The organism is Pseudomonas viridiflava, assembly GCF_900602065.1.
In the GTDB taxonomy this organism is placed as follows: Bacteria; Pseudomonadota; Gammaproteobacteria; order Pseudomonadales; family Pseudomonadaceae; genus Aquipseudomonas.
Genome location: NZ_UWFN01000350.1, coordinates 286,132 through 343,802, shown reverse-complemented (window position 1 = coordinate 343,802; position 57,671 = coordinate 286,132). Strand labels below are relative to the sequence as shown.

Here is a 57,671-nt window from a genome sequence, read left to right as displayed (position 1 = left end):
CGCTGCAAACGACATTCGCTCGCAACAAGGGTCTCATTGAGCAGCCAATAGAAGGCGGCTTTTCAAACGGATTTGCATAGCGGCTGGCTCAGTCCCTGCTATCTATTTCAGGGAATGAACGCTTCATGTCCTCTCGTGCGTTGACTGCCCTTGCGCTGCTCGCTGCTCTGCAACTGGCAGGCTGCTCTGCCTTCCGTAGCTACGACACCGAACTTAAAGAAACCAACCTGCAATTAGCCAGCGGTAACGTCGACGCCGCGCTGGGCGTACTGGAAAAGAACAACACCAGTGCTGGCAAGGACCTTCTTTATTACTTCGAGAAGGGCGAACTGCTGCGCGCCAAGGGTGATCTTGCCGGTAGCCAGACCGCATGGCGTGCGGCTGATACCGTGGTCTACCAGTGGGAGGAGTCGGTCAAGCTGGACACCGACAAGTACCTGGCTCAGTTCGGCAGCTTCCTGGTCAATGACAAAGTGCGTCGCTACGAAGGTTATGACTACGAAAAGGTCATGCTGACCACGCAGATGGCTTTGAACCTGCTGGCCAGGAATGACTTCGAAGGTGCCCGCGTCGAGATCAAGAAGACTCACGAACGTGAAGCCGTGATTGCAGAGCTGCGTGACAAGGAATACCTCAAGAGCGAAGAAGAGGCTGAAAGCAAAGGCGTCAAAACCGAGTTCAAGGACCTGAAGGGCTATCCGGTAGCCTCCCTTGATGCGCCTGAAGTCGTTGGCCTCAAGAACAGCTATCAGAGTGCGTTTAGCCATTACCTGTCCGGCTTCGTTTATGAAGCCATGGGCGAGAAAGGCCTGGCCGCGCCGGGCTATCGTAAAGCGGCAGAACTGCGTCCGAACACGCCATTGCTGGATGAAGCACTACTCAAATTGGATAGCGAGCAGAGCAAGGACGGCTACAGCGAAGTGCTTATCGTGGTACAGAGCGGCTTTGCGCCGGCACGCGATTCGGTGCGTATTCCGCTGCCACTGCCTATCAGCGGCAATCTGGTGATCACCCCGCTGTCGTTCCCGGTCATCAAGCCGGACACAACCACCGCAGCCTTCACCCAGATCGGCCTGGACGGTCAGCAGATCAATCTGACCAAACTCAACAGCACCACCGATATGTCTCGTCGTGCACTGCGTGATGACATGCCCGGGATCATTCTGCGCACCACAGTTCGTGCGATTACCCGCGGCGTCGCGCAAAAGCAGATCAATGACGTGAACCCGCTTGCCGGTCTGGCCGTGGGTATCGCCTCAGCCATTACCGAAGGCGCCGACACTCGCACCTGGCGCACGCTGCCGGATAACACTCAGGTTGCCCGCCTGCGCCTGCCCCAAGGCATGCATACCGTAATCCTGCCTTCTACCACCGGCGGCACCCATGTGCAGGTCAAGGTTGATCAGCGCTATCAAGTCGTCGCGCTGCGTGCCATTGGCAATCAGGTTTATACCGACGGCCTGATTGCTCAGGTAATGCCATCGACTGCACCGCAAGCCATCGCGACCACCAAACAACCCTGAACGGAGACCCATCATGCGTATCAAGATTCTCGGCGCGCTCGCTCTGGCCCTGCTTGTCGGCTGCTCCACCCCGCCGCCACCGGCGCCCGGCAGCGCGGCCAGCAAAGTGGTGTCGCTGGGTAACATGAAGAACATCGAAGTAGGTGCCATGCGCGTCGCCCGCGAAAACGGTTTTCTCACCGTCAATGTGCAGCTCAATAACACCAGCAGCTACAACAAGCAGATGTATTACCGCTTCGCCTGGCTGGGCAACGACGGCTTTCCCGTAGCCGATGCAGAGGCCTGGAAAAGCACGACGTTGTACGGCACCCAGACCAGCTACCTGCCCGCTATTGCACCGACGCCGAAAGCCACTGACTTTCGCCTCGAAGTGAAGACGCCTTGATCTACCCCCTATTTTGTTCAGTTGAAGAGAACTCCCGAATGCTGTTTATCCGCCTGTGCTCCATCGCCGCTGTCGCCCTGCTGGCCACCGGTTGCGCCAACAACTCCCCCTCGCTGGGTAGCAAGAACATCAGCTACGGCGACACCAAAGCCGTCGAGACCGTAACCAACGAATTCGGCTCCACCGATCTGCAGATGATCGCCGAGTCCATGACGCGCTCACTGGCTCAATCCGGCATTCTGCAAGGCCGTCCGGTGGTTCAGGTTTACGACGTAAAGAACAAGACCAGCGAGTACATCGACACCCGTGAGATCACCACGTCGATCAAGACCCAACTGATGAAATCCGGTACCGCCCGCTTCGCCAGCGACAACACCGAAATGCAGAGCCAGGTCGATCAGCTCAAGCTGCAAAACCAGAGCGGCCTGTACAAGAAATCGACCGTCAGCAAGACCGGTAACATGATCGCCGCCAAGTACCGCCTGGAAGGCTCGATCAGCTCCATCGTCAAGCGCAGTGCCGATTACAAGGACGTCTTCTATAAATTCAGCCTGCAACTGATCGATGTAGAAAGCGGCCTGGCTGAATGGATGGACGAGAAAGAAATCCGCAAAACCACGGAGCGTTGAGCAATGCGTGCATGGATGGGTATCTTCGGCCTGATGTGCGCCTTCGGCGTTCAGGCCGCACCGAAAATCGCAGTGACTGACCTGGCTTTTCAGGAGCGCGTGGAGGTTTATATCCACACCGTTTCGGCCAAGAACAACTTCCAGAGTAACTACTACAGCGCCAGTGGCTCGTCCAGCTACGATGAGTATGAAACGCGCTACAGCTATATCGAGCAGAGCGAGCTGCGCAAATTCAGTGGCGATATCAAAGGCGAGATTCTCAAGTCCGGGATGTTCCAGCTTGTGCAGGGGACGCCTTACACCGCCGGGTCCAAAGAAGACGTTTATGACGTCATAAAGCGCATCAAGAACGGCAGCTTCAAGGGCGCGGACTACGTGTTGTTCGGCACCGTGTCTGATGTCGACTTCCAGCAGGACATCGGCGAGCTGGCCAACACCAACAGCTATTCGGCGATTCTGGGTCTGACGCTGGTGGCGGACTTCAGCCTGATCAACACCCGCACTTTCGAGATCACCTCGGCGTTCACGGCCATGGGTGAAGGGCAGGACACCAAACTGGTCAACAGCCGCGACGTCAAAGTCTCTCTGAATCGCCCCCGTGTTGTGCGGGACGTGTCCCAATCAATCGGTGTGGATGTCGCCCGCCAACTGCGCGAGCAGCTGCGCGGTGAAGTGGAATACACCGGGCAGCCGGTGCAGCAGAACAACCTGCCAAGGGACGAAGCGCCGAAGATTTTGCGCTGAGTAAAAAGGCGCGGCGCCTGTCACCACTCCGCTGCCCGAATTGAAAAGGTATTCCCCGTGTGCGAATTCATTCGCGAAGGCGGCAGTCCCGATAAACTTCCGGACCTGACACACCGCTTTCGCGAATGAATTCGCTCCCACAGGGTTGCACGTTTATTGCACGAAAGCGTGGTGTCAGGGACATCGGCGGGGTTCCTACCGGTTTATCCGACACGTCCAGGGTTTGTTGTTTGCCCTTGCACCGCTATCATCGCGGCATCTTGCGGGGGACTTGTGAATGCTTAACGCTTTATGGCTCGGTTTTTTTCTGATTGCAGCAATCTCCGCATTCGGCCAGTGGCTGATTGGCGGTAACGCTGGCATTTTCGCGGCCATGGTCGAAAGCATCTTTGCCATGGCCAAGCTGTCGGTTGAAGTGATGGTGCTGCTGTTCGGCACGCTGACGCTCTGGCTGGGTTTTCTGCGAATAGCGGAGAAAGCCGGGATCGTCGACTGGCTGGCGAAAGTCCTCGGCCCGCTGTTTCTGCGTCTGATGCCCGAAGTCCCCTCTGGCCACCCCGCTCTTGGCCTGATCACGCTCAACTTCGCCGCCAACGCGCTGGGACTGGATAACGCGGCAACGCCTATCGGCCTCAAGGCCATGCGCTCCCTGCAGGAGCTCAACCCCAGCCAGACCACCGCCAGTAACGCGCAGATTCTGTTTCTGGTACTTAACGCGTCTTCGCTGACCCTGCTGCCCGTCTCTATTTTCATGTATCGCGCCCAGCAAGGCGCCCTGGACCCGACGTTGGTGTTCCTGCCGATCCTGCTGGCAACCAGCGCCTCGACGATCGTCGGCCTGTTGTCAGTTGCGTTCATGCAGCGCCTGCGACTGTGGGATCCGGTCGTGCTGGCTTACCTGATCCCCGGCGCACTGCTTCTCGGCGGTTTCATGGCGTTACTGGCAACCATGTCGGCGGCGGCGTTGGCGGGCCTCTCTTCCATCCTTGGCAACCTGACGCTGTTCGGCCTGATCATTATGTTTCTGGTGATCGGCGCGTTGCGCAAGGTGCAGGTCTATGAGGCGTTTGTCGAAGGCGCGAAAGAAGGTTTCGACGTCGCCAAAGGCTTGTTGCCCTATCTGGTAGCGATGCTCTGCGCGGTCGGCGTGCTGCGTGCTTCGGGCGCTTTGGATCTGGGCCTGGAAGGCATTCGTCATCTGGTTCAATGGCTCGGTCTCGACACGCGCTTTGTCGACGCCCTGCCCACCGCGATGGTCAAGCCATTCTCAGGCAGCGCAGCCCGGGCACTGCTGATCGAAACCATGCAGACCCAAGGCGTGGACAGCTTTGCAGCACTGGCAGCCGCGACGATTCAGGGCAGTACCGAAACCACGTTCTACGTGCTTGCCGTTTACTTCGGCGCTGTCGGCATTCAGCGCGCCCGCCATGCTGTGGGCTGCGCGCTGCTGGCTGAACTTGCCGGTGTGATCGCGGCGATCATGGTCACCTACTGGTTCTTCGGGGCCACTGCGCAATAAGGCTTAAGGCTGCTCGGCCGCAGGCTCGGCAGCCTCTGGTTTCGCGTCAGGCTCTGCCGCCTCGGGCTGAGCCGCTTCAGGTTGAGCGGCCTCAGGTTGCTTGACCTCCGGCTCTGAACGTTGCGGAGCGGCTTGATCTTTATCGCTGCCGCTGTCATCACCACCCGGCTTGAGACGGATGATCCGACCGCCCGGTCGAGTGACGGCGGGCTGATCAGCCTCGGTGACTTCAAAGCGCAGCACACCAATCATCTGCCCGTCTTCAGTCAGCACCCTTACCTGCCATTTGCCGACAGCGTCCTGCGGGAAATTACGCTTGTGAGTCCATGCCCGGTAGCCTTCCTTGCGACCGCCATGGATATCCAGCGCGATGCGATCGACCTCTTTGCCGTTGTGCCGCCACACGTGATAAATGCGCTCATCCAGACCACGCGGCGCATTGATCGAGGTGTAAGCATATAAACCACTGCTGCGTACCTGATTGGCGCTCACTTCAGTGACGCTATCGCCAGGCGTACGGTTTTTGTTATCAAACTCGGTACTCACGGCTACTTCGGTCAGCCACAAGGTTGCCGGTGGTACCCAGGAACGTAGCAGCCAGCCGGCGCCGCCTATAACCAGAATGGTAACGACCACCCCTACCCCGCGACGCCAGCTATTAACCGGGAAACTCGATATCAGGCTGGGGAATGACAGCAGCATGGCGATGCCCAGCGACAGTTTGTAACTCTCGGCTGTGGTCAAGTGCAGGATAATCGGGAGCGCGGTCAGCAATGCCGCGAACAACGTCAGCGTGTGCAAGGCCATGAATAGCCAGCGCCGGGGGGCGAGCCATTTGTAGTACAGCGGATCAATGATGGAAATCAGCCCTGCCGCCCCCAGCATTCCGGTAAAAATCGCCTGGGCGCTGTTCCATGTGGTGGTGATGAAAAAGAACGGCAGGACGAAGAACAGACTCTCCTGGTGGATCATCTGCGTGCCATAACGCAGTAATCCGGCAGGGATCTGACGCTTGAAGACTTTGGTGAACAGCACCATGGCGCTGCTTTCGACCATCAGCCACAGCCAGCTGAGCAGCATCACCACGGCAATCCAGGTCGCCAGCCCTTCCTGGCGGTCCACGAGGATGAAGCTGGCGATACCCGAGATGAAACCACCCGCCGCAATCAGCCCTGGATAACGCTTCATCAGTTCAACGATGCGGACGATCAGGGATTTCCATTGGGGCATTTCGGCGATTCACTTGGTGGCTGGAAAAAGGGTCAGCAGGATAACAGTGCTGCCAGTGAATTCATTGTTCGGTGTTTTGATACTGCTCTCTCAGGAGCTGCGCCGGTGGCACGGCGAACACCAGTCCCTGTGGGAGCGGTGCTTGCCCGCGATACATGAGACGCAGCTAGACGACATACCGCGTTATTGTTTATCGTCGGAATGCCGCCCAGACCAAGCTCGGCTCCCACAAAAGCAGGATTCCAACCTGAATGATCATCGGCGTTTGCGACGATAGCTGTTAACACGCCATCCAGCCAACAGCACCAGAATGCCCGCCACTGCCGCCGTCAACCAGAACAGCCCGTCATAGCTCAGCAGCGGCTGTTCAGTGCGCCAGTAGCTCTTCTGTTTGAGTAACTCACGCAGAGCGCGGTTGGCGTTGTCCAGGCTAACCGCTTTGTAACGCTTGGACGGATCTGCAAACCGGCCTTTCTCGTAATCGTTGAGCGCGCCCCAATAATAGTCCGCCAACGCGCTGTTGCCCTGTACGGCCCACGCCTGTTTGGCGATGGTCGCTTGCTTGATACGGGCGAATGCCGCCGGATCAAGGCCATCGGCCTGCAGACGCTCAAGCATGACGCGGATGTCTTCCTTGGCCTGATCAACGTCATCGCGCTCAAGATCGGCATTCAGGCTCATGAAGCCGCTGCCACCAAACACTTCCCGGTCGACCCACGGCCCGTAGGACAAACCATGCTTGAGTCGAAGGTCGCTGTAGAGCGCCCACTCGAGATAGTCGCTGACCAGCTCCAGCGTTTCATCGTGCTGATCGTCTAGCAACGGTTCATTGAAAATCAAATGCAGCCGCGCGGCGTCGCCCAATGCGCCGCGAATCAACGTGCGGTCTTTCTCGGCATTGTCATTGGCCTCGGCCAAGGGCGGGTGCTCTATGGGGTCGAGCGCGTCCAGTTCACCAAACGTACGCTCCAGATAGCCAGGCAGCAGCCGATCCAGGTCGCCCACCATGATCAGCGTCATGTTGTTGGGCGCATACCAGGAACTGAAAACCTCTTGAACCTGTTCCAGAGTGATGTGATCGACTTGCGGGCGCTCGGCACATTTGAGGCCCATTTCCACGGCCAGCTGGCTGCTGGCGCCATGGCCCAGGTCCTTGCGGTCAAGCCAGCGTTGCAGGTGCGAGTAATGGCCGCCGTCCTCACGCTCGACGATACGTTTCACCGTATCCAGATCTGGCTGATCGAAGTGCGTCTTGGTCAGCACCTCCAGTAACAGGTCCAGCACCTTGCGCTGGTTTTGCGCCGGGGCTTCGATCACGAACGTGGTATCGGTATTGCTGGTGAACGCGTTCCAGTCGCCCCCCAGCGCCTGCATGCGCTCTTCCAGCCCTCCTTCGCCTGTATCGTCAACACCGCTGAACAGCAAGTGCTCCAGCAGATGCGGCAGCTCTTTGTCTTCGCAAGGAAAGTCATCAAAGCCTATGCCGACTACAAGGCGAATCGCCACATGGCCTTTCTCATAGCCAGGCTTGAGCAGCAATTGCAGGCCATTGGGCAACAGGTAGCCCTCAACCTGAAAACGGTCGAGAGCAGATGAAGGCAGTGCGATCAAAAACAGACAAGCGAACAGCAGGCAACGCATAAAACATTGCTTCCTTGCGGATCGGTATGTCTAACAGACTTCGATGTGCCCGGTACGTTCACATCCCGTCTTTTACGCTGACTGCTCAGGCTCGCTTTCGCTGGACAGGGCACCGGTGTCGGCAGTTTCCAGTACCGCATAGGCACTGCTGCAGAACAGCGAGTTGAGACGCTTCATGTCGGCAATCAGCTCAAGGTGCAGCGAGCTGGTTTCAAGACTCTGCACGACTTTGCGCTGCAACCGGCTGACGTGCGCGTGGGCCAGACGTCGCTCCTGTGCCCGGAAGCGGCGTTTCTCACGCAACAACTGCCGGGCGCTTTCCGGATCGCTACTGAGAAACACCGACAGGCCTAGCCGCAAGTTGGATAACAACTGGGACTGCAGGCCCGCCAGCTCTTCCAGCCCGACCTCGGAAAACGAACGACGTTGGGAGGTTTTCTGCTGCTGGATTTTACGCAGCATGCGTTCGATCAAACCGGCAGCCAGCTCCAGGTTGATCGTCAGTTCGATAATTTCCGCCCAGCGCCGGTTGTCTTGCTCGCCGAGGTCTTCCCGGGGCATCTGCGCCAGATACAGTTTGATTGCGCTGTACAGCGCCTCGACATCGTCGTTAAGACGCCGCATTTCCTGAGTCATGGACGTTTGCGTACCGCGCAACACTTCCAGCATCGAGCCGAGCATGCCTTCAATCAGGTCGCCCATGCGCAGGGTTTCCCGCACCGCGTTGGCCAGTGCCAGGCTGGGTGTAGAAAGCGCGGTCAGGTCCAGATGACGCGGTTTGGCCAAGCCGTTGACCTCCGGACGCTCAGGCAAGATGACCGAACACAGACGCGCCATTGGACCGACCGTGGGCAACATGATCAGGCAGCGCGCGGTGTTGTAGATCAGGTGAAAGCCAATGACCATGTCTTGCGGGCTGAAGCCCAGGCTGTCGATCCAGTGCACCAGCGGATCAAGCACCGGAATAACCAGCAGCAAGCCAAACAACTTGTACAGCAAGCTGCCCAGCGCCACCTGGCGACCGGCCACGTTCTGCATACTGGTACTGAGGAATGCCAGCATGCCGCTGCCGATGTTCGCGCCGATTACCAGACCGATAGCAACCGGCAGACTGATGATCTCAGCGCCAGCCAGCGTTGCGGTCAGCAGAACGGCGGCAAGGCTTGAGTAGGAGATCATGGCGAACAACGCGCCAACCAGCGCATCCAGCAGCAAATCACCGGTTAACGAAGCGAACAGCACTTTAACGCCCGCGTTTTGCGTGATTGGCGCAGCAGCGGTGACGATCAATTGCAGCGCCAGCACAATCAGCCCAAGGCCAATAGCAACACGGCCGAGTTGGCCCAGGCGGGTTTGCTTGCGTGACAGGAAGAAAACCACGCCGAGGAAAATCAGCAGTGGCGACAGCCAGGACAAATCGAACGTCAGAACGCGCGACATCAACGCGGTACCGACATCCGCGCCCAGCATGATCGCCAGAGCAGGGGTCAGCGCCATCAGGCCCTGACCGACAAATGAAGTCACCAACATAGCGGTAGCATTGCTGCTTTGCACCACTGCAGTTACCAGGATCCCGGCGATGAACGCCAGCGGACGCCTGGACATGTTCTGGCTGATGACCTGACGCAACTGCGCGCCGTACACGCGCAGAATGCCGGTACGAACAATGTGAGTGCCCCAGATCAGCAAGGCCACGGCCGAAAGCAAATCGAGCAGGGTCAGCATACGGAAAGCCCCCTGAGCTGTGCCCATGCGGGCAATGAATTGAAGGTCCAGCGAATGACGCGCGTAATGGCTTCACTAACCTTTAGTCGGCCTTTGGCTTAAATGCCAGCACTGCATCGCGCCAGCCCATTGAAACAAATCTGTAATAAATCAGCCATCTACATTTACATGCTGCCAAACCCAATCCCCCGGGGGCGCGAATTTATTCGCGAATAGGCCGGTGCATCCGATGAAGATTTATCACTGGCAATTGCCTCTTCGCGAATGAATTCGCTCCCACAGGAATTGGGTTTACAGGCCAACATGAAGTTTCCCGCAAAGACTGCATTTCCCCGCACGATTTGCGGCCTCAGGCCAAAAAAAACGGGGCGCATCACTGCGCCCCGTTTTTTAACAACACACCGGTTTACTGCCCCGGGATGTCTTTACGCAGTTTTACTGGCTCGCTTTGCGCTTTCTTCTTGGCGTGCGCGATGCGCATCTTGATGTTGATCGCTTCAACAGCAAGGGAGAAAGCCATCGCGAAGTAGACGTAGCCTTTAGGCACATGCACGTCGAACGCTTCGGCGATCAATACGGTACCGACGACGATCAGGAACGACAGCGCCAGCATCTTGAGCGATGGGTGCTTCTCGATGAAGTCGCTGATGGTGCCAGCGCACAACATCATCACCAGCACGGCAACCACAATCGCGGCAACCATGACCGGCACGTGGGAAACCATGCCGACAGCAGTGATCACCGAGTCCAGCGAGAACACGATGTCGATGATCGCGATCTGGATGATGGTGTAGATGAACTTGCCACCCTTGCCACCTGGCTCGTCCGCAGACTCTTCTTCGCCTTCCAGACCGTGGTAGATCTCTTGCGAGCTCTTCCACAGGAGGAACAGACCACCGAAGAACAGAATCAGGTCGCGGCCCGAAATGCCCTGGCCCATCACGACGAACAAATCAGCGGTCAGACGCATGACCCACGTGATCGACAGCAGCAACAGGATGCGCGTGACCATGGCCAGCGCCAGGCCGAAAATCCGGGTGCGCGCCTGCATGTGTTTAGGCATGCGGCTGACCAGGATCGAGATCATGATGATGTTATCGATGCCCAGAACGATTTCCAGGGCAGTCAGGGTGAAGAAAGCAATCCATATTTCAGGACTGGTCAGCCATTCCATTTTGTAATCCTTTGAGCGTTTAAACTTTTGCGGCCCAGGCCCGACGGTGAAGACCGGGACATGGGCCGCAAAACAAGTGAGCCGACTTTATAGACTGCTGTAGAGAGGAAAGATCCCCATCAGCAAAGCGGCAACCATTATGCACAGGCAAACCAGAACTGCCCACTTCAAGGTGAAGCGCTGGTGGTCACCGAATTCGATACCGGCCAGGGCGACCAGCAGGTAAGTCGATGGAACCAGCGGGCTGAGCAGGTGAACCGGCTGACCCACGATCGAAGCGCGGGCCATTTCCACCGGCGAAATACCGTAGTGAGCAGCCGCCTCAGTCAGTACCGGCAACACGCCGAAGTAGAACGCGTCGTTGGACATGAAGAAGGTAAACGGCATGCTGACCAATGCAGTAATGACCGCAAGGTACGGGCCCATGGCGTCCGGAATTACTGCCAACAGGCTCTTGGACATGGCATCAACCATGCCGGTACCGGTCAGAATGCCGGTGAAGATACCCGCAGCGAAGATCAAACCAACCACTGACAGAACGCTACCAGCGTGAGCCGCCACACGGTCTTTCTGATCCTGCATGTTCGGGTAGTTGATGATCATTGCGATACTGAAGGCGATCATGAACAGCACTGGCAACGGCAACAGGCTCATGATCAGCGAGATCATCAGCACCAGTGTCAGCGCACCGTTGAACCAGATCATCTTCGGACGACGAGCATCCGGAAACTGCGAAACACTGATTTCGCTGTGATCGGCTTCATCGCCCTGCAGATGCAGTTCGCCCAAACGAGCGCGCTCACGCTTGCCATAGAAGTAAGCAATCAGCAGAAGTGCAACCACCCCGGCGAACATGGCCGGAATCATCGGTACGAAAATATCGGATGCTTCCACATGCAATGCACTGGCCGCACGGGCGGTCGGCCCACCCCATGGGGTCATGTTCATGATGCCGCCCGCCAGAATGATCAGGCCGGCCATGATGCGTGGGCTCATACCGATGCGACTGTACAACGGCAGCATCGCTGCGACGCAGATCATGTAAGTCGTTGCGCCGTCACCGTCCAGAGAAACCACCAGTGCCAGCACCGCAGTACCCACCGATACTTTCATCGGGTCGCCTTTGACCCACCTCAGAATCTGACGCACGGCCGGGTCGAACAGACCCGAGTCGATCATCAAGGCGAAGTACAGAATGGCGAACATCAGCATCACGCCAGTCGGCGCGAGCTTGGTGATACCGGCCAGCATCATCGGGCCGATTTCGGTAGCGAAACCGCCGAAAATGGCAAACAGGATCGGTACCAGAATCAGAGCAATCAGCGCGGAAAGGCGCTTGCTCATGATCAGGTACATGAAAGCAATCACCATGGCAAAGCCAAGGAAGGTCAACATAGTAAATACTCCAGGCGGTACGCGATTGGCTAAGGCGAAGGGCGAATCAGCTCAAGAAGAGCGGCGCATGGAGTAGGGGCGAAAGCGGGGAATGCAGCAGGGCACTAGAGCACATCAGGGTCACCATTTGTTGTTGTTAACTGGGCCTTTGTACGTTGTGAAACGCACATGTGGCTGACCGGTCTATTGCCGGCGGTGGGTGGATGCTAATCGGCCAAGCTTTCATTCAGCTTTCGCCGCTGAAACCTTTGAGCGTTAGTTTTTGATGACGAATGCGAGCCTGAACGGTCAGAAGTTCATCAGCACGTCTAGAACAAAGGAAAAGGGATATGGGCCAGATCACTACCGGCGGATGCCATTGCGGCAATCTGCGTTATCAGTTTGATGCACCGCTGCAGGACATCGCCCATTGCCATTGCTCAATCTGCCGACGCACCTCGGGCGGGATTGTCATGACCTGGATTTCAGTACCTGTGACGTCATTCGAATGGACCGAGGGCAGCCCGGCGACCTACGACTCAGGCCCGACCTGTGTGCGTTATTTCTGCAATAACTGCGGCGCCCAGCTGGCATTATTTTCGCGCAACAGCCCGGAGGACATAGACGTCACGGTGGCCACTTTTGACCAACCGGAGCTTGCCCCTGCCGATCGTCACATCTGGACGGACAACCGCTTGCCGTGGCTGCACCTGGATGAGCAGTTGCCGGGGGAGGCGCAGGAAACGGTTTGACAAGAACCTGTTGGAGCGAGGCTTGCCCGCGAAGAACGGTAACGCGGTTTGCCAGCTATACCGCGTCGTTTGATTCGCGGGCAAGCCTCGCTCCAATAATCAGCTAGAAAACTGCGAAGCCAGTTCCCGCAATAGCACTTCTGCTTCCAGCACCTTGCGCACTGACTCTTCAGCCTTTTCCCGGCTCAGGCTCAAGCGGGCGAAGAGCTCGTCCGGGATATCTTCTTTAGGTCCCGAGCCAATGCCGTTCTGGCGCAACAGACGTACCGAGAGGTAAACCAGATTGGCGTAAGCGCTGTGCTCACCGTCATAAGTCGGGTCGTGCTGGAAGCGCAAGGCTGTGCACAACTCATCAGGCATGTCCCAGTAGCGCATCAACCAGGACCCCATCTGCTCACGACTGATGCCCAGCAAATGTTGCTCCACATAGCTGTGGTGCAAGTGAGGGTTAACTTCCAGCTGCCGGCAGATCAACGAGAAATGCGGCGGGAACACATGGGCCAACAACAGGTAGCCGAAGTTGTGCAGCAACCCGGCCAGATACGTCAGGCCCGCCTCAGGGCGCTGTGCCCGAGGCATTGCGCGAGTCAGCCCCTCAATAACCGCAGCGGTATAAATCGACTGCTGCCAGTAAGGCGTGGTCTGTTGCGGGTGATCCTTGGGCAGACTGAGGGTTTTGCCCAGTGCAAGGCCCAGCGCCAGATTGATCACCAGATCGAACCCCAGAACACGGACGATGGCATCTTCAACCGAGCGGATCTTGCCGGTGGACGCGTAGTAAGGCGATGCGGCCCAGCTCACAACCTGTGCCGCCAGGGCCGGATCAGTCTCGACCACCCCAGTGATGTCATCAATGGTCGCGTCAGGGTCGACACGCAGTTTGATGATCTTCTGCGCGGTTTCCGCCAGCGGCGGGATTTCCAGAGTCGCTTCAAGACGCTGCTGAATGCGGCGCGCCGTGAAGGCGTGCATGGCCTGGGTAATCTCTTCGCGATCATCATCGGGACGATCGAGGTTTGGATGAATCGTGCTCAGCAACTCGCCAAAATGCGCAGCGCTGGCTTTGCTCAACATGGATTTGAAATCTTCGCTGCTGATTTCCAGCAAAATCCCGGGCTCGCCCGAGCCGATCAACACTGACGGTTCCTGCAACAGACGATCGTCATACAGGCAAGGCGAACTGGTCAACGCAGGCAGACCTGGTAATACATGCAGGCTGTGCTTGGCCAGCATCTTCAGCATGCGCGTGTGAGACACGGCGACCAGTTTGCGACCGGTTAGCTCGGTGATGCGGCTAAGGTCCAGCAACTGACTTTGCGGAAACAGGATCAGAAGTGCGCCGACAGCGTCCTCGACCAGTACCGCCTGGACGATACGTGCTGCGGGCAGATGCGGGGACTCATCCACTTCGCGGTAGCCGATTGCTAGTTTGCCAAGCAACTGCCGAATGACGGAGGGGGCATGCGGCGCTTCATCGACGTGGGCAACTTCTGTCATGGCGGGTATCCAAATTCTTACAGTCGCTGAAGTATAACCAGCTTGGCTGTTTCGGGTGTGATGCGATCATCAAAGCGACGACATGCATCACACCTGACCGTATTGCTGTCCGTGACGAAGCCATCGCTCCAGCAGCGGACTGACGTGCTGCGGCCACCGCTCAAGCAAGGCCTGAGCAGCGTCACGTACGGCTGGTAGCAGGTCGGCATCGCGCATCAGATCCGCGACTTTGAACTGCAGCAGTCCGGTTTGCCGGGTACCGAGCATCTCGCCGGGCCCGCGCAACTCCAGATCCTTCTCGGCAATCACAAAGCCATCGTTGGTTTCACGCATGATGCCCAAGCGCTGGCGACCTATTTGCGACAGCGGCGGATGGTAAAGCAGTACGCAGTGGCTGACGGCACTGCCACGGCCCACGCGACCACGGAGCTGGTGCAACTGCGCCAGCCCAAGACGCTCGGGGTTTTCGATAATCATCAAGCTGGCGTTGGGAACGTCGACACCGACTTCAATCACCGTCGTCGCCACCAGCAGCTGCAGCGCGCCCTGCTTGAACTCGGCCATGACCGCTGCCTTCTCGGCAGGCTTCATGCGTCCGTGGATCAAGCCCACACGGAACTCACCCAGCGCACTGGTCAATTCTTCAAAAGACGTTTCCGCCGCCTGACACGTCAGCTCTTCGGACTCCTCGATCAAGGTGCAGACCCAATACGTCTGACGACCTTCCGCGCAGGCAGCCCGCACCCGCTCAATCACTTCGATGCGCCGGGTATCTACCACCAGCACGGTATTGACCGGAGTACGTCCGGGCGGCAGTTCGTCGAGAATCGACGTATCCAGATCCGCATACGCGCTCATCGCCAACGTGCGCGGAATCGGTGTAGCCGTCATGATCAGTTGATGCGGGCACATCAGGCCGCCAACACCTTTTTTGCGTAGCGCCAGACGCTGTTGCACACCAAAGCGGTGCTGTTCGTCGATGATCACCAGTGCAAGATTCTTGAACTGCACTTCGTCCTGAAACAACGCGTGGGTGCCTACAACCATTGGCGTCCCACCCGCGATCTGTTCAAGCGACGCGGCGCGGGCCTTGCCTTTGAGCTTGCCAGCCAGCCAGGCGGTTTCGATGCCGAGCGGCTCCAGCCAGCGCTTGAAATTAATGTAGTGTTGTTCGGCAAGAATTTCGGTCGGCGCCATCAACGCCACCTGGTAACCGGCCTCCAGCGCCTGCAGGGCGGCGAGGGCGGCCACAACGGTTTTACCGGCCCCAACATCGCCCTGAATCAAACGCAGCATCGGCTCGGGCTGACTCAAATCGTAAGCAACTTCCTTGCCCACACGCTGCTGTGCCCCGGTAGGTGCGAAACCGAGGTTGGCAAGAAACTGCTTTGGCAGTTTTTTAGCCACCGGTAACGCCGGAGCCCTTTGCGAGCGCAGGCTTTCGCGCAAGCGTTGCTGGGACAATTGATGGGTCAGAAGCTCTTCAAACGCCAACCGGTGCTGCGCCCAGTGGTGTCCCAACGCGAGTTCTTCAACATCGGCATCAGCCGGCGGGTGATGCAGGTAGCGGATCGCATCATCCAGCGGAGCAAGCTGATAATCCCGCGCAAGTTCTTCCGGCAACCAATCGGGCAGGCTTTTTGGCCCGAGCATCGTCAGGGTTTGCTGACTGAGCTGACGCAAGCGTTGCTGGGTCAGACCTTCGGTTGTGGGATAGATCGGCGTGAGCGTTTGCTCAACAGGCGCAGGCTCGCTGCCGGTCAGCGCACGGTATTCCGGATGGTAAATTTCCAGACCTGACGCACCCGGCCGTGCCTCACCAAAACAGCGGATATGAGTCCCGCGCTTGAGCGCGTCCTTCTGCGCGTTGCTGAAGTGATAAAAACGCAGGCTCAGGCTTCCGGTACCGTCGTTCAGACGCACCAACAGACTGCGACGCTTGCCCATGACCACATCAGCGCCACTGACCGTGCCTTCGATTACGGCATCCTGCCCAGGACGCAATTGCCCTATGGGCACAACGCGGGTACGGTCTTGATAACGCAACGGCAAGTGAAACAACACGTCCTGCAGATTTTCCAGCCCGACCTTGGCGAGCTTCTCGGCCATGGCCTCGCCAACGCCCTTGAGCGCGGTGACCGAGACTTGAGACAACTCGCTCATCAGGCCACTCAGCTCGCTTCGGTTTTCGGACGTGCCACAGAGCACAAACGCACGGAGTCAGCGAGGATTTCAATCGCCTTGGGCCGCGGGAAGCTGGCGCGCCATGCAATCGCTACCGTACGGAACGGCACCGGCGGGGTCAGCGGACGAACTTCAATCACGCCAGGCGCGTAATGATGGCTGTCCACTGCCGACATCGGCAGGATCGAGATCCCCAGACCGGAAGCCACCATGTGGCGAATGGTCTCCAGGGAGCTGGACTCGACGGTGGTGTGCTTGGCCCCTTCGCTGCCCTTGGTCAGGGTCGGGCAAGCTTCCAGCACCTGATCACGGAAGCAATGACCTTCACCCAGCAGCAACAGGCTCTTGTCGTTGAGCGCAGAGGCGTCGATGGTTTCTTTCTGGGTCCACGGGTGATCGGCAGGCATCAGGACGTAGAACGGCTCGTCATAAAGCTGCATGGTCAGCACGTCGGCTTCGTTGAACGGCAACGCAATGATAATTGCGTCCAGCTCGCCATTACGCAGCTTGTCGCGCAGTACATGTGTGAAGTTTTCTTCGATGTACAACGGCATCTGCGGGGCGACCCGGTGCAGTTGCGGAATCAAATGCGGGAACAGGTAAGGGCCAACGGTGTAGATGGCACCGACCTTGAGCGGCGCGGTCAGTTGGTTCTTACCTGCCTGGGCCAGCTCGCGAATGCCCTGGGCCTGCTCCAGAACCTTTTGCGCTTGAGCGACGATGCCTTCACCGACTGGCGTTAGACGCACGGCACTCTTGCTGCGCTCGAAGATAAGCACACCCAGTTCATCTTCCAGCTTTTTCACGCCTACCGACAACGTCGGCTGGCTGACATGGCAGCGCTCAGCGGCATGACCGAAGTGCTGTTCCTGAGCGAGGGTAACGATGTAGCGCAATTCTGTGAGAGTCATAACGTGCGTCCATGAAGTTGCGGCCCCAGCATAGCGGCTGCAATCGATAGACGCACGTTATCAAGTGACTGCGTTGTATCAAAATTGCGACTTAGCGTCTGTCCAGCGAGTAAACGAACGGTGCCAGGATCTCAATGGTGCCGTTGTTCAATGTTTCCGCTGGTGGTTTCGGCAACGGCTGAGCACGACGGATCATCTCCATGGTGGCCCTGTCGAGTGCCGGACTGCCCGAACTACTGGCAATCGAGTACGACAGCACGTTGCCATCCGCATCGACCACAAAACGCATACGGGCAACCCCTTGCGTACCACTACGGCGAGCTTGCTCCGGGTATTTTTTAAACTTGGCCAGATGCTTCAGCAGATCGCTCTGCCAGCTAGGCAATGCCGTACTTGGCGGCGCAGGCTGACTTGGTGGCGTTGGCGCAGCCGATTTCTCGACCTTGGCCGTCGTCGGCGGTGTATCGACCTGTTTTTCGTCGGCTGGCAGATCCTGCGGCGGCTCAGGCTTTTTAACCGGTTTGGGCGGCTGCGGCTTGGGCTTTGGCTTGACCACCGGCTTGGGCACGGCGATTTCCGCCTTCTCGACTTCCGCTACCTTGGGAATGATTTCTTCCTCGGGTGCTGGAGGCTGAGGCGGCTGAACCACTTGCGGCGGTGGCGGCGGTGCTGGTTCTGGCTCAGGTGCCAACTCAACCATCATGGCCGCAGGAGGTAGCTCGATAGCCTGGGATGCAGGCCAACGAAGCGCGACCACGATTGCGATGGCATGCACGGCCAGCACCAACAACAGACTACCGCTATAGCGCGTCAGTTTTTGGCGCGTACTGATCATTTCTTACCAACCGTCTCTAGACCGACCAGACCGACTTTGAGGTAGCCCGCAGAGCGCAGAGCGTTCATGACTTCCATCAGGTCGCCGTAATCCACACCTTTATCGGCCTGGAAGAAGATCGTAGTGTCCTTCTTGCCTTTGGTCCGGACGTCGAGAACCTGACCCAATTGCTCACGAGCAACTTTGTCGTCCCCCAGATACACGCTCTGGTCAGCCTTGACGCTGAGGAACACGGGCTTCTCGGGCCGAGGTTGCGGCTTGGCGGTAGAGGCGGGCAGGTCGACTTTGATGTCTACCGTCGCCAGAGGCGCTGCCACCATGAAGATGATCAGCAGTACCAACATGACGTCGATGAACGGCGTAACGTTGATTTCGTGGTTTTCGGCGAGATCGTCGTCGCCTTCCTTCAGATGCATGCCCAAGGTTTAGCCCACCTTGACCATGTGTGGCGACTGGGTACGGTCAGCAGTCGGCAGGTGATCGAGATCACGGCTGACCAACAGCAGAACCTGTGCCGAGGCGTCGGAAACCTGTGCCTTGTAACCGGCAATGGAGCGGGCGAAGACGTTGTAGATAACCACCGCCGGAATCGCCGCAACCAGCCCCAACGCGGTAGCCAGCAAGGCTTCGGCGATACCCGGCGCAACAACAGCGAGGTTGGTGGTCTGGGTTTTGGCGATGCCGATGAAGCTGTTCATGATGCCCCATACCGTACCGAACAGACCTACGAACGGAGCCGTCGAACCGATAGTCGCGAGGACGCCGGTGCCCATGCTCATGTTGCGACCACAAGCGGCAACCAGACGCTCGAGACGGAAGCTCACACGCTCTTTGATACCTTCACGTTCGCGGCTGTTGACCGACAAACGCATCTCTTCCATTGCGTCATGTACCAGCAGATTAGCCAGCGTGCCTTCTTTGGCAGCGGTTTCACTGGCTTCGGACAGGGTACGAGCCTTTTTCAGGTTGGCGATTTCAGTACGCAGGCGACGCTTGGCGCCCAGCAATTCGAAACCCTTGGCGATCCAGATAGTCCAGGTAATGATCGATGCAATCGCGAGGCCGATCATTACGGCCTTAACGATGATGTCGGCATTCTGGTACATGCCCCAAGGCGACAAGTCATGGGACATGCCCAGGCTGTTATCCTCTGGCTCGACGATCGCCGGGCCTTCAACCGGTGCCGCGCCGTCCTGAGCAACCGGTGCAGTGGTTTCCGCCGACGGCGCAGTGGTCGTAGCCGGAGCGGTGACTGGAGCCGGCGAGGTTGCCGGACTGGCTGGAGCAGCCTGGCCAGCGAATGCAGCAGGAGCAAGCATCAGGCTCAGCAGCAGTGCTGCGATACCACGCCAAGCACGCGGCAGGCTGGGTAGCTGGGTTGGCGAAGCGGAGGAGGTAGTACGTGTCATGCTGGCCGGACCTGAGTAAAGAAAATGTGGGTCGCTCTGCTACGTCGCGCGTTGCGTTCGACGTCTGGAGGAGAACAAACGGGCCGGTATTATTGCAAGTAATTCTTGTTAACAAAAGTAATAGAGTAACTTTTTTCGTCCAAATGCAGCCCTCCGATCAGCTTTCAGGCCCGATCCGGCGGCCGCAACCTGCCTTTTTATGTGGAGATTCGACATGCAAGCCCCCTCTGTTCTGATTGCTGGATGCGGCGATGTGGGAAGCCGGTTAGCCCTCCAGTTGCTCCCCTTGGGATGGATTGTCCACGGCTTGCGGCGCAACGTTTCCCGCCTGCCAGAAGGCGTGAAAGGCGTGGCTGGCGATCTTTTCCAACCAACAATTCCAGCCAGCTGGCCCAACACCACAATCGACTATCTGGTGTATTGCGCAACACCCACGGAGCGCGATGAAACTGGGTATCGGGCGGCCTATGTTGAAGGTTTGCAGCGGGTGCTTCAGTGGACCAGAGAACGGGGGCAACAGCCCAAGCGCATCATTTTCGTGTCGAGCAGCGGTGTTTACGGCCAGCAAAACGGGGAGTGGGTTGACGAAACATCGCCAACAGAAGCCGACACATTCTCGGGCAAGATCATGCTGGAGGCCGAGCAAGTGGCGCTCAATAGCGGCTTCCCGACCAGCATCGTGCGCCTGACCGGCATCTACGGCCCTGGCCGCAATGATCTGTCGAACCGTGTGCGCCAGGGTTACAGCGTGGCAATCGATCCGCCGTTATATGGCAACCGGATACACGCCGACGACGCCGCGGGATTGCTGGCTTTGCTGCTAAAGGCAGACACTCAGGGTGTCGCGCTTGAGGATTGCTACATTGGCGTGGACGATGCGCCCGTACCGCTGGCTGAAGTCGTGCAATGGATACGCGAGTATCTGGGCGTGACGCATTGGGCCGAAGGCGCTGCCGTGCGCCGGGCGGGCAGCAAACGATGCAGTAATGCGAGGGCTAAAGCACTGGGCTGGGTGCCGAAGTATCCGACATATAAGGAAGGGTATGAGGCGTTGCTGAAGGCTGATTGAACGAAAATCTTGTAGGAGCTGCCGAAGGCTGCGAAATCAGTATGCCTGACACACCATTATTCGCAGCCTTCGGCAGCTCCTACAGAAAAACCGTGTTGCTGATCAATTCAACTCAAGCAACCAGCGACGTGGACCTGGGCGAAGCTCTGGCATCTGGTCAGCTTGCGCCGCGTTAACGGCCTGGAAGATCTCCAGTTGCTTGCCTTTACGAGAGAAAATCCAGGGATTGCCCTGTTCGTTTTTCTCCAGCCACATGCTGTCGTATTCACCGCTCATGGCAGCGCAATCGCCAGCCAGGCACAACGCGTAACGGTCATTTTCCGGCAAGCCCTGAATGCTGCCATCCGGTTTGAATTGCACGGTGTTGCCCTGACCGTCGCCACTGACGATGGTCCATTTGCCACCCATGTAGGCGCCATACAGCGCAGCTTCGAAGCTTGAGCCGGTCGGCGCACCTTCGGCGGCAGGGGTTTTCGGCTGTTCGAAACGCTGCTCCGGACCCGACTCGCTGGCCGCCTGGATCAGCTCGTCGCCCTTGACCTGCAGGTCTTCGACGAAGTTGTAGTAGTCGATGCGCAGTTTGCCATTGGCAGCGCTGGTGATTTTACCTTCACCCACTTCAAAACCATTGGAGTACAACGCCTGACTGGTTTTGGTATCGATCTGCCATTCCAGGTTAGGGCCATTGGCAAGCAGCGCCTGGCGCAGATTGTCGCCTTTCACAGCAGCTTCAATGGCCGCTTGATTGATCCAGGTACCATCAGGGTTGCGATCAGCGTGGCTGGCACAGCCGCTCAAAAATACGGCCGTCAGCGAGAGGGCAAGCGCAAAGCGCATAGCAGGTCCTTCCTTAATCAGCTGCGGCGGGGCGTTAACCCCGCGAGGTTTTTAGTCGATGACGAGAATAGCGTCCATTTCGACCTGCGAGCCGCGCGGCAATGCAGCCACACCGATGGCAGCGCGAGCCGGGTACGGCTGCTCGAAATACTTGCCCATGATCTCGTTGACCTTGGCGAAGTTGCCCAGGTCCGTCAGGAAGATGTTCAGCTTGACGATGTCCTTGAACGAACCGCCCGCAGCTTCGGCAACCGACTTCAGATTCTCAAAGACCTGGACGACCTGGGCTTCGATGCCTTCAACCAGTTCCATGGTTTTAGGGTCGAGTGGAATTTGCCCGGACATGTAGACGGTATTGCCAGCTTTGATCGCCTGAGAGTAAGGGCCGATGGCCGCAGGGGCTTTGTCGCTGGTGATTACGGTCTTGGTCATGAAGAACTCCTGTTGAGTGATTGGCTACGCACGCATGCGGGTGATTCGAATGACCCCGGCCAAGGCGCGCAGTTTTCGGATGACTCGGGCCAGATGCACACGGTCATGCACGCTGACCACCAGTTGGACAACGCTGATACGACCATCGCGCTCGTCCATACTGATCTTTTCGATATTGCCGTCAGCCGCGTTGACGCTGCTGGCCAGCAGGGCGATCAGGCCGCGTTGATGCTCAAGCTCAACGCGCAGCTCGACGTTAAATTCGCCGGTAACGTCCTTGGCCCAGGAAAGCTGGATGCATTTTTCCGGGTTATGACGGATTTCACTGATATTGCGGCAGTTGTCCAGATGAACAACCATGCCCTTGCCAGCTGACAGGTGCCCAACAATAGGGTCGCCCGGGATCGGCGTACAGCATTTGGCATAGCTGAGCACCAGACCCTCAGTACCGCGAATCGCCAGCGGGCCTTCTGTGCTTGGCAACTGCTCGCCTTCGCCCAGCAGTCGACGAGCGACCACATACGCCATGCGGTTGCCCAGGCCGATATCTTCGAGGAGGTCTTCAATGACCTCGACCCGGTATTCGGCAAGGACCAGTTGCACTCGCTCGGCGGAGATTTTTTCCAGACTGCTTTCGAAGCCGTTCAACACCTTGTTGAGCAGACGCTCGCCCAGGCTGATCGACTCGGAGCGACGCTGTAGCTTGAGCGCGTGACGAATGTGGGTACGCGCTTTGCCGGTGACGACGAAGTTCAGCCACGCCGGATTCGGACGTGCGCCCGGCGCACTGACGATTTCCACCGTCGAACCGCTCTGCAACGGTTCGGATAGCGGCGCCAGGCGACGATTGATTCGACAGGCAATGCAGCTGTTGCCAACGTCGGTATGCACGGCATAAGCAAAGTCGACCGCCGTGGAGCCTTTCGGCAGCTCCATGATTCGGCCTTTAGGCGTGAAAACGTAGACCTCGTCCGGGAACAGATCGATCTTCACGCTCTCGATAAATTCCAGCGAGTTACCGGCACGCTGCTGCATTTCCAGCACACCCTTGACCCACTGACGGGCGCGGGCGTGAGTACCCTTGGGCACTTCGTCATCCGAAGATTTGTACAGCCAGTGCGCGGCGATCCCGTTGTTGGCCATTTCTTCCATTTCCCGTGTGCGGATCTGGATTTCAATGGGCACGCCATGCATGCCGAACAACGTGGTGTGCAACGACTGATAGCCGTTGGCTTTGGGGATCGCGATGTAATCCTTGAAGCGGCCGGGCAGGGGCTTGTACAAATTATGCACAGCGCCAAGCACGCGGTAGCAGGTGTCGACCTTGTCGACGATGATGCGGAACGCGTAGACATCCATGATTTCATTGAAGGCGCGACGCTTGCCACGCATCTTCTTGTAGATGCCGTACAGGTGTTTCTGCCGTCCGCTGACCTCGCCTTCGATTTCATCAACCGCCAGGCAATGGCTCAGGGACTCTTCAATCTTGTTGACCAGCTCTTTGCGATTACCCCGGGCGCGCTTGACCGCCTGGCCGATCCGCGAGGAGCGCATTGGATACATGGCCTTGAATCCGAGGTCTTCGAATTCAATACGGATGCTGTGCATACCCAACCGGTTGGCGATGGGTGCATAGATTTCCAGCGTTTCCTTGGCAATGCGTCGGCGTTTTTCCCCGGACAACACTTCAAGCGTACGCATGTTGTGCAGGCGATCAGCGAGCTTGACCAGGATCACGCGGATATCGCGCGCCATGGCCATGGCCATCTTCTGGAAGTTTTCAGCCTGGGCTTCGGCTTTGGTCTCGAAATTCATCTGGGTCAGTTTGCTGACCCCGTCGACCAGTTCGGCCACGGTCTCGCCAAACTGCGCGCAAAGCGCCTCTTTGGCGATACCGGTGTCTTCGATGACGTCATGCAGCATGGCAGCCATCAAGCTTTGATGGTCCATGTGCATATCGGCAAGGATGTTCGCCACCGCAAGAGGATGCGTGACGTAAGCTTCACCGCTGCGACGGCGCTGGCCGTCGTGGGCTTGCTCGGCGTAGAAATACGCGCGGCGGACCAGGTTTACCTGTTCCTTGCCGAGGTAGGTCGAAATGCGATCGGCGAGGGCGTCTATGCTCGGCAAGGCGCTACCCCCTGCCAATGGCTTTTACCCTGCGCCGTACTACGTCGACCCGGCATAGGCTTAGACGGCCTCGTTGGACTCGTCCTCGAATGCCGCGAACAATGGTTCATCTTCAACGATTTCAGCTTCTGCGATTACAGCGTAATCCATCAGGCCGGCTGCGATTTCGCGCAGTGCCATAACGGTAGGCTTGTCATTTTCCCACGCCAGCTTTGGTTCTTTGCCGCCGGTAGCCAGTTGACGGGCACGCTTTGTAGAGAGCATGACCAGCTCAAAGCGGTTATCCACGTGTTCTAGGCAGTCTTCAACGGTTACGCGGGCCATGGGTATTCCTCGTAGCAAATGCGGATGCGCGATGCCCGGATGGGCGAGCGGACTCGGTAGTTTACAAGCTGCAAGCCATAAGCTTCAAGCGCCAAGCCACGAGCGGTATTATTTACCTCGCCGCCCATGGCGATCAAAGCCCCTGTTTCAGGCCAGTAATTGCTCAAGCAGACCGCTGAAACGCTGCTGCTGATGGGTCTGCGTCAGGAGATTGGCCCGGAAAATCGCCTTGAGATCTTCCAGCGCCGAGGCGAAATCATCGTTGATCACGATGTAGTCGTATTCGGCGTAATGGCTCATTTCGCTGACCGCTTCACGCATCCGCCCCTCAATGATCTCGTCGCTGTCCGTCCCACGATTGGTCAGGCGCTGGCGCAATGCCTGCTGGGTCGGCGGCAAAATGAAGATCGAGCGCGCATCAGGCATGACCTTGCGTACCTGCTCGGCACCCTGCCAGTCGATTTCCAGAATCAGGTCATGACCTTCGTCCAGGGTCTGCTGCAAGCGGCTCTGGGAAGTGCCGTACATATTGCCGAAAACTTCTGCCTGCTCGAGGAAATCACCGTGCTCGATCATGCGCACAAATTCAGCGCGATCGACGAAGTGATAGTTCACGCCGTCGACTTCGCCCGGACGCATGGCCCGGGTGGTGTGCGAAACGGAAACCCGAATCTGCGGCTGCGCGTTGACCAGGGCATTGACCAGACTGGTCTTGCCTGCACCCGAGGGTGCGGAAACGATATACAGGGTGCCAGTGCTGTGTGTCATGTCGGGATTAGCCTTACTCAATATTCTGTACTTGTTCGCGCATTTGCTCGATCAACACTTTGAGGTTGACCGCAGCCTGGGTGCTGCGCGGATCGAAAGCTTTGGAGCCCAAGGTATTGGCTTCGCGGTTGAGTTCCTGCATCAGGAAGTCCAGTCGACGCCCGGCCTGACCACCCGCTTTGAGCACGCGACGCACTTCAGTGACATGGGTGCTGAGGCGATCCAGCTCTTCGGCCACATCACTCTTCTGGGCCAGCAGCACCATCTCCTGCTCCAGACGCTGCGGATCAAGCTCGGCCTTCATGTCGGCGAAGCGATCCAGCACTTTCTGGCGCTGGGCTGCAAGCATCTGGGGAACCAGGGTTTTCAGGGTCGCCACTTCGCTGGTGATGGAATCCAGACGATCATTCAGCAGTTTGGCCAGGTCTGCACCTTCGCGACCGCGACCGTTTTTCAGTTCGGCCAAGGCTTCGGTAAACAGCGTCAGGGCTTCTTTGTTCAAGGCCTGCGGGTCTGCGGCGTCCCCTACGAGCACGCCTGGCCATGCCAGAACCTCCAACGGATTCAGAGCAGCGGGCTGCTTGATCAGGCTGGCGACGATTTCCGCAGCAGCAACCAACTGACCGGCGCGTTCGCGATCAACCTGCAGCGGCTTGCCGGCGGTTTCTTCAACGAAACGCAGCGTGCATTCCACCTTGCCGCGGGACAACCCCTGGCGCAGTGCTTCACGAATTGCGCTTTCCAGATCACGAAAGGACTCCGGTAGCCGCAAGTGCGGCTCCAGATAGCGATGATTGACTGAGCGTAGCTCCCAACTCAGTGTGCCCTGAGTGCTGGCCCGTTCGACCCGGGCAAAAGCCGTCATGCTGTGGACCATGGGGAAATACCTCTGAAATCCGGTGAACAGAACGTGTCGTGATCAGCGATGACTGCATGTCACGAAAATACGAGAGTCTGTAGAGGCGCAGGATTGTAGCGCAGTGCAGCGAATGCTCCCAATCAACGAATATGACAAGCGATGCATGGCTTTTGCTCAAGGCCGAAAAAGCCCGGACCAGAGCCTTGCCAGACCTGTGGATTGGCATCCTCTGGTTTTAGATGTGCCCAGCGCCGACTTGCGCCTCTATAATGCTCGGCAGTTTTCCGTCTCAGTACAGGTATCCCAGATGAAACGTCCAAGTGGTCGCGCCGCCGATCAGCTCCGCTCGATCCGCATCACCCGCAACTACACCAAACACGCCGAGGGTTCTGTACTGGTCGAGTTTGGTGACACCAAAGTGATCTGCACGGTCAGCGTCGAGAATGGCGTGCCACGCTTCCTCAAAGGCCAGGGCCAGGGCTGGCTGACTGCCGAGTACGGCATGCTGCCGCGCGCCACCGGCGAACGTAACCAGCGCGAAGCCAGCCGTGGCAAACAGGGTGGCCGTACCCTGGAAATTCAACGTTTGATCGGTCGCTCCCTACGCGCGGCACTGGACATGTCCAAACTGGGCGACGTGACGCTGTATGTCGATTGCGACGTGATCCAGGCTGATGGCGGCACCCGCACTGCCTCTATCACAGGCGCCATGGTTGCCTTGGTTGACGCACTGAAAGTGATCAAGAAGCGTGGCGGCCTTAAAGGCGGCGACCCACTCAAGCAAATGATCGCGGCCGTTTCGGTTGGCATGTATCAGGGCGAGCCGGTTCTCGACCTCGACTACCTTGAAGACTCCGCAGCCGAGACCGACCTCAACGTGGTCATGACCAGCTCGGGCGGTTTCATTGAAGTTCAGGGTACTGCCGAAGGTGCACCGTTCCAGCCGGAAGAGCTTAACGCCATGCTGGCATTGGCTCAAAAAGGCATGACTGAACTGTTTGAGCTGCAGACCGCCGCACTGGCAGACTGATCCCGGCAGCAAGCAGGAGACGAAGATGAGTGACAGCCAACCGCCCGTTCCAGCCCCCGGCCCGGAAGTTCGCCAATGGGCGATGTTCTGTCACTTTGCTGCATTTCTCGGAATGATGTTCCCGTTTGGCAACATCCTGGGCCCTCTGATTCTGTGGCAGCTCAAGAAAGATTCCGATCCATTCGTTGACTCACAGGGCAAGGAAGCGCTGAATTTTCAGATCACCGTTTCGTTAGCCATGATCGCATGCGTCTTTCTGATGATATTGCTTGTTGGATTTGTGCTGATAGGCCTCGTGGCCGCCGGCGCACTGGTACTGACGATCATTGCTGGCATCAAAGCCAACGAAGGCGTGGCGTATCGGTATCCGTTTACGTGGCGGCTGGTTAAATAGGCCTGGCGCCCACCTAAACCCGTGGGACCGAATTCATTCGGGAAGGCGATATTTCAGACGATACACATGCAGGGGATGTACCGACGTCTTCGCAAATGAATTCGCTCCCACCGGAATTGCGGCTCCAGCCTCAAACAAAAAAGCCGACACGAAGTCGGCTTTTTTGTGGGCAATGGACTCTAGATCGTTAGCGTCCAGTCGTAGTCCACTACCAGCGGTGCGTGTTGCGAGAAGCGCGGTTGACGCGGAAGACGCGCACTGCGTACGAAGCGACGCAGGCCCGGCGTCAGCAACTGATAGTCAAAGCGCCAGCCGAGATTGAGCATCTCTGCCTGTTCGCTATCCGGCCACCAGCTGTACTGATCACCTTCACGGCTGACTTCACGCAGGGCATCAACGTAACCCATGGTGCCGACAATCTCATCCATCCAGGCACGCTCGGGTGCCAGAAAGCCAGGAGACTGCTGGCTGTCACGCCAGTTCTTGATGTCGAGCTTCTGTTGCGCCACATACAACGAGCCGCAGTAGATGTACTCACGACGCTTGCGCCGTTGCTTGTCCAGGTATTTGCCGAAATCGTCCATAAGCTTGAATTTCTGATTCAAGTCTTCATCGCCGTTCATTCCCGAAGGAAGCAGCAACGTGGCAATACTGAGTTTGTCGAAATCTGCCTGCAGGTAACGCCCGTAGCGGTCGGCTGTTTCAAAGCCAAGCCCACTGATTACTGCCTTCGGTTGCAACCGCGAGTAAAGCGCCACGCCACCTTGGGCCGGAACTTCAGCTTCGCACGCATAAAGGAAATAGCCATCCAGCTGATAAGCTGGGTCGTCCAGTTCGAAGGCGGATGCGCGGGTGTCCTGAAGGCAGATGACGTCGGCATTCTGAGCTTGCAGCCAACTGAGCAAACCGCGCTCGACTGCCGCCTGAATGCCATTTACGTTCACACTGATGATCCGCATAAATGGCCCCAAAAATCACGTGCGTGTATGATACCCGAGCTCTACCTAATTAGCTAAATCCGTGGTATTCGGGGCTTTTTTCATGCAGGCGTATCAGCGCGATTTCATTCGTTTTGCCATCGACCGTGGAGTTTTGCGGTTCGGTGAGTTCACTCTCAAGTCCGGTCGCACCAGCCCGTACTTCTTTAATGCCGGCCTGTTCAACAGTGGTTCGGCCCTTGCGCAGCTGGGTCGTTTCTACGCCGCAGCGGTGGTCGAGAGCGGCATTTCCTTTGATGTTCTGTTCGGTCCAGCCTACAAGGGGATTCCTCTGGCGGCCGCGACAGCCGTGGCGTTGGCCGAACATCATGACCGCGACTTGCCCTGGTGCTTCAACCGCAAGGAAGCCAAGGCACACGGTGAGGGCGGTAGCCTGGTTGGCGCGCCATTGACCGGTAATGTGCTGATCATCGACGACGTGATCACTGCAGGCACGGCGATCCGTGAAGTCATGCAGATCATCAAAGGCCAGGAAGCGACAGCGGCAGGGGTGCTTATTGCACTTAACCGTCAGGAGCGCGGTAACGGCGAGCTTTCGGCCATTCAGGAAGTAGAACGTGACTTCGGGATACCGGTGGTCAGCATCGTATCCTTGAATCAAGTCCTGGAATTCCTTGCCGACGATCCGCAACTCAAGCAGCATCTGCCTGCGGTGGAAGCCTACAGGGCACAGTTCGGGATCTAGGGAGATTCATGTCCGCTGACATTCGGATCGAGATCTCAAGGAGAGTTGAATGACCAGGCCGGGCTTTACTTGCTTGCTGTTGGCCCTTGTTATCAGTCCGTTTGCAGCGACACATGCCGCAGATACCCCGCAGCCCCTGCTTTATCGCTATGTCGACAGCCGTGGCGTGACCGTGCTGGATCGTCAGGGCGTACCGCCTGAATACGTTGCCCGGGGCTATGAAGTACTCAATGCCCAAGGCCGCGTCGTGCAAGTGGTGCCGCCTGCTCCGACGGCCGATGAGATCCATCAGGCACAGGCGAAAAAGACACAGGCGAATGCCGATGCGCAATTGCTCAACCTCTACAGCAACGTCGAGGATGTCGATCGCGCCAAAGCCCGCAAACTTTCCGAGCTGGATGCCTTGATTGCCTTGGCGCAAGGCAATCTCAAAGGGCTGAACACACAGCAGGCATCACTGCAGGGTCAGGCTGCGGATCTGGAGCGTGCCGGTAAACCAGTCCCTCAATCACTCATTGACCAGATGAGCGACCTTCGGGACCAGCAGCACAACCTCGACCTGAACATACAGCGCTATCAACAGGCCCGAGCTCAGGCTGATACGGCATTTACCCAAGATCGCGCGCGTATTCAGCGACTGACAAGACCCTGAGTTGCCAACTCAACTGGATGAGCTGTTCACGGCGCTGGGGGCTGCCGGAAGCGAATCCCCCTCCAGCGCCGGACCGTAGGGATATCCGGAAAGCGTATTGAGGAGATAGGTCCTCACGGCGCCATCCGTCGTCGGGAAGTCCCGCACTGGCACATCAGAAACACCATTGATCATTGTCGCCAACCTGTCCCCCACCGCGATGGGACGCCACTTACTCGAGTTTGCGGCGGACTCAAGGCCATTCATGTAGGCAAACTCCCCTGGACTTCCCAGCGTTTGACCGACGGCTTCGTGGAGTTTGTAGGCCGACTTGAGCAGTAATACCGAGACCCCGGAGGTGCCACCCCATCGAAAGAAAAAGCCGTCGAATGGATTCAGACCGCTCATATAAGAAGCACCCGAGCGGGAGATGAACTTTCTGGTCAGCGTTGCGAAGGCAGGAAGACTACGACTCACTGCAGGCGCACCAGCGTTCATGGCCAACGAAACAAAGCCCTTGGCAAACTTGAAGGCCGGCGACCCCAGGATCAGGCCGACATCAATCACGCAGGCCAGAGTGGGTGATTCGTCATTGACCACTGCATTAACGCAACTGAGCCCCGGGATAAGCGTCGCCATCATGCGTAACACCGGCGGATAGTTTGCGGTGACGAACTCAGAACCCGTTTGCCCCTTACGCAGTTTGAACTCGGTTTCTTTGTCGAAAAACAGATTTTTGGCTGCAATTCGTTCGGCCAGACTTTCAATCCGGGGGCTCGACAATGGGCTGGCTGATGGCTCAAGAACGTCGCTCGGAAGGCCATAGTTGAGATGGCGCGGTATCACGCGGCTCGAAGTGTAAGGCCGAGGAGGTTTTGGCTCAGCATAGGCCTCCCAATCCAGAGGCAAGCTGACAGCGGCTCGACGAAGCTCCCTCCCGACGACTGCCACCGTGCCTCCATCAGGCAAGGGAGGCAGATCAGTTCGTCGCTGCACGATGCCCAGCAAAGGGAATATTTCGTACGCAAAAACGCGAGTTCCGTGCCGACACACGATAATAGAGCCGGCTCGCCCCTGCCTGAGCTCGCGATCGCGTGGCGTTTCTTTAACACGCTCTAGTCCGGTCTCCTGCTCCAGTAGGTAGAGATCAACTCTGCCATGCTCAATGGCCAGCCTGTCGGAGTAAGGAATCTCGGCAATCAGTACTTCCAACAGGCAAGAATAGGCCTCCTGCGCCTCTCGGCTATAGCGATCAAAAGCTTCCTGATACATCGCGTTTACATCAATGCCTTTAAGCAGCTCGACCTGTTCTTTGTACGCTTTGTTCCAGTAAACCTGGTCAGGTGGAACTGCCGGTTCGAACTTATCCATTCCATCTATCAAGTATCCCGCGATAAACACGTCGATCAGAAAGAACTCGCCTGAGGAAGTCGAAGGCGAGGGGTTTCGTAATGAATATTCAACTCGCTTCCACAAAGTCGTGGGTCGCATTCTGAGGTGTAACAAGGATTTGGAGAAATACCACCCTAGCGCCTCATTGAATGCTTTTAAACCGATGTCCATCCGGTCAGGTACTTTGCGCAACAGCGCGTTAATTGCAGACACAACCTTTTGCTGGCGCTCGTCGAAGGCAGCCATTGCCGTCTGGATGTCAGCCGTGCCATAAGTGGATGAGGTATTGGCAGACAAAACATTATTGGCGATAGCCCACTGCAGCACCGGCGCAATACGGGTCTGGACGATGATGTCCCGCTCGCTATCGGTTGCCGAATGCCCCATCTTGAGGGGCAAATCCATTAACTGCTCGTAGCCAAGAGTCTGTGACATACCCGGAACAAGAGCTTCAGCAAGCGCAACACCATGAGCGTAGTTAACCCAGACACCGTTGCCGTAACGCAGCGCCTTGGGCGCTCCCTTTACAAACCATTCAGGAGCCGTCGGTGCCAGGATCAATGCGGCCAGACGTGCCGAACTCCTTGAGCGCCCTCCCTGAACGTTCCGTGTTGTCCACGAAAGAAGAGCCTCAAACTCCTCCCGAATGTCCGATAACGGTCGCCCCCAATTCTGTGGCTTGCCGAACTCATAGCCCGCGATGTGCCCAGGCTTTCGCTGCGCCGGTGGATCCAGCTCCAGAATCAGGGCTTTCCACACCAACTGCCGGATGATCATGGGATCAGCAGGTTCATCATTACCTGATCCGTACCAACCTAGCGCTGCATTTATCCGATTGCCTATTGCCTTACCCTGCTCACCATCCAACAGGTTATCCAGCACTTGCCTGAGCTGCTTATCAGACAGGCTTGCAGCCGTGCCATCAATCAAATGCCTCCAGGACAGTAACTGCAGCAGGCTCGTCAGCTCAAAATCAACGGCGGCCACACCACCGCTTTGCGCCTGGAGAATGGGTAACGCCTCCAGGCGAGTGGCCGCTCTTTGCTCTTGCACATAAGCACGAACCGTTGCCTGGATCAGCTCCAATTGACTCGGGTTGAGCAGTGGCATCAACGCATTCACTCCATATGCCCGCTGGGGCTGAGCCTGTTGCTGTGACGTTGTTGATGGTGAAACAGAGTTAATAGTCGTATTCATCGTAGATGTTCTCGATATGAGGAAAGTCTCCCGACGTTCCCCGATCGCGAACAAATGGTATGCAGGTCATTTCAACGGCTAAGCAGCGGTATTTCGTAATCGTGGGTCGGGGGTTTCTTTGAAAAGCCAAAGCTCACCCGTCGTGAAGGGGCATGGACCCAGGCTTTAAGGCGGCCCGGACGACGGACATAAAAAAGCCCCACCGGGAACCGGCAGGGCTTTGATGAAGCGTAGCGCTTGATCAGTGACGCTTGCGGTTGCTGATCAGGGTACCCACACCGGTGTCGGTGAAGATTTCCAGCAGCACCGCATTCGGTACACGACCGTCAATGATGTGCGAGGTGGTCACGCCGCCTTGCACCGCTTCCAGCGCGCATTTGATCTTGGGCAGCATGCCGCCGTAGATCGTGCCATCGGCAATCAGGCCATTGACTTGCTCGGTGGTCAAACCGGTCAGCACCTGGCCTTGCTTGTCCATCAGGCCGGCAATGTTGGTCAGCAGCATCAGCTTTTCAGCCTTGAGGGCTTCAGCCACCTTGCCTGCCACCAGATCCGCGTTGATGTTGTAGGACTCACCGTCTGCACCCACACCAATTGGCGCGATGACCGGGATGAAATCGCCTTTTACAAGCATGTTCAGCAGGTCGGTATTGATCCCGACTACTTCGCCGACATGGCCGATATCGATGATTTCTGGCTTGGTCATCTCCGGCGTCTGACGTGTAACGGTCAGGCGCTTGGCGCGGATCAGCTCGGCGTCTTTACCAGTCAGGCCGATGGCGCTGCCGCCATGACGGTTGATCAGATTGACGATGTCCTTGTTGACCTGGCCGCCCAGAACCATTTCCACCACATCCATGGTTTGCGAGTCGGTGACCCGCATACCATCGATGAAATGGCTCTCAATCGACAACCGCTTGAGCAGATCACCGATCTGAGGTCCCCCGCCGTGAACCACCACCGGGTTGATGCCAACAGCCTTCATCAACACGATGTCGCGCGCGAAGCCGGTTTTCAGCTCGTCGCTCTCCATGGCGTTACCGCCGTACTTGATCACCAGCGTTTTGCCAACAAAACGGCGAATGTATGGCAGCGCTTCGGACAATACTTTGGCGACGTTAGCGGCGGAATCACGTTCGAGGGTCATTCAAGGCTCCAGTCAAAGGAAAAAACAATCAGAACGGAAGTTGAAGGTCCGGCGCAACCTTTTTCAGTTCGGCGTGGAACACATCCTTGATGCGCTGCAGCTCGGCTTCTGTTTCAGCCTCAAAACGCAGCACCAGTACCGGTGTTGTGTTGGAAGCGCGAACCAGGCCCCAGCCCTTTGGATAGTCCACTCGCACGCCGTCAATGGTGGTCAATTTGGCATCGCCCCACTGAGCATCTTTCTCCAGCGCTTCTATGATGCTGAACTTGGTGGTATCAGTCACTTTGATGTTGATTTCAGGGGTCGAAATGTCGTTCGGGAAGGTCTCGAACAGGTCTTCAGCCGACTGCGACTCCTGGCTGAGGATCTCCAGCAGGCGCGCAGCACTGTAAATACCGTCGTCGAAACCGAACCAACGCTCTTTGAAGAAGATGTGGCCGCTCATTTCGCCCGCGAGCAGCGCGCCGCTTTTCTTCATCTCTTTCTTGATCAACGAATGACCGGTCTTCCACATTACCGGGCGGCCACCATGTTTTTGAATCAGCGGCGTCAGGCGGCGGGTGCATTTGACGTCGAAGATGATGTCGGCGCCTGGATTGCGCTTGAGCACGTCCAGGGCGAACAGCATCAACAAGCGATCCGGGTACACCACATTGCCTTTGTTGGTCACAACGCCAACGCGGTCGCCGTCGCCGTCGAAGGCCAGACCCAGATCCGCACCGGTTTCATTGACCTTGGCGATCAGGTCCTGCAGGTTTTCCAGCTTGCCCGGATCAGGGTGGTGGTTAGGGAAGTTACCGTCGACCTCAGCGAACAGCGAGATGACTTCGCAACCCAGCGCTTCAATGAGCTGGGGAGCAATAACGCCTGCCGCGCCATTACCGCAGTCCACCACGACTTTCAGTTTGCGGGCCATGACGATGTCGTCTTTGATCTGCTTGAAGTAGCGATCAAGGATGTCGACCTTGGTGATGCTGCCTTTTGCTGAGGTCAGGTTGCCGGTCTTGATACGCTCGTGGAGCGCCTGGATCTGTTCGTTGGCCAGAGTATCGCCCGCGATGACGATCTTGAAGCCGTTGTAATCCTTGGGGTTGTGGCTGCCGGTCAGCATCACACCGGTCTTGCCTGCCAGCACGTTGGCGGCGTAGTACAAGGCGGGCGTTGGCACCAGGCCAACATCGCTGACGTGACAACCGCTGTCGTGCAGGCCTTGAATCAATTGCTGCACCAGCTCCGGACCGGAGAGGCGTCCGTCACGACCGACGCTGACGTTGGGCTCGTTCTGCGCCAGGCTTTCGGAACCGATGGCGCGACCAATCCAATAGGCCGTTTCGGCGCTAAGGGTGTCGCCCACGATGCCGCGGATGTCATACGCGCGGAAAATATCGTCAGGAAATTTTGGTGCCACGGATGCTGGACTGCTCATAACTGGGGGGTGCTCCGATCTCAGGAAGTCCTGGTTTTCGTCGAGGATGTCGATATCGAGAATGTCGGTATCTTGAAACAGCGGATCGGTCCAGGCGCCGCCGGTGGCAGAGCGTGAACCCGATGCTGAAGCACTACTGTTCTTTAAATCGGTAATCTTGTAGCCGGGAGCCGGACCTGACTCATCCTTCTTATCAACGTTTTCCGTTGCAGCTTGTTGAAGGGAAGGTGAAAAACAGGCCAGACGTCGAGCCAGTCCATTGAGGACGGGCAGGCCCAAACCGAAGGGTTTGACGGCTTTTCCGCTGGAGAGTTCTTGAAGCAGTTGATCCAGTTGTCGGACATCGGCGCAAATGTGCCGTTGTAGAGCCCTTTCGTTGAGGTAAAGCCCCAGTAAAACACCTGCCAGCGCAACCAATACAGCCAGCGTCAGCAGCACCCATGGAGGCGAAAAATCCAGCGCAGGGCCGGGGGTGAACTCAAGTTTCCAGTTTGCATAACCGGTGTCCAGCCGTTGCGGTTTAGCCCCATCCGCTTCACCGCGCTGCAGCAAGACCTGCTCAGGACCATTACCAAACTGCTGGATCAAACGGATCCGGCCCGTGGATTCGGGCAAGGCAGGTAACGCATTGAGCAAGCGTTGTGGATCGAAAGCCAATAGCAGCGTGCCGCTGACCGCTGCGGCAGGGTCAGAACGCAACGGCGCAGCGCTATAGATCATCCAGCGCTCGTCCACTGCGCGAGCTTCAGGCACTGGATCCTCACCGCCAGCAGCTTTGTTGAGCATATCCAATGTGGAGAAGCTGACAGGCATTGCCCCTTTGGTGTCGATATCCGACATGCCTAAAGGGTTGAGACGCGCGCCCAGCACACCGTCGCGAAACCGCAGCCGGCTTTGTGCTTCTTCAATCAGGGAAGGGTTACCGCTCTGCAGAGCCTGAACCAGTGAAGGGTCACGGGCAGCGGCCTGTGTCTCGGCGTCTATCTGCTTCAGGGCCTGAGCCACCGACGACGCCTGGCTGCTACCCCAAGCGTGTTGCAGATGCTCACGCCCCTGCGGATTGCTGCTCAGTGCAAGATAAACCAGAGCACTGGCAACGATCAGGGCAATGAGCGCGGGGAAAATACCGGGCGTGAGCGCAGTCAGGCTCGCTGCGACAGGTTGGGTATCGGATACTTCATGCTGTTGGCTGCCTTGCACCTGAACGCTCCCAGGTCATTCATCCTGAAACTGGACAGTCACTTACTTGATACCGGGTAGCCATGAGGCTACCGGGTATCGAGTCATCGGCTCAAAGGTCAGTGGCTACCTGAATGGCCGAAACCGCCAGCACCGCGTTGGCTTTCGTCGAACTCTTCAACCAGTTCGAAGTGCGCTTGCACCACCGGCACCAGCACCAGTTGGGCAATGCGCTCACCAATGGAAATATTGAAAGCGGTCTGCCCGCGATTCCAGCAGGAGACCATCAGTTCGCCCTGGTAATCGGAGTCGATCAACCCCACCAGATTACCCAGCACGATGCCGTGTTTGTGGCCCAGCCCGGAGCGCGGCAGGATCAAAGCCGCCAGCCCCGGATCGCCGATATAGATCGACAGCCCGGTCGGGATCAACAAGGTCTGGCCCGGCTCCAGAACAGTGTCCTCTTTGAGCATGGCGCGCAGGTCGAGCCCCGCAGAACCGACGGTGGCGTAAGCGGGCAGCGGAAATTCGTTGCCAATGCGAGGGTCAAGGATCTTGGCTTGTAGAGCGTGCATTCGTAATTAAACCTGGTTCATTCGGTCGGCGATAAAAGTGATCAGCTGGCGGGCAATCTTGCCTTTGCTGGTCTGGGCGAAAAGCGTAGCGTGCAGCGCTCGGTCGATTACGCTGCAAGCGTTCTCTTCACTATTGAAGCCGATGCTGGGGTTGGCAACATCGTTGGCCACAATCAGATCAAGGTTTTTGTCCTTGAGCTTGCGTGCAGCATAGTCGAGCAAGTGTTCGGTTTCAGCGGCAAAACCGACACTGAACGGGCGGTCTGGACGGGTCGCGATAGTGGCAAGAATGTCCGGGTTACGGACCATCTGCAGCAACAGGCCGTCGCCCGTGGACGGGTCTTTCTTGAGTTTGTGCGGGGCAACCACTTCGGGACGGTAATCAGCAACGGCGGCGGAGGCGATGAACAGATCGCAAGGGATCGCGGCCTCACAGGCAGCCAGCATGTCCCGGGCGCTCACAACATCGATGCGCGATACACGATCCGGAGTCGGCAGGTTGACCGGGCCGGTGATGAGGGTAACGCGTGCACCTGCTTCTACCGCAGCCTCAGCGAGAGCAAAGCCCATTTTGCCGGAGCTGTGATTGGTGATGTAACGCACCGGGTCGATGTTTTCCTGGGTCGGGCCCGCCGTAATCAACACATGCTTGCCTGTCAGCGACAGGCGCTGGAAACAATCGGCGGCAGACTGGGCCAGGTCATCGGGTTCAAGCATGCGCCCAAAGCCGACATCACCGCAGGCCTGGCTGCCGGAAGCCGGGCCGAATATGCGGAAATCACGTTCTTCCAGCAGGCGAGTGTTGGCCTGTACAGAGGCGTCGCGCCACATTGCCTGATTCATCGCCGGGGCAATGGCCACAATCGCATCGGTCGCCAGAACAATGGTGGTTAACAGGTCGTTGGCAATGCCTTGAGCCAGACGCGCAATAAGGTCCGCAGTGCCAGGGGCAACAAGTATCAGATCGGCCCATTTGGCCAGCTCGATATGCCCCATCGCCGCTTCAGCGGCCGGGTCGAGCAAATCCAGATGAACCGGATGCCCGGAAAGGGCCTGCATGGTCAGCGGAGTGATGAACTCAGCACCACCTCGGGTCATGACGACACGCACTTCAGCACCCTGGTCACGCAAGCGTCTCACCAGTTCTGCGCTCTTGTAGGCCGCGATACCGCCGCCAACGCCAAGAACGATGCGTTTCCGATACAGCCGCTGCATAGGCCTGCCTTTTAGTCGAGTGATACGCAGCGGCGATGGACGTTTCCCCTGGCCGATCGCCGCGCAAAAAGATGGGCTAAGATAGCACAGCGACCGTACTGGAACAGCGGCGCCAAACACACATGGAGGTGGTATGAGTATTCGCAACTGGCCTGCGGCCGAACGCCCGCGAGAGCGGCTTCTGGAGCTGGGTTCGGCGAGCCTGTCCGATGCAGAACTGCTGGCCATTTTCCTGCGCACCGGCGTGGCCGGAAAAAGCGCTGTAGACCTGGCGCGTCATCTGTTGAATCAATTCGGTGGGCTGCGACCGTTACTGGATGCTGACCTGACCATGTTCAGCTCACATCTGGGGCTTGGGCCGGCTAAATTCGCGCAATTACAGGCCGTCATGGAAATGGCTCGCCGGCACATGGCGGAAAGCCTGAGGCGTGATTCTGCGCTGGAAAGCCCGGAGCAGGTGCGCAGCTACCTCAAGGCGCTGTTACGTCATGAACCCCATGAGGTGTTTGGCTGCCTGTTTCTGGACAACAAGCACCGGGTGCAAGCGTTCGAAATCCTGTTCCACGGTTCGATCAATAGCGCCCACGTGCATCCCCGGCAAGTGGTCAAGCGCGCCCTGGCCCACAACTCAGCCAGCCTGATCCTCTGCCACAACCATCCCTCGGGCGTGACCGATGCCAGCCAGGCCGACATCGACCTGACCAAGCGGCTGCGCGATGCGTTATGGCTGATCGACGTGAAAGTGCTGGATCACCTGATCATCGGTGATGGTGACCCGCTGTCGATGGTGGAGTGCGGGTTGATGTAGACGAGACAAAGCAGCATTCCCCCTGTAGGAGTGAGCTTGCTCGCGATAGCGGTCTTTCAATCAAATATCCCGTGACTGACAGACCGCTATCGCAAGCAAGCTCACTCCTACAGGGATGCATTGCAATTCATTGAATTGGGTGTTGTTTGTTAAGCAACTCAATCATTCAACAAACGTCACAACCCCATCCGCCAGGGATTTAACCCGCGCCAGCGACTCGACGCGATAACCCTGCGCATCCAGTTCGGCGCGGCCGCCCTGGAAGGATTTTTCGATCACGATGCCCAGCCCGGCAACTGTTGCGCCTGCTTGCTTGATAATCGAAATCAGCGCCTGAGACGCTTTTCCGTTAGCCAGAAAGTCATCAATGATCAGTACGTTATCGCTGCTGTTGAGATGACGGGGCGAGATCGCAACCGTGCTTTCGGTCTGTTTGGTGAACGAATAAACCGTAGCCAGCAGCAGGTTTTCGGTCAGGGTCAGCGACTGATGTTTGCGGGCAAAAATCACCGGCACACCCAGTTTCAAACCGGTCATCACCGCAGGCGCAATGCCTGAAGCCTCAATGGTGACGATCTTGGTAATGCCCGAATCAGCGAACAGCGCCGCAAATTCGTCACCAATCTGCTGCATCAACGCCGGGTCGATCTGATGATTGAGAAATGCATCGACCTTCAGTACCTGATCGGATAGTACGATGCCTTCTGCGCGAATCTTCTGATGCAATGCTTCCACGTCGCTTCCTCGGGTGCGCGAATCTGCGCAATGAATAGTAGGAATTATTTTTTCAACATCGCGCGGATGTCCGCCAATGCGGTATTGCCGCGCACTGCCTTCACTTCGGTCGGGGTATCGTCATTGCCTTCCCAGGCCAGATCGTCAGGGGGCAGTTCATCAAGGAAACGGCTCGGCGAGCAGTCGATGATTTCCCCGTACTGCTTACGCTTGGCAGCAAAGGTGAACGCCAGTGTCTGCCGCGCGCGGGTAATGCCCACGTAAGCCAGACGGCGCTCTTCCTCGATGGTATCGGCTTCGATACTGGAGCGGTGAGGGAGAATTTCTTCTTCCATGCCCATGATAAAAACGTACGGAAACTCCAGGCCCTTGGAGGCGTGAAGCGTCATCATCTGCACGCCCTCCGCGCCATCCTCTTCCTCCTGCTGACGCTCAAGCATGTCGCGCAGGACCAGCTTGCCGATGGCCTCCTCGATGGTCATTTCGCCTTCTTCGTCCTTTTCGAGGGTGTTTTTCAACGCCTCGATCAAGAACCAGACGTTGCCCATGCGGTAGTCAGCGGCCTTGTCGCTGGAGCTGTTCTGGCGCAGCCAGTTCTCGTAATCGATGTCCATGACCATGCTGCGCAGCGCCGCGATCGGGTCGTTCTGCGCACACTGCTGGCGCACGCCGTCCATCCAGCGCTTGAAACGCTGCAAACGGTCGGTATAGCGGCTGTCCAGATGCGCGCCAAGGCCGATTTCATCGGTGGCGGCGTACATCGAAATTTTTCGCTCGGTGGCGTAGTTACCGAGCTTTTCCAGTGTCGTCGAGCCGATTTCGCGGCGCGGCACGTTGATCACCCGCAAGAAGGCGTTGTCGTCATCCGGGTTAACCAGCAAGCGGAAGTAGGCCATCAGGTCTTTCACTTCCTGACGCCCGAAGAAGCTGTTACCGCCGGACAAACGATAGGGCACCTGGTGGTGCTGCAATTTCAGCTCGATTAGTTTGGCCTGATAGTTACCCCGGTACAGGATCGCAAAATCGCTGTACGGGCGGTCAGTCCGCAAGTGCAGGCTGAGAATTTCTACGGCTACGCGCTCGGCCTCGGCATCTTCATTGCGGCAACGGATCACGCGGATCTCATCACCATGGCCCATCTCACTCCACAGCTGCTTTTCAAAATCGTGTGGGTTGTTGGAGATGAGCACGTTGGCGCAGCGCAAAATACGGCTGGTCGAGCGGTAGTTCTGCTCAAGCATGACCACTTTCAGCGAGGGGTAGTCTTCCTTGAGCAGCATCAGGTTTTCCGGACGCGCGCCGCGCCAGGCATAAATCGACTGGTCGTCGTCACCTACCACGGTGAACTGGTTGCGCATGCCGATCAGCAGCTTTACCAGCAGGTACTGGCTGGCGTTGGTGTCCTGATATTCGTCCACCAGCAGATAGCGAACCTTGTTCTGCCACTTTTCCAGAATGTCTGCGTGCTCCTGAAACAGTTTTACCGGCAACAGAATCAGGTCGTCGAAGTCCACCGCGTTATACGCTTTGAGCGTGCGCTGGTAGTGGGTGTAAACGATGGCGGCGGTCTGCTCCTTGGGGTTGCGGGCATTTTCCAGCGCCTCTGCTGGCAGGATCAGGTCGTTTTTCCAGGAGCCGATCATGTTCTTGATCTCGTCGACGCCGTCGTCGCCCGAGTATTCCTTTTGCATGATGTCGGTCATCAGCGCTTTGACGTCGGTCTCGTCAAAGATCGAAAACCCCGGCTTGTAGCCCAGCCGCACGTGCTCCTTGCGGATGACGTTGAGGCCCAGGTTGTGAAACGTCGAGACGGTCAGGCCGCGACCTTCACCCGCGCGCAGCAACGTGCCAACCCGCTCTTTCATCTCGCGGGCGGCCTTGTTGGTAAAGGTCATCGCGACGATGTACTGGGCCCGAATGCCGCAGTTCTGGATCAGATGGGCGATCTTGCGCGTGATCACGCTGGTCTTGCCGGAGCCTGCACCGGCGAGCACCAAAAGAGGGCCGCCGACGTAGTTCACGGCTTCTTGTTGCCGAGGATTGAGTCGGGACATATCAGGAAGAGGATCACTAACGAAATGGGCGGGCATTTTAGCAGGCTATGGCGATTGTGCAGCGACCGTCCGCCAATGAGTGACGTCTTATGTCGCGCGCTGCTATCTAATTTTTTTGGTTTTGTTACATTTGCGCATCCGAATGCTGAACGATTGCTATGTTTGGCCCCATTTCCCGGGCCTTCTGTTTGTCTCTTTTCGAGTCTAGGGAGCTAGCTTGCCTACGCCTGTCCAACCCTTGCGGTTGTTAGTGCTGGCCCACGAGCCGGAATGGCTGGTATTGCTGCGCAGTTGCCTGACGCCTGAGCAGAATCAGGAACATCTGTTGTCCTTCTCGCACTGGAACGACATCAGTGCCTCGTTAATCGACGATCAACCGACCGTATTGCTCACCACACCAGAACTGCAGCCACCACCAGGCCGCTGCAATCTGCCGGTGGTCATGCTGCTTGAAGAAGAGCCGCTGATCCCGCCACTTGGCGCCAGTGACTGGCTGATTCGTAGCGAGTTGACGCCTGCAACGTTACGCAGTTGCCTGCGCCATGTGAACGAGCGCGCACTGCTGGAAAACACGCTGCAGCGTCTGGCCGAGCAGGACACACTGACCGGTATCGCCAATCGCCAGGGTTTCCAGACCTTGCTGGCAGCACGCCTGCTGGAAAATGACGGTCGCGGCCTTGCGCTGGGCCATCTCGATCTGGACAACTTCCGCCGCGCCAACGACGCACTCGGCCATCAAGCTGGTGATCGACTGATCTTGCAGGTAGTGGCGCGACTCAAAGGGCAACTGGAAGTCGGCGACCAGATCGCTCGCCTGGGCAGCGACGAATTTGCACTGCTGATCGACACTCGTCGCGCCCCAGGGCGCGCGGAATGGATGGCCGAACGCATCACCGAAGCCCTGTCCGAGCCGTACTGGGTCGACGGCGAAAGCCTGCTCATCGGCTGCAGTCTGGGGATCGCTCACTCTCGCGCCGAGGCGGGGGCGGACCCACTGATGTGGCACGCGCACATCGCCATGCAGCAGGCCAAAGGTATTCAGGGCTGCACTTTTCACGTCTTCAACGACCGGCTGAATCGCAATGCCCGTAGCCTCGCTGATCTGGAGGGCGAGTTGCGACGGGCGTTACGGCGCGACGAGCTGGAACTGCACTACCAGCCAAGGCTTTGCATGACCAGTGGACGCATTGTCGGGCTGGAGGCACTGGTGCGCTGGCGTCACCAAGAGCGAGGCTTGCTACCGCCCAGTGAGTTTGTACCGCTGGCCGAGCAAAGCGGGTTGATCGTGCCGCTGGGTTACTGGGTGATCTCTCGGGCGCTGCGCGACATGCAAGCGTTGCTTGAGCGAGGCCTGCCGCAGTTGCACATGGCGATCAACCTGTCATTCCGGCAGTTTCAGGACAACCAATTGCTTGCGACATTAGGCCGACTGATTACCGAGCGCGGCATTGATGCGCAGTGGCTGGAATTCGAACTGACCGAAACCGCCGTCATGCGCCGCAGCGATCTGGTCAAACAGACCATGGATGCCCTCGGGCGCCTGGGCGTACGGTTTTCGCTGGACGACTTCGGCACCGGGTTTTCCTCGTTCGTACACCTCAACAACCTGCCCATTACCCTGCTGAAGATCGATAAGAGCTTCGTGGGTGAAATGGAGCAACGCGAAGAAAATCGCAAGCTGGTACACGCAATGATCAACCTGGCTCATAACCTGAGTCTGGAGGTGGTCGCCGAAGGTGTCGAAACGTCTGAGCAACTGGCGTTACTGCGCAGCTATGGTTGCGATCAGGTTCAGGGCTACCTGATCAGCAAACCACTGCCGTTGCCGGAGTTGATCAAGTACCTGACCTTCGATCAACAAGCGCCGGAGGCGTTGAACCGGGTTTGATTTCAGGGCTACCTGCGCCAGATTGGACTGCAAGTGCACATACCGGTAGGAGCGAATTCATTTGCGAAGGGGCCGGTACATCCGCAGCGTGTGTATCGCTTGAAATACCGCTTTCCCGAATGAATTCGGTCCCACAGGGTTGATGCAGCACCCGTGATTTGGGCCAGGCGCTCTCACGGGGTGTCTGGAAAGCCTTTGATCTACCTGCGGACGCGTTTTCTGTGGCAGATGCTACGTCTGCTCACAAGCGCAATCCCGGTGGGAGCGAATTCATTCGCGAAGAGGCCGGTACATCCGCAGCGTGTGTATCGCTTGAAATACCGCTTTCCCGAATGAATTCGGTCCCACAGGGTTGATGCAGCACCCGTGATTTGGGCCAGGCGCTCTCACGGGGTGTCTGGAAAGCCTTTGATCTACCTGCGGACGCGTTTTCTGTGGCAGATGCTATGTCTGCTCACAAGCGCAATCCCGGTGGGAGCGAATTCATTTGCGAAGGGGCCGGTACATCCGCAGCGTGTGTATCGCTTGAAATACCGCTTTCCCGAATGAATTCGGTCCCACAGGTTCTGTGTGAGTTTAGATAGTTAAGTGTTTTCTGTTTGGTCCACTACAGCGGTAGCCAGACAACATCAAACATCCTCACACCATCACCGGCACCGCTGCCGCTTCCCGGCGCAGCAACTTCGAGGTCTTTCTCTCGAAGGCCCAGGTCAGCGCAATCGCTGCGCACAACAACCCGAGCGCCAGCCCCCACCAGACGCCAACTGCACCGTGGTTGGTGTAAAAACCAAATATCCACGCTGCCGGCGCTGCGACCAACCAGTAACTGGCGAGCCCGATAAGGAAGGTGGTCCGCGCATCCTTGAAGCCACGGATAGCGCCCATCGCAATGGTTTGCGCGCCATCAAGAATTTCAAACCAGGCGGCGACAGCCAGCAATTTAACCGTCAGTTCGACAATCTCAGCGAATTTCGGGTCGTTGATGTCCAGGAACAGGCCAATGACCAAGTGCGGTGCCAGCCAGAACAACATCCCGAACATCAGCATCACAACAGAGCCAAAGGCTATGCCTGCGCGCCCGGCAGTTCGGGCCAAAAGCAGATTACCTGCGCCGTAGTGCTGACCAATGCGCATGGTCACTGCGTAGGAAATCCCCACCGGGATCATGAAAGCCATCGACACTGACTGCAGGGCGATCTGATGCGCTGCCATTTGCGTGCTGCCCATGGCTCCCATGCAAAAAGCCGCGAAAGTAAACAGCCCGACTTCAACCGCGTACGTCCCGCCAATCGGCAAACCCAGCTTCCATAGCTCTTTGAGGTGGCTGCGCGAAAGCTGCCAGAACCCCTCGCGGATCGGATAGGCCGCGTAAGCAGGATGGCGACGGATGTGCAGCGCAAGAATCAACGCCATACCGTTGGTAACCACAGCCGTCACCAGACCAATGCCCATCAAGCCCAGATTTGGCAGGCCGAACACTCCATGGATAAAGGCGTAGTTGAGGACGAAATTGGCAATCGCGCCGCCTAGACTGATTGCCATGACCGGGCCTGCCCGTCCCAACGCACTGGTGAAGCCGCGCAAGGCCATAAACGTCAGCAGACCGGGTAATGCCAGCGGCAAGGTGATCAAAAACTGACCAGCCATGTGCACGTTGGATTCAGTCTGGCCGAAATGCAGGAGGATAGGCTCAAGGTTCCACAGGATCAGCATGGCAATCAGCGCCATGCCCCACGCCAGCCAGATGCCGGCCTGAACCAGTTGAGCAGCGCCTTTGCTGTCTCCTGCACCATGCCGGATGGCCACCAGCGTGCCGACCGCGGCCATGACCCCAACGCAGAAGAACGAAATGAAGTTGTAAGTCGCAGCGCCCAGACCGCCGCCCGCCAAGGCCTCCGGGCCAATGTGGCCCATCATCACGGTGTCGGTGAAAACCATCAGCATGTGCGCCATCTGTGAAGCGATCAGCGGCCCGGCGAGGCGCAGGATGATCCAGAGTTCTTTGATGGCAGGTTGTTGCATAGCACGACGCTCGATTTCAGGGGGCAGTTATGAGCCGCCCATTCTCGGTACTTAAGTGCCGGGGCACAAAGGGATAAATAAGATCGTTAGCATGAGTAAAACTCATCTGTTGGTTTTTTAGCTAAGATTGGCGCTCCCCGCAGCAGGAGCGTTCTGAATGCCTCGTAGTCTTCCTCCTCTTTATGCACTGCGCGCATTTGAAGCGGCTGCACGGCACAGCTCCTTTACGCGCGCAGCCGAAGAGTTGTCGATCACTCAAAGTGCTGTGAGCCGGCACATTCGAACCCTGGAAGATCACTTTTCCTGCCGGCTGTTTCAACGTATCGGGCGCAACATCCAGCTCACCGAAGCTGCCCGTACCCTGCTGCCAGGCGTACGCGACGGCTTTTCGTCCCTGGAACGGGCCTGTAACACGCTCTCGGTCGACGAGGGAATCCTGCGCATGAAAGCGCCGCCGACCCTGACCATGCGCTGGCTACTGGCGCGACTCAGCCGCTTCCGCCATTTACAGGCGGGCAACGAGGTGCAGCTGACCAGCGCGTGGATGGAAATCGATGTGGTGGATTTCAGTCATGAGCCTTTCGACTGCGCCGTCCTGCTCAGTCGCGGACATCTGCCCGCCGACTGGGAGGCGATACGTCTGTTTCCGGAACTGCTGATCCCCGTGGGTGCGCCAAATCTGGTGGACGATCAGCCTTGGGACATCGAGCGTTTGGCCAGCGCCGAATTGTTGCACCCCACGCCGGACCGCAGAGACTGGCGCAGCTGGCTGGAGCGCACGGGGTTATCGGAACAGGTTTCGCTTAAAGGCGGGCAGGTGTTCGACACGCTGGAATTAGGTATGATCGCCGCCGCTCGCGGCTATGGGGTTTCCATGGGGGATCTGCTCATGGTCGCCGAAGATGTCGCCCAGAACCGGTTGAGTCTGCCTTGGCGAACCGCTGTTTACAGCGGCGAAGACTATTATCTGGTGTGGCCAAGAACCCGACCCGGCAGCGAACGCTTGCGTCGATTGGGGGATTTTCTGCAGAGCGAAGTCAATGCCATGGAGTTGCCCGAGGTGCAAATCCTCAGAGAATAGTGGCATTGCGACACAGTTTGTAACCGAATCCTACAAATCCGGGGACCATACTCAAGTATTACCCGACAAGGCCGATGTGTAGAATTGACGCCCCCATGTACAAATTCTGTACAACCAAGGCTAACTAACTTAATCAAATTCAGCTGAACGGCTATTAGAGGTCATTGAAGACCCTCCGTTCGGCCAGGAGCCGTCATGTCCAAGCCCCGTGCCCGAATTGCTTCGCAACTCGGTATTGCTTTGGCCGTTATTCTGGCAGTTGTCATCTCAGGCAGTACTGTCTTTGCATTGCGTTCACTGGACTCTGCCAACCTCGTCATTCGTGAAGAGCACATGGCGAGTGAGGCGCGCTTGCTGGCCGACCAGCTCAACACGTTTCACAGCACGCTGCGGGTCAGCACCCAGCGTTTGAGCGGGCTGTTTGAAAAACGTTTCGCCAGCGGCCTTACCGTTCAGGCGGATCAGCCCATCACAGTCGCCGGGGTACAGACTCCGAGCCTGGTTTTGGCAGACCACGCGCTGAACAACAACTTCAGGGAAGTTGACGAGTTCCGCCAACTGACTGAAGGCGTAGCCACAGTATTCGTGCGCAGCGGTGAAGAGTTCATCCGCATCAGCACCTCGCTGACCAAGCAGGACGGCAGCCGCGCAATCGGCACCATGCTCGACCGCAAGAACCCGGCGTACGACCGCTTGATGTCGGGCCAAGGCTACGTCGGTAAAGCCGTGCTGTTCGAGCGTTACTACATGACGCAATACACCCCCGTGAAAGACAGCTCCGGCAAAGTCATCGCGGTGTTGTTCGTCGGCTTCGATTACACCGATGCGCAGAATGCCCAGTTCGAAAACCTGAAGAACTTCCGCATCGGCAAAACAGGCTCTCTGGCCCTGCTTGATGATCAGAACCGTTGGCTGGTGCCACCAGCAGGCGTACAGGCGCTTGATCAAGCCGGTAAATCAGTCGCTGAATTCGCAAAAAAGCCAGGTAAAGGCCAGTACTGGAGCGACACCAGCGAAGACTTCTACAGCGTTGCCCAGCCTTTCAGCGGTGGGCCGTGGACCGTTCTGGCAAACATGCCCAAGGACGAAATCAGCGCTGTAACGTGGAATGTCGGTACGCAACTGGCAATCGGCAGCCTGTTGGCCATGCTGATTGCAGTCGGTTCTGCTATCTGGCTGCTGCGCAGCAAACTGCGTCCGCTGTCTGAGCTGGTACGTCAGGCCGAAGCACTGGGTGCCGGTGATTTGAGCGTGCGCTTGAACATCACCAGCCATGACGAAATTGGTCAATTGGCAACCAGCTTCAACAAGATGGGTGAAGCGCTTTCCACCATGGTTTCGCACATCCGTACGGCCGCTCAGCAGGTGAGCAGCCGTGCCAACGAACTGTCCGGTCTGTCCGGTGGCGCGTATCGCGGCATGGAGCAGCAATCCGGTGAAATCGTCAGCATGGCGGGTGCGGTTGAAGAGTTCAGCGCTACTTCGCTGAACATCGCCGACAACATGGGCAATACTGAGCGCCTGGCTCAGGAAAACGCTCAGCAGACCCGTATCGGTCGCGCCTCCATGCAGGAAGCATCATCTTCCCTAGAGCAGATCGCGGCCTCGATCAACAGCACTGCCGCGGTCATCAACACGTTGGGGCAACGCTCTCAGGAAATCGGCAGCATCGTCGGTGTGATTACCTCGATTGCCGACCAGACCAACTTGCTGGCCCTTAACGCCGCTATCGAAGCAGCACGGGCGGGCGAACAAGGCCGTGGCTTCGCAGTGGTTGCTGACGAAGTGCGTAGCCTGGCAACACGTACCCGGGACGCGACCAACGAAATCTCCGGGATGATCACCAGCATCCAGCAAGAGACCGGCAACGCCATCTCCACCATGCAGCAGGGCAATGCCCAGATGCAGGAAGGCCTGGCGCGCAACGCCAAAGTGGCTGCTGCGCTGGCGCAGATCGACGAGCAAAGCCGCTCGGCCGGTCAGCAATTCGCTGCGATCACCACCGCGACCCAAGAGCAAAGCAGCACCGCCACCTTGTTGAGCAGCAACCTGCAAAGCATCGCCATGGCCAACAGCGAACAACGTGAAGTCGTTTCGCACCTGGCCATTACCGCAGAAGAACTGAACACCCTGGCCGCCGATTTGCGCACCGAGGTTGACCGGTTTCGTTGATTGCCAAGTGACATAGAAAAACGCCCTTCGGGGCGTTTTTTTTTGGCGGTTCAGTATTGCTGACACCACGCTTTCGCGCCGCAGACATTGGATCTGTAGGAGCTGCCGAAGGCTGCGATAGGGGTGTATCAGGACAAATGCCTCGCAGCCTTCGGCAGCTCCTACAGGAAAAGCATTTCAACGCGAGGGATTGCATGTTGGCCCCTACAGACCAACCGCACCCCCAACAAACTCCGCATACCCGCTCACCACCACGTACACCGCGAAGTACGCAAAGATCAGCGCCGACGCTATGTAGGTGTACTTCATCAGCTTCTCGCCGATGAGTCGGCCGCCCTGGTAGGCCACCGCACACAGCGAAATAGACCACAGCAAACCCGCCGCAAAAAAGCCTGACAGGAATAGACCTGCGCTCGCCACGTCATGCCCTTGTCGCGCAATGATCGCGCCGCCCACAGCCGCAAACCACAAAATGGCACTCGGTGAAGACATCGCCAGCATGATGCCTTTGGAGAACAACGCCAGATTGGTCTTGCCCCACTGCTCACCGCTTTGCTGCATTGTCCCGTCAGTCTTGAAGGCACTGAGCAGCATTTTCACGCTCAAGAAGCACAGCACCAGCGAGCCGCCGATCCACAACACCCAGCGCACCGCTTCGAATTGCAACAAGACCGCCATGCCCATCATCGCCAGTACGGCATAGATCAGATCGCCAACGCAGGTACCCAGCCCCAACCAGACGCCTTGGGTAAAACCGCGCTGCATGGCGATATTGATCATTGCCATGTTGGCCAGGCCAATTTCCAGACACAGCGACAGGCTGAGCAGGAAGCCGTTGTTGAATTCCATGAGGGTGTATTCCTTACTTAAGTGCGCGCCACTTTAAGCAGGAGACAAATGGCCCGCAAGATACAGTCCGCGACGCCAACTGTATGGCTTAAGCTAGCAACCGTCGCCACCAGGAAGCGGTCTTCCCGGCGCTCTGCCGCGAACGTTCCAGCAATATTTCCGGCATATCGCGTACGCGAATCCATGATTCGTTCTGCCAGTTCAGCAGGCTCAGCGTCATGTTGGGCCAATGCATCAAACCCAGTACCGGGCGTTGCGCTGTCGGCACTTGATCACGGTCGCGCAGGGTCTGCACCACGTGATGCTCAAGCCATTCACGCAGCGGCCCGTTGTGAGCGCCGTGCTGGTAGAGCAACAGAGCGTAGGTCCCGGATTCGCTGATCATCAGCGCTTCCTGAGTCACCCCATAGCGCTCCAGCAAAACGGTTTTGCGCTGGTCGGGCGCCAGTTTGCGGGCGCGGTGCTCATCCAGAAAAATCCCCATCAGATAGCCCAGATCGCGCGCGCAGAACCAGACCTGGCCTTCGAGACAAATGGCGTGCATGTGTTTTTTCTGGCGGATGAAGAGCATGGGGGTCTGGGGTGGGTTAGTGCATGTATTCAAAAGTGCATCTCCTTGGTGGGAGCCACCGCTTCTCGTCGCCAAACGATAGGGTGGCAGCTGCATGCGGGTTGGCGAACCGGTAAGGAGCGACCGGCAGACCCGAAGATCTCCCGCATACAGCAGCCATAACAAGGCGCAGGCAAATATGCCCGCTTCGTATGAACAGCAGTATCACTCCCTTTTCCAGATCGCCAAATCCAGTAGCTGAATATTCAGCCGGGAGAGAGGTTAATCCGTTGAGGCGGACACGACTGTCGGCACAGGACACTGGCGATCTGTGGATAACTCCCCTCCAGCTGTAGGAAACCAACCTGTGGACAACTTAAGGAGCGCCCACAGCACTATGGTTGATCGCAGTCCTGTGGGAGCGGTGCTTGCCCGCGATAAGGGCGACTCCATTTATCTGGCAGACCGCGGTGCCCTTATCGCGGGCAAGCACCGCTCCCACAGGATCTGCGCCATTTACATCCACAGATGGCGCGAGCTGCAGACCTCAACCACTCGCCGGTCGATACTGCAACGCCTCGGCCACATGACTGCGATTGATCGCCTCCACCTGCTCCAGATCGGCCAGCGTCCTCGCCACCTTGAGCAACCGGTGCGCCGAACGCAGTGACAAGGTCAATCGCTCACAGGCCGTTTCAAGCCAGGCCTCGTCCTCACGGGTTAACCCGCAATGCTTGCGTAGCCCGGGCATATCCAGAAAAGCATTGGCGCAGCCTTGACGTTTGTTCTGGCAATCCCGGGCTTGAGCAACTACCGCCGCAGCACTGGCGGTGGTTTCACCGTTCTGCACGCAGGGATTGAGGGCGGTGGTTTCTCGGGCGACAGTCAGGTGCAAGTCAATACGGTCCAGCAAAGGTCCCGAGAGTTTGTTGCGATACCGCTGAATCTGCTCCGTCGAACACCGGCACCTTCCGGTCGGCTCGCCGAGATATCCACAGGGGCAGGGGTTCATCGCTGCGACCAGTTGAAAGCGCGCCGGAAATCGCACCCGATCCCGCGCTCGGGAGATCACAATATGGCCCGACTCCAAAGGCTCGCGAAGCACTTCCAATACGCGCCGATCAAATTCCGGCAACTCATCCAGAAACAGAACGCCGTGATGGGCGAGGGTGATTTCACCGGGCTGCGGCCGACTGCCACCGCCAACCAATGCCGGGCCGGACGCCGAGTGATGAGGCTGACGAAACGGTCGCTGCGGCCAACAGGTGAGCGGGATCTGACTGGCCACCGACTGAATCGCCGCAACCTCCAGCGCTTCATATTCATCCAGCGGCGGCAGCAAACCCGGCAAGCGGCTGGCGAGCAGGGTTTTGCCGGTGCCGGGTGGGCCGCTGAACAACAGGTTATGAGCACCCGCAGCGGCAATGATCAGCGCCCGTTTCGCAGCGGTCTGGCCCTGCACTTCGCTAAGATCCGGGTAAGGCTTGGGCTGATGCAAAAGCCCGCTGGACTGATAAGGCGTGATCGGCGTCTGCCCGTTGAAATGCGCCACCAGCTCCAGCAGATGATTGACCGCAATCACCCGTAAGCCCGACGCCAGACACGCTTCTTCAGCATTGACTGCAGGGATGATCAGCGTGCGTTGTGCAGCGCGTGCCGCCAACGCCGCAGGCAACACCCCCTGAATCGGTCGAATCGCACCCGACAGTGCCAGTTCGCCAAGGCATTCGACATCCTGCAACGCCACCAATGGCACCTGACCGCTGGCAGCCAGCAAACCCAAAGCGATCGCCAGATCAAATCGGCCGCCGTCCTTGGGCAGATCAGCCGGAGCGAGGTTGAGCGTGATACGCCGATCCGGGAATTTCAGCCCGGAATTAAGAATCGCACTGCGCACCCGATCCTTGCTTTCGCGCACCGCACCTTCCGGCAAACCCACCAGCGTCAACGCAGGCAAACCGTTAGCCAAATGCGCTTCGACCGTGACAGCAGGTGCCTCAACGCCCACTTGGGCACGACTATGAACGATGGCCAGAGACATGATTCTTCCTTGAAAAAGCGACCCCCGCATCCTGCGACATCGGGGCGAGCTTTGAAGGAATGAATGGTTGCGGGGTGTTAATGAGAGATCGCGTTGTGTCCGAGACACCGCGCTGTTGCGCTGCAAACATTGGACCTGTAGGAGTGAGCTTGCTCGCGATTCGATTTCCTGGTCGACAAATTTATCGCATGAGCTGACGCTATCGCGAGCAAGCTCACTCCTACAGAAAAACTCCATTCATTCAGTAATTTATTTTGTTTTTATGAGAGCTGCCGAAGGCTGCGATACCGATATGTCAGGAAAAACGCATCGCAGCCTTCGGCAGCTTCTACAAGGTATGCGTTTCAAACTCAGCAGAGATAAGCTGATTGCCCCAACCAATCTGCAAACCAAAAGAGCGCTCAATGCCAACCCCAGCCCAAGCCATCGAACACTACATCCTCGCCAAAGACGGCAATCGCCCACACTTGCTACGCCAATCATTCACCAGCAACGCCACGCTGGAGATGATCGTCCACACAGGGAGCATTTCTTTCCCGCCCAAGGTTGAGGGGCGTGACGGCATTGCGGAGGTGCTGGTTCGACGCTTCGGGCAAACCTATGAAAACGTCTACACGTTCTGCATCGGTAAACCGCCAGCCGACGGCGCTACCGAGCACCACTGCAAGTGGCTGGTGGGGATGTCGGACAAGGCCACAGGGGATCTGCGCTTTGGTTGCGGGCAATATGACTGGCAGTTCGATTCCGGATTGGCCACGCATCTGACTATCACCATTGAGCAGATGCTGGTCTGCCCGGCAGTGGAGCTGGAGCCGGTGATGGATTGGTTGCAACAGGTCAGTTATCCGTGGTGCCCAACCGGGCAGTTGATGTCCGCACCACCACTGGCCAGCATCGAAACCGTCCTGCAATACCTGAGGGCATAAGCCACACGCGGCGGGCGTTTCATCCCTAAGCAGTTGCAAATTGTGCGGCGCTTTAACACAATGCGACTCATTATCATTTACACCGCGCTGGGATGGCGCGCCGCGATGCCCTCTCATCACGCCACATTGCGCACGCTCTACATCGATCATCACGGTTGGCTGAATACCTGGCTGCGCAGCAAGCTGGGCAATGCAGCCGATGCCGCCGATCTGGCGCAGGATACGTTCGTCAGGCTGCTCAATCGTCATGAAATGCTGGAGCTGAAAGCACCGCGGGCGTTTCTGCGCACGGTCGCCAAAGGAATCGTTATCGACCATTGGCGACGCGAGGAACTGGAGCGCGCTTACCTTGAAGCTCTCGCACATGTGCCTTGCAACGAGTCCCCTTCGCCCGAGTCTCGGGAATTGGTTTTCGAGTTGCTGGAGAGCATTGCGAAAATGCTTGATGGCTTGAAACCCAAGGTCCGTCAGGCGTTTCTGCTGGCTCAGTGTGAAGGCCTGCCTTACAAGCAGATTGCCGAACGGATGGGCGTGTCGTTGCGCTCGGTAGAACGCTATGTCGCCGACGCGCTTTATCACTGCTATCTGTTGCGGTATTCAGCGTGAACGGTGCCTCTGCTCATGCGCGATCACAAGAGCCCTCGCCGCAGATCGTAAAACAGGCGATTCAATGGTCAATACGCCTGAATAGCCAAGGACATGACCCACGACTGCGCGAGCAATGTGAGCAGTGGCGCGTTGCGCATGCGGACCACGAATGCGCCTGGCAGCGTATCCAGGCCTTGAACGGCGAACTCAACAGCCGTTTTCAGAGTTTGCTCGCGCCGGGTGCAGCATTGGAGGCACTGGAAAACAGCGCCCAGCGCCTGGGTCGCAGACAAGCGCTGAAACTGCTGTCCGGCCTGGTCGTGGTGGGCTCCACTGCCTGGCTGTCGCGCGAAGTCATGCCTTGGCAGCAATGGAGCGCAGATTTCGCTACCCACGTGGGTCAACGTGGAAGGTATCAGCTACCGGATGGCTCCAGCCTGCAACTGAACACCGACAGTGCAGTGGATCAGGACTTCAACGCCGAACGCCGGCTGATCACTCTTGATAGAGGCGAGATTCTGCTGGGATGTGGTGCCGACGTAAAAAGTCCAACCCGCAGGCCGCTGCTCGTCCAGAGCCGCCACGGGTTGTTCGAGGGTCTGCATGGACGCTTCGTCGTCAGGCAGTATCAGGACCAGACTCGCATCAGCGTACTAGAGGGCCAATCGATCATCCGCTCCCCGGTCGCATCCCCCATTACTGTCGACGCCGGGCAGCATTACCTGGTGTCGTCTCGCGAAGCGGTTCAGTTGCCCGAACTCAACATGGACGCCGGGGCGTGGAGCGAAGGCCTGATCGTGACCCGCAACATGCGTCTCAGAGACTTGCTCACCGAGGTAGGGACCTATCGTCACGGTCATCTCGGTTGCGCTGACGACGTCGCCGACCTGCGCCTTTCTGGTGTTTTCCGGCTGGAAGACACCGACAAACTGCTCGCGGTCATTACCCAGACCCTGCCTGTGCAACTGCGGTATCGCACGCGCTGGTGGGTCACGCTGCAGCGCCAGGCCTGATGCCTCGAATTTTTTTGGCGGGTTTTGCCGGCAGGTCCGGCTTAGAGGACAGCACCACCGTTCTCTTCACTGACCTTCACGGAATCGCCCATGACCCGGCCTCAAGGTAAATCGCAATCGAACACGCAAAACGTCGCCGTTGATGCTTGCGCAACACACCTCACCACGGCTGTTCGCGCAGCACTGATTTGCCTGGCCTTGGGCACCACTGCGCTTCCTTTAGCCGTACAGGCTCAGGACGGCGCGGTACCAGCAGGTGCAACGCGTAGCTATTCCATCGCAGCAGGGCCATTGGGCGAAGCGCTGAATCAGTTTGCCCGGCAAGCGGGTATCACATTGGCTGCCACGCCCGCGCAAACAGCCGGCAAGCTCTCGCCAGGCTTGCAGGGCAGCTACGCCCCGGATCAGGCCTTGAGCATGTTGCTCGGTAATAACAGCCTGCAAGCTGTGACTCAGGATGGCAGCAGTTATGTATTGCGCGAAACCACGGCTGAAGTGCTGGCGTTACCCAGCACAGACATTCGCGGCTTTGCACTGGGCAATGCTCTGGGCAGCATGGAAGGCTACAACGCTACTCATAGTCAGATCGCCACTAAAACCAGTACGTCGGTGCTGGAAACGTCGCAATCGGTATCGGTCGTCACCCGCCAGCAAATGGATGATCAAGGTTCACAAACCGTGTCGCAGGCCATGCGTTATACACCAGGCGTGTTGACCAACCCCTATGGTGCAACCCACCGCTATGACTACGTTGCCATGCGTGGTTTCAACGACGGCTCTGTGGATAACATTTACCTGGACGGCCTCAAGTCCATGGGCGATAGCGGCACCTACAGCACCATGCAAGTTGACCCTTACTTTCTGGAGCGGGTCGACATCCTCAAAGGACCGTCTTCAGTACTTTACGGACGCAGTTCGCCGGGTGGGCTGGTGGCATTGACCAGTAAAAAACCACTCTATGAGCCTTATCACCAGATTCAGGCCACGGCAGGCACCCAAGGCCAGCGCGGCGTGGGGTTCGATTTCAGCGGGCCTGTGGATGAAGACAAGCGAATTGCCTATCGCCTGACCGGGCTTGTGGATAAGTCAGACACGCAGTTCGATCACGTTGAAGAGAAGCGCTATGCGCTGGCACCGACCGTCAGCATCGACTTCAGCGAAGACACATCGCTGACCCTGCAAGCCTATCTGCAACACGACCCTGACGGCGGTTATCACGGTGGCGTGCCAGCCAGCGGCACGTTGCATCAACGCAACGGGCAGCGTATTTCCGAACACTTCTTCGACGGCGAGCCGGGCGTGGATGGCTACAGCCGCGACCAACAGTCATTTGGCTATCAGTTCGAGCACCGATTCAACGATGTCTTTACCGCCAGACAGAACTTCCGTTACCTGGACTCGAAGGTGAAGAACGATCAGATTTACGCCTACGACTGGACGACGCCCACCAGTAACGAACTGACGCGCTACTACTCCGGCGGCGACGAACGCCTGCACGCATTTATCGTCGATAACATGCTGCAGGCGGAGTTCTTCACTGGTTCGGCCAAGCACACGACGCTTTTGGGTGTTGACTACCAGCGGCGTAAAACGCTCGTGGACTGGACCAGCGGCTCAGTCGCATCGCTCAATGGTTTCGACCCGGTCTACGGCAACTCGGCGATCACCTACTTCAGCCCAACCCGTTACGAGCGCCGCCTGGAGCAAACCGGCGTATATGCGCAGGATTTGATCGAGCTGGACCAATGGCGGTTCTCTCTGGGCCTGCGTCAGGACTGGGTAGAGACCTCCGAGGAAAACCGGATAGCAGAAGTCGGGCGTCCAGAAGGCACCGAAGTCAGTGACAAGCGCACCAAACTCACCGGTCGCGCAGGCGTGTTGTATCTGTTCGATAACGGCATTGCGCCGTACCTGAGCTATTCCGAGTCGTTTAATCCGAACTCGTACGCAGACAGCGAGGGTAACCCGCTGGCGCCGACCGATGGCACCCAATGGGAAGCGGGCATCAAGTATCAACCGCCCGGAACGGACAACCTGTTCACTGCCTCGGTATTCCGTATTGATCAAGAGAACCTGGCCTCCAAGCTCCCTCAGGAAAACTTCTACCGCCCCATTGGCGCAGTGCGCTCGCAGGGTCTGGAGCTTGAGGGGCATATGCAGCTAACCGATAACTTCAAAGTATTGGGTAGCTATACCCTGACTGACATTGAATACTCCAAATCAATGATCAGCACGCTGAGCACGCCCACCAACATCATCGAGAACAAAGGCAACTCCCCGACACAAGCGCCCAAGCACATGGCATCGCTCTGGGGGGATTACGCCTTCAACAGCGGCGCGCTGGATGGGTTACGGTTGGGTGCCGGGGTTCGCTACGTCGGTTATAGCTGGGCAGATGCGGAGAACACCATGAAGGTGCCGTCATACACCCTGTTCGACGCTTCGGTCGGCTACGACCTGAGCAAAGTCGGGCTCAAAGGCGTGGACGTGCGCGTGAACGCAAACAACTTGACCAACGAATCCTACGTCGCCTCCTGTGCAAGCCTGAGCTACTGCTATCTGGGCGAAGAGCGTAACGTCAGCGCAACGGTCAGCTACAACTTCTAACCCGTCGTTGAGGCACGATCAGCCTGTTCACTATTCAGAGAACAGGCCTAGCCGCGAGGCAAAGGCAGCGCCGTGGTGTATTTCAACTGCTCCATGGCGAAGCTGGAGGTAATGGTCGAAAGGCCTTCAGTGCTGCTGATCAGCTTTTTATAAAAGCGGTCATAGGCAGCCATGTCGCTGACCACCAGCCGCAGCATGTAGTCCCATTCGCCTGCCATCCGATAAAACTCCATGACCTCCTCGTACTGCATGACGGTCTGGGCAAATTGCTCAAGCCACTGGGTATCGTGGCGCTGGGTCTTGAGCTGAACGAAAACCGACAATCCCAGCCCCAGTTTTTCCGGGTCCAGAAGCGCGACTCTGGATTTGATGTAGCCAGCCTCTTCGAGCTTTTTGACTCGCTTCCAGCACGGCGTCGTTGAAAGGTTGACTGCGTCAGCCAGATCTTTCAGCACAATGGTGGCATCACGCTGCAAAATGCTGAGGATGTGGCGATCAAGACTGTCCATTTTTCAAA

At 57.7% G+C, this 57,671-nt stretch carries 49 protein-coding genes and 1 pseudogene; 20 read left to right on the top strand and 30 right to left on the bottom strand.

Translation table 11 applies throughout. The features are described 5' to 3' along the window. Window positions 1-125 precede the first annotated feature (125 nt). The 5 genes from EE949_RS28600 (at window position 126) to EE949_RS28580 (ending at window position 4,800) form a co-directional block, all read left to right on the top strand. Window positions 126-1,523 carry a COG3014 family protein gene (locus EE949_RS28600; RefSeq protein WP_122667353.1) on the top strand — a complete coding sequence of 466 codons (1,398 nt, stop codon included), beginning with the start codon at window positions 126-128 and terminating at the stop codon, window positions 1,521-1,523. A gap of 13 nt (window positions 1,524-1,536) precedes the next feature. Continuing rightward, window positions 1,537-1,908 (top strand): YcfL family protein, encoded by a 372-nt coding sequence (locus EE949_RS28595; RefSeq protein ID WP_122667352.1) that lies wholly within the window; start codon window positions 1,537-1,539, stop codon window positions 1,906-1,908. A gap of 41 nt (window positions 1,909-1,949) precedes the next feature. Continuing rightward, the gene (lpoB, locus tag EE949_RS28590; protein WP_122667419.1) at window positions 1,950-2,537 is read left to right on the top strand and encodes a penicillin-binding protein activator LpoB; all 588 of its coding nucleotides are present in this window, start codon (window positions 1,950-1,952) and stop codon (window positions 2,535-2,537) included. 3 nt (window positions 2,538-2,540) lie between these two features. Further along, a complete protein-coding gene (locus EE949_RS28585) occupies window positions 2,541-3,281 on the top strand; it encodes a penicillin-binding protein activator LpoB (protein WP_122667351.1) in 741 nt (246 codons plus the stop codon). A 277-nt stretch (window positions 3,282-3,558) separates the two neighbouring features. After that, window positions 3,559-4,800 carry a nucleoside recognition domain-containing protein gene (locus EE949_RS28580; RefSeq protein WP_122667350.1) on the top strand — a complete coding sequence of 414 codons (1,242 nt, stop codon included), beginning with the start codon at window positions 3,559-3,561 and terminating at the stop codon, window positions 4,798-4,800. 3 nt (window positions 4,801-4,803) lie between these two features. Here the strand turns inward: EE949_RS28580 and EE949_RS28575 are convergent, their stop codons facing one another. The 5 genes from EE949_RS28575 to EE949_RS28555 form a co-directional block, all read right to left on the bottom strand. After that, entirely contained in the window at window positions 4,804-6,030 is a 1,227-nt protein-coding gene (locus EE949_RS28575; RefSeq protein ID WP_122667349.1) for a DUF5924 family protein, read from the bottom strand. A 255-nt stretch (window positions 6,031-6,285) separates the two neighbouring features. Continuing rightward, on the bottom strand, window positions 6,286-7,671 hold the full coding sequence (locus EE949_RS28570) for a M16 family metallopeptidase (protein ID WP_122667348.1): 1,386 nt from the start codon (window positions 7,669-7,671) through the stop codon (window positions 6,286-6,288). A gap of 72 nt (window positions 7,672-7,743) precedes the next feature. Continuing rightward, window positions 7,744-9,396 (bottom strand): Na/Pi cotransporter family protein, encoded by a 1,653-nt coding sequence (locus tag EE949_RS28565; protein WP_122667347.1) that lies wholly within the window; start codon window positions 9,394-9,396, stop codon window positions 7,744-7,746. A gap of 406 nt (window positions 9,397-9,802) precedes the next feature. After that, window positions 9,803-10,570 carry a TerC family protein gene (locus EE949_RS28560; RefSeq protein ID WP_122667346.1) on the bottom strand — a complete coding sequence of 256 codons (768 nt, stop codon included), beginning with the start codon at window positions 10,568-10,570 and terminating at the stop codon, window positions 9,803-9,805. An 87-nt stretch (window positions 10,571-10,657) separates the two neighbouring features. Continuing rightward, on the bottom strand, window positions 10,658-11,965 hold the full coding sequence (locus EE949_RS28555; protein ID WP_122667345.1) for a CitMHS family transporter: 1,308 nt from the start codon (window positions 11,963-11,965) through the stop codon (window positions 10,658-10,660). A 329-nt stretch (window positions 11,966-12,294) separates the two neighbouring features. Between EE949_RS28555 and EE949_RS28550 the strand changes: the two genes are divergently transcribed. After that, entirely contained in the window at window positions 12,295-12,696 is a 402-nt protein-coding gene (locus EE949_RS28550) for a GFA family protein (protein ID WP_122667344.1), read from the top strand. A 99-nt stretch (window positions 12,697-12,795) separates the two neighbouring features. Here EE949_RS28550 and EE949_RS28545 read toward each other — a convergent pair whose 3' ends face one another. From EE949_RS28545 to exbB, 6 genes are all read right to left on the bottom strand, one after another. Beyond that, window positions 12,796-14,193 carry an aminoacyl-tRNA deacylase and HDOD domain-containing protein gene (locus tag EE949_RS28545; RefSeq protein ID WP_122667343.1) on the bottom strand — a complete coding sequence of 466 codons (1,398 nt, stop codon included), beginning with the start codon at window positions 14,191-14,193 and terminating at the stop codon, window positions 12,796-12,798. Between the two features lie 87 nt (window positions 14,194-14,280). Next, window positions 14,281-16,356, bottom strand: coding sequence for an ATP-dependent DNA helicase RecG (recG, locus tag EE949_RS28540; RefSeq protein ID WP_122667342.1), 2,076 nt, complete (start codon window positions 16,354-16,356; stop codon window positions 14,281-14,283). Between the two features lie 8 nt (window positions 16,357-16,364). After that, entirely contained in the window at window positions 16,365-17,288 is a 924-nt protein-coding gene (locus EE949_RS28535; protein ID WP_122667341.1) for a hydrogen peroxide-inducible genes activator, read from the bottom strand. 91 nt (window positions 17,289-17,379) lie between these two features. After that, complete coding sequence (locus tag EE949_RS28530; RefSeq protein WP_122667340.1) at window positions 17,380-18,123, bottom strand: energy transducer TonB; 744 nt, start codon at window positions 18,121-18,123, stop codon at window positions 17,380-17,382. Further along, complete coding sequence (gene exbD, locus EE949_RS28525; RefSeq protein ID WP_122667339.1) at window positions 18,120-18,545, bottom strand: TonB system transport protein ExbD; 426 nt, start codon at window positions 18,543-18,545, stop codon at window positions 18,120-18,122. Before exbD ends, EE949_RS28530 begins: the two co-directional genes overlap by 4 nt. Window positions 18,546-18,548: 3 nt before the next feature. Continuing rightward, the gene (exbB, locus tag EE949_RS28520) at window positions 18,549-19,532 is read right to left on the bottom strand and encodes a tonB-system energizer ExbB (RefSeq protein ID WP_122667338.1); all 984 of its coding nucleotides are present in this window, start codon (window positions 19,530-19,532) and stop codon (window positions 18,549-18,551) included. 214 nt (window positions 19,533-19,746) lie between these two features. On the opposite strand from exbB, the gene EE949_RS28515 reads away from it, so the two are divergent. Further along, complete coding sequence (locus EE949_RS28515) at window positions 19,747-20,601, top strand: NAD-dependent epimerase/dehydratase family protein (RefSeq protein ID WP_122667337.1); 855 nt, start codon at window positions 19,747-19,749, stop codon at window positions 20,599-20,601. 102 nt (window positions 20,602-20,703) lie between these two features. Here EE949_RS28515 and EE949_RS28510 read toward each other — a convergent pair whose 3' ends face one another. The 6 genes from EE949_RS28510 to EE949_RS28485 form a co-directional block, all read right to left on the bottom strand. Beyond that, a complete protein-coding gene (locus tag EE949_RS28510) occupies window positions 20,704-21,438 on the bottom strand; it encodes a hypothetical protein (RefSeq protein WP_122667336.1) in 735 nt (244 codons plus the stop codon). A gap of 51 nt (window positions 21,439-21,489) precedes the next feature. Then, complete coding sequence (locus EE949_RS28505) at window positions 21,490-21,870, bottom strand: RidA family protein (protein ID WP_122667335.1); 381 nt, start codon at window positions 21,868-21,870, stop codon at window positions 21,490-21,492. Window positions 21,871-21,894: 24 nt separating this feature from the next. Further along, a complete protein-coding gene (gene spoT / locus EE949_RS28500; protein WP_087271641.1) occupies window positions 21,895-24,000 on the bottom strand; it encodes a bifunctional GTP diphosphokinase/guanosine-3',5'-bis pyrophosphate 3'-pyrophosphohydrolase in 2,106 nt (701 codons plus the stop codon). Between the two features lie 60 nt (window positions 24,001-24,060). Beyond that, window positions 24,061-24,324, bottom strand: coding sequence for a DNA-directed RNA polymerase subunit omega (rpoZ, locus tag EE949_RS28495; RefSeq protein WP_002551500.1), 264 nt, complete (start codon window positions 24,322-24,324; stop codon window positions 24,061-24,063). A 147-nt stretch (window positions 24,325-24,471) separates the two neighbouring features. Next, entirely contained in the window at window positions 24,472-25,092 is a 621-nt protein-coding gene (gene gmk, locus EE949_RS28490; protein WP_027900041.1) for a guanylate kinase, read from the bottom strand. Window positions 25,093-25,105: 13 nt separating this feature from the next. Then, window positions 25,106-25,969 (bottom strand): YicC/YloC family endoribonuclease, encoded by an 864-nt coding sequence (locus tag EE949_RS28485; RefSeq protein WP_122667334.1) that lies wholly within the window; start codon window positions 25,967-25,969, stop codon window positions 25,106-25,108. Between the two features lie 289 nt (window positions 25,970-26,258). On the opposite strand from EE949_RS28485, the gene rph reads away from it, so the two are divergent. Both rph and EE949_RS28475 read left to right on the top strand, forming a co-directional pair. After that, a complete protein-coding gene (gene rph / locus EE949_RS28480; protein ID WP_027900043.1) occupies window positions 26,259-26,981 on the top strand; it encodes a ribonuclease PH in 723 nt (240 codons plus the stop codon). A gap of 25 nt (window positions 26,982-27,006) precedes the next feature. Beyond that, window positions 27,007-27,375, top strand: a complete 369-nt coding sequence (locus EE949_RS28475) for a DUF4870 domain-containing protein (protein WP_122667333.1) — start codon at window positions 27,007-27,009, stop codon at window positions 27,373-27,375. A gap of 179 nt (window positions 27,376-27,554) precedes the next feature. Here EE949_RS28475 and EE949_RS28470 read toward each other — a convergent pair whose 3' ends face one another. Then, window positions 27,555-28,334, bottom strand: a complete 780-nt coding sequence (locus EE949_RS28470) for an exodeoxyribonuclease III (protein WP_087271629.1) — start codon at window positions 28,332-28,334, stop codon at window positions 27,555-27,557. 82 nt (window positions 28,335-28,416) lie between these two features. Here EE949_RS28470 and pyrE point away from each other — a divergent pair, with 82 nt between their 5' ends. Both pyrE and EE949_RS28460 read left to right on the top strand, forming a co-directional pair. Continuing rightward, window positions 28,417-29,058, top strand: coding sequence for an orotate phosphoribosyltransferase (gene pyrE, locus EE949_RS28465; RefSeq protein WP_122667332.1), 642 nt, complete (start codon window positions 28,417-28,419; stop codon window positions 29,056-29,058). Window positions 29,059-29,107: 49 nt separating this feature from the next. Then, window positions 29,108-29,710 (top strand): DUF4124 domain-containing protein, encoded by a 603-nt coding sequence (locus tag EE949_RS28460; RefSeq protein WP_122667331.1) that lies wholly within the window; start codon window positions 29,108-29,110, stop codon window positions 29,708-29,710. A 9-nt stretch (window positions 29,711-29,719) separates the two neighbouring features. On the opposite strand, the gene EE949_RS28455 is transcribed toward EE949_RS28460, so the two are convergent. From EE949_RS28455 to coaBC, 5 genes are all read right to left on the bottom strand, one after another. Continuing rightward, a complete protein-coding gene (locus EE949_RS28455; RefSeq protein ID WP_122667330.1) occupies window positions 29,720-32,191 on the bottom strand; it encodes a hypothetical protein in 2,472 nt (823 codons plus the stop codon). A gap of 328 nt (window positions 32,192-32,519) precedes the next feature. After that, a complete protein-coding gene (argB, locus tag EE949_RS28450) occupies window positions 32,520-33,425 on the bottom strand; it encodes an acetylglutamate kinase (protein ID WP_122667329.1) in 906 nt (301 codons plus the stop codon). Between the two features lie 28 nt (window positions 33,426-33,453). Next, the gene (locus tag EE949_RS30430; RefSeq protein WP_162873969.1) at window positions 33,454-36,051 is read right to left on the bottom strand and encodes a phosphomannomutase/phosphoglucomutase; all 2,598 of its coding nucleotides are present in this window, start codon (window positions 36,049-36,051) and stop codon (window positions 33,454-33,456) included. Window positions 36,052-36,149: 98 nt separating this feature from the next. Beyond that, complete coding sequence (dut, locus tag EE949_RS28440) at window positions 36,150-36,605, bottom strand: dUTP diphosphatase (RefSeq protein WP_122667328.1); 456 nt, start codon at window positions 36,603-36,605, stop codon at window positions 36,150-36,152. Window positions 36,606-36,611: 6 nt separating this feature from the next. Further along, on the bottom strand, window positions 36,612-37,820 hold the full coding sequence (gene coaBC / locus EE949_RS28435) for a bifunctional phosphopantothenoylcysteine decarboxylase/phosphopantothenate--cysteine ligase CoaBC (protein ID WP_122667327.1): 1,209 nt from the start codon (window positions 37,818-37,820) through the stop codon (window positions 36,612-36,614). A gap of 133 nt (window positions 37,821-37,953) precedes the next feature. On the opposite strand from coaBC, the gene radC reads away from it, so the two are divergent. Further along, on the top strand, window positions 37,954-38,628 hold the full coding sequence (gene radC, locus EE949_RS28430; protein WP_122667326.1) for a RadC family protein: 675 nt from the start codon (window positions 37,954-37,956) through the stop codon (window positions 38,626-38,628). Between the two features lie 162 nt (window positions 38,629-38,790). Here radC and EE949_RS28425 read toward each other — a convergent pair whose 3' ends face one another. Continuing rightward, window positions 38,791-39,363, bottom strand: a complete 573-nt coding sequence (locus tag EE949_RS28425) for a xanthine phosphoribosyltransferase (RefSeq protein ID WP_122667325.1) — start codon at window positions 39,361-39,363, stop codon at window positions 38,791-38,793. 44 nt (window positions 39,364-39,407) lie between these two features. Continuing rightward, entirely contained in the window at window positions 39,408-41,417 is a 2,010-nt protein-coding gene (gene rep / locus EE949_RS28420) for a DNA helicase Rep (protein ID WP_122667324.1), read from the bottom strand. Between the two features lie 217 nt (window positions 41,418-41,634). Between rep and EE949_RS28415 the strand changes: the two genes are divergently transcribed. After that, window positions 41,635-43,305, top strand: a complete 1,671-nt coding sequence (locus EE949_RS28415) for a putative bifunctional diguanylate cyclase/phosphodiesterase (RefSeq protein ID WP_122667323.1) — start codon at window positions 41,635-41,637, stop codon at window positions 43,303-43,305. A 639-nt stretch (window positions 43,306-43,944) separates the two neighbouring features. Here the strand turns inward: EE949_RS28415 and EE949_RS28410 are convergent. Further along, window positions 43,945-45,327 (bottom strand): NorM family multidrug efflux MATE transporter, encoded by a 1,383-nt coding sequence (locus EE949_RS28410; protein WP_122667322.1) that lies wholly within the window; start codon window positions 45,325-45,327, stop codon window positions 43,945-43,947. A gap of 157 nt (window positions 45,328-45,484) precedes the next feature. Between EE949_RS28410 and EE949_RS28405 the strand changes: the two genes are divergently transcribed. The 3 genes and pseudogenes from EE949_RS28405 to EE949_RS30420 all read left to right on the top strand — a co-directional run bounded on the left by EE949_RS28405 (window position 45,485) and on the right by EE949_RS30420 (window position 48,580). After that, entirely contained in the window at window positions 45,485-46,408 is a 924-nt protein-coding gene (locus EE949_RS28405; protein ID WP_122667321.1) for a LysR substrate-binding domain-containing protein, read from the top strand. A gap of 195 nt (window positions 46,409-46,603) precedes the next feature. Beyond that, a pseudogene (locus EE949_RS30425) lies at window positions 46,604-47,725 on the top strand (Cache 3/Cache 2 fusion domain-containing protein); the annotation flags it as partial. Continuing rightward, window positions 47,720-48,580 carry a methyl-accepting chemotaxis protein gene (locus tag EE949_RS30420; protein WP_372489488.1) on the top strand — a complete coding sequence of 287 codons (861 nt, stop codon included), beginning with the start codon at window positions 47,720-47,722 and terminating at the stop codon, window positions 48,578-48,580. The pseudogene EE949_RS30425 and the gene EE949_RS30420, both read left to right, overlap by 6 nt. Before the next feature lie 204 nt (window positions 48,581-48,784). On the opposite strand, the gene EE949_RS28395 is transcribed toward EE949_RS30420, so the two are convergent. From EE949_RS28395 to EE949_RS28385, 3 genes are all read right to left on the bottom strand, one after another. Next, window positions 48,785-49,429, bottom strand: coding sequence for a LysE family translocator (locus tag EE949_RS28395; RefSeq protein WP_122667319.1), 645 nt, complete (start codon window positions 49,427-49,429; stop codon window positions 48,785-48,787). An 88-nt stretch (window positions 49,430-49,517) separates the two neighbouring features. Further along, the gene (locus tag EE949_RS28390; RefSeq protein ID WP_240350466.1) at window positions 49,518-49,973 is read right to left on the bottom strand and encodes a BRO family protein; all 456 of its coding nucleotides are present in this window, start codon (window positions 49,971-49,973) and stop codon (window positions 49,518-49,520) included. Between the two features lie 553 nt (window positions 49,974-50,526). Continuing rightward, window positions 50,527-52,020, bottom strand: a complete 1,494-nt coding sequence (locus EE949_RS28385) for a YifB family Mg chelatase-like AAA ATPase (RefSeq protein WP_122667317.1) — start codon at window positions 52,018-52,020, stop codon at window positions 50,527-50,529. A 404-nt stretch (window positions 52,021-52,424) separates the two neighbouring features. Between EE949_RS28385 and EE949_RS28380 the strand changes: the two genes are divergently transcribed. The 4 genes from EE949_RS28380 (at window position 52,425) to EE949_RS28365 (ending at window position 57,154) form a co-directional block, all read left to right on the top strand. Further along, complete coding sequence (locus EE949_RS28380) at window positions 52,425-52,946, top strand: hypothetical protein (protein WP_122667316.1); 522 nt, start codon at window positions 52,425-52,427, stop codon at window positions 52,944-52,946. Window positions 52,947-53,051: 105 nt separating this feature from the next. Beyond that, window positions 53,052-53,552, top strand: a complete 501-nt coding sequence (locus EE949_RS28375; RefSeq protein WP_122667417.1) for a sigma-70 family RNA polymerase sigma factor — start codon at window positions 53,052-53,054, stop codon at window positions 53,550-53,552. Beyond that, window positions 53,549-54,547, top strand: a complete 999-nt coding sequence (locus EE949_RS28370; protein ID WP_240350465.1) for a FecR domain-containing protein — start codon at window positions 53,549-53,551, stop codon at window positions 54,545-54,547. Before EE949_RS28375 ends, EE949_RS28370 begins: the two co-directional genes overlap by 4 nt. A 90-nt stretch (window positions 54,548-54,637) precedes the next feature. After that, complete coding sequence (locus EE949_RS28365) at window positions 54,638-57,154, top strand: TonB-dependent siderophore receptor (protein WP_122667314.1); 2,517 nt, start codon at window positions 54,638-54,640, stop codon at window positions 57,152-57,154. A 47-nt stretch (window positions 57,155-57,201) separates the two neighbouring features. On the opposite strand, the gene EE949_RS28360 is transcribed toward EE949_RS28365, so the two are convergent. Further along, complete coding sequence (locus tag EE949_RS28360; protein ID WP_122667313.1) at window positions 57,202-57,663, bottom strand: Lrp/AsnC family transcriptional regulator; 462 nt, start codon at window positions 57,661-57,663, stop codon at window positions 57,202-57,204. Window positions 57,664-57,671: the final 8 nt, after the last annotated feature.

Excerpts from the sequence above, each read along its gene's own strand:
- EE949_RS28395 (WP_122667319.1), bottom strand. The coding sequence starts at position 49,429 with ATGGAATTCAACAACGGCTTCCTGCTCAGCCTGTCGCTGTGTCTGGAA.
- EE949_RS28515 (WP_122667337.1), top strand. The coding sequence starts at position 19,747 with ATGCAAGCCCCCTCTGTTCTGATTGCTGGATGCGGCGATGTGGGAAGC.
- pyrE (WP_122667332.1), top strand. The coding sequence starts at position 28,417 with ATGCAGGCGTATCAGCGCGATTTCATTCGTTTTGCCATCGACCGTGGA.
- EE949_RS28510 (WP_122667336.1), bottom strand. The coding sequence starts at position 21,438 with ATGCGCTTTGCGCTTGCCCTCTCGCTGACGGCCGTATTTTTGAGCGGC.
- EE949_RS28470 (WP_087271629.1), bottom strand. The coding sequence starts at position 28,334 with ATGCGGATCATCAGTGTGAACGTAAATGGCATTCAGGCGGCAGTCGAG.
- EE949_RS28360 (WP_122667313.1), bottom strand. The coding sequence starts at position 57,663 with ATGGACAGTCTTGATCGCCACATCCTCAGCATTTTGCAGCGTGATGCC.
- recG (WP_122667342.1), bottom strand. The coding sequence starts at position 16,356 with ATGAGCGAGTTGTCTCAAGTCTCGGTCACCGCGCTCAAGGGCGTTGGC.
- EE949_RS28550 (WP_122667344.1), top strand. The coding sequence starts at position 12,295 with ATGGGCCAGATCACTACCGGCGGATGCCATTGCGGCAATCTGCGTTAT.
- EE949_RS28385 (WP_122667317.1), bottom strand. The coding sequence starts at position 52,020 with ATGTCTCTGGCCATCGTTCATAGTCGTGCCCAAGTGGGCGTTGAGGCA.
- exbB (WP_122667338.1), bottom strand. The coding sequence starts at position 19,532 with ATGACACGTACTACCTCCTCCGCTTCGCCAACCCAGCTACCCAGCCTG.
- argB (WP_122667329.1), bottom strand. The coding sequence starts at position 33,425 with ATGACCCTCGAACGTGATTCCGCCGCTAACGTCGCCAAAGTATTGTCC.
- EE949_RS28405 (WP_122667321.1), top strand. The coding sequence starts at position 45,485 with ATGCCTCGTAGTCTTCCTCCTCTTTATGCACTGCGCGCATTTGAAGCG.
- dut (WP_122667328.1), bottom strand. The coding sequence starts at position 36,605 with ATGCACGCTCTACAAGCCAAGATCCTTGACCCTCGCATTGGCAACGAA.
- EE949_RS28575 (WP_122667349.1), bottom strand. The coding sequence starts at position 6,030 with ATGCCCCAATGGAAATCCCTGATCGTCCGCATCGTTGAACTGATGAAG.
- EE949_RS28555 (WP_122667345.1), bottom strand. The coding sequence starts at position 11,965 with ATGTTGACCTTCCTTGGCTTTGCCATGGTGATTGCTTTCATGTACCTG.
- EE949_RS28580 (WP_122667350.1), top strand. The coding sequence starts at position 3,559 with ATGCTTAACGCTTTATGGCTCGGTTTTTTTCTGATTGCAGCAATCTCC.
- EE949_RS30420 (WP_372489488.1), top strand. The coding sequence starts at position 47,720 with ATGGGTGAAGCGCTTTCCACCATGGTTTCGCACATCCGTACGGCCGCT.
- EE949_RS28560 (WP_122667346.1), bottom strand. The coding sequence starts at position 10,570 with ATGGAATGGCTGACCAGTCCTGAAATATGGATTGCTTTCTTCACCCTG.
- EE949_RS28585 (WP_122667351.1), top strand. The coding sequence starts at position 2,541 with ATGCGTGCATGGATGGGTATCTTCGGCCTGATGTGCGCCTTCGGCGTT.
- gmk (WP_027900041.1), bottom strand. The coding sequence starts at position 25,092 with ATGACACACAGCACTGGCACCCTGTATATCGTTTCCGCACCCTCGGGT.
- EE949_RS28505 (WP_122667335.1), bottom strand. The coding sequence starts at position 21,870 with ATGACCAAGACCGTAATCACCAGCGACAAAGCCCCTGCGGCCATCGGC.
- EE949_RS28375 (WP_122667417.1), top strand. The coding sequence starts at position 53,052 with ATGCCCTCTCATCACGCCACATTGCGCACGCTCTACATCGATCATCAC.
- rpoZ (WP_002551500.1), bottom strand. The coding sequence starts at position 24,324 with ATGGCCCGCGTAACCGTTGAAGACTGCCTAGAACACGTGGATAACCGC.
- EE949_RS28595 (WP_122667352.1), top strand. The coding sequence starts at position 1,537 with ATGCGTATCAAGATTCTCGGCGCGCTCGCTCTGGCCCTGCTTGTCGGC.
- EE949_RS28600 (WP_122667353.1), top strand. The coding sequence starts at position 126 with ATGTCCTCTCGTGCGTTGACTGCCCTTGCGCTGCTCGCTGCTCTGCAA.
- rph (WP_027900043.1), top strand. The coding sequence starts at position 26,259 with ATGAAACGTCCAAGTGGTCGCGCCGCCGATCAGCTCCGCTCGATCCGC.
- EE949_RS28570 (WP_122667348.1), bottom strand. The coding sequence starts at position 7,671 with ATGCGTTGCCTGCTGTTCGCTTGTCTGTTTTTGATCGCACTGCCTTCA.
- EE949_RS28380 (WP_122667316.1), top strand. The coding sequence starts at position 52,425 with ATGCCAACCCCAGCCCAAGCCATCGAACACTACATCCTCGCCAAAGAC.
- EE949_RS28535 (WP_122667341.1), bottom strand. The coding sequence starts at position 17,288 with ATGACTCTCACAGAATTGCGCTACATCGTTACCCTCGCTCAGGAACAG.
- EE949_RS28475 (WP_122667333.1), top strand. The coding sequence starts at position 27,007 with ATGAGTGACAGCCAACCGCCCGTTCCAGCCCCCGGCCCGGAAGTTCGC.
- coaBC (WP_122667327.1), bottom strand. The coding sequence starts at position 37,820 with ATGCAGCGGCTGTATCGGAAACGCATCGTTCTTGGCGTTGGCGGCGGT.
- EE949_RS28530 (WP_122667340.1), bottom strand. The coding sequence starts at position 18,123 with ATGATCAGTACGCGCCAAAAACTGACGCGCTATAGCGGTAGTCTGTTG.
- EE949_RS28410 (WP_122667322.1), bottom strand. The coding sequence starts at position 45,327 with ATGCAACAACCTGCCATCAAAGAACTCTGGATCATCCTGCGCCTCGCC.
- EE949_RS28390 (WP_240350466.1), bottom strand. The coding sequence starts at position 49,973 with ATGCACGCCATTTGTCTCGAAGGCCAGGTCTGGTTCTGCGCGCGCGAT.
- EE949_RS28565 (WP_122667347.1), bottom strand. The coding sequence starts at position 9,396 with ATGCTGACCCTGCTCGATTTGCTTTCGGCCGTGGCCTTGCTGATCTGG.
- EE949_RS28485 (WP_122667334.1), bottom strand. The coding sequence starts at position 25,969 with ATGGTCCACAGCATGACGGCTTTTGCCCGGGTCGAACGGGCCAGCACT.
- radC (WP_122667326.1), top strand. The coding sequence starts at position 37,954 with ATGAGTATTCGCAACTGGCCTGCGGCCGAACGCCCGCGAGAGCGGCTT.
- EE949_RS28365 (WP_122667314.1), top strand. The coding sequence starts at position 54,638 with ATGACCCGGCCTCAAGGTAAATCGCAATCGAACACGCAAAACGTCGCC.
- EE949_RS28545 (WP_122667343.1), bottom strand. The coding sequence starts at position 14,193 with ATGACAGAAGTTGCCCACGTCGATGAAGCGCCGCATGCCCCCTCCGTC.
- EE949_RS28460 (WP_122667331.1), top strand. The coding sequence starts at position 29,108 with ATGACCAGGCCGGGCTTTACTTGCTTGCTGTTGGCCCTTGTTATCAGT.
- EE949_RS28455 (WP_122667330.1), bottom strand. The coding sequence starts at position 32,191 with ATGCCACTGCTCAACCCGAGTCAATTGGAGCTGATCCAGGCAACGGTT.
- rep (WP_122667324.1), bottom strand. The coding sequence starts at position 41,417 with ATGTCCCGACTCAATCCTCGGCAACAAGAAGCCGTGAACTACGTCGGC.